A 43,275-nucleotide genomic window follows, 5' to 3' on the forward strand; every position below is an offset into this window, starting at 1 on the left:
CTGACCCGGGTCCGTGCTGACGGACGGTGCCGGGTCGGCGGGCTCCGAGCCCCGTTCCCCGCCGCTTACGACGGATCCCACGGTCGTTCCGTGACCACCGCTCAGATCGCCACCGGAGACGAGCTCGTACGTGGTGATCCCGGCCATCGACACGGCGAAGACCGCAGCGGCCCCGACGGCCGACCGCTTCCAGCCGCGGAGGCGGGTGCCGTGGGTGGTCGACGCGGAGAACTCCTCGTCCGGGACCGGGCCGCGCACCGGCCGCCGGGCGCCGTTCCCGGAACGTGGTTCGAACAGCCGGGTCCCGTCCGTGCCGGGAGACGTGAGCAGCTGGGTCCTGTCCGTGCCGAGGGGCCTCAGCGGCCGGGTCTCGTGATCGGCGAGCGGCTCCAGCAGCTGGGTACGGTCCGGGTCAGCCGCGACCGTACGCAGCACCGCCGTCGCGTCCGCGGACCCCTCGGGCGGCCGGCGGGCATCCCACGTCTCGCGCTCCGCCACATCGCGTGCCGCGCGTGCCTCCTGCGGATCCGCCGCTCCGTACGCGTCCCGCGCCTCACCCGTCCCGCTCGCCCTGCGGGTCTCCCGGCCTGTGAGCTTCGCGTGGACCGTGACCTCACGGATCTGCTCGCCGGTGCGACGGAAGAAGTGCTGGAAGACCGAGCCGCCGCAGGTGGCGACGATGCTCATCACTCCGGCGCCGAGAATCGTTCCGTACACACCCAGTTGCGAGGCCGCCACTGCCGCCGCGACCGCCGCCACCGCACTGCCGGCCACCTGCGGCAGGCTCAGATCGATACGCCTCTCTCTGGGTTCTGGGTCACTTTCCGGCTTTCGCACCATTTCCAGCCCTTGATTGACATCTCTCCCACCATGCAACAGGAAGGGACAATCGGGCGAAGTGAATAGTTCCACTTCAGGTGATTCTGTGAAGCAGGACACGCGTCATGGGCATTTCGCGTCCAGTTGGGTAGTTGGACTCCCGCATCCACCGAGAACTTCGGCGGCGCGCCGGTCCACCCACGTGGCCCGAATGGAGTACTGTGGCGAGCCCTGGGGCCGGACTCCCACGTGGGGTCCGGAACCTTCGGGGCGGGGCCGAAGGAGGCACTCGATCCGGCGGCGCCACGGCATCGCACGGGGGCCAGCTACGCGGTGTGACATTTGGTCACTCAGCGTTGCGCAAAGGTCACCGTGTCATACCGGCGATCCAGGGCTCGTGCCCGACACGCCGGGCAACACGGCAATGTTGTGGCAGGCTGCACCCGGGCAGGCCACACTCGACTAGCGGAAGCAGCGACGCACGTGACGTCGGCAGGCACCACCCGGGAGGTCCCCATGCCCGAACTGCGTGTCGTGGCCGTCTCCAACGACGGCACACGACTGGTGCTCAAGGCTGCGGACAGCACGGAGTACACGCTTCCGATCGACGAGCGGTTGCGCGCCGCCGTGCGCAACGACCGTGCGCGGCTCGGCCAGATCGAGATCGAGGTGGAGAGCCACCTCCGCCCCCGCGACATCCAGGCACGGATACGAGCCGGTGCCTCCGCGGAGGAGGTCGCTCAGTTCGCCGGAATTCCGGTCGACCGCGTCCGCCGCTTCGAGGGCCCTGTACTCGCGGAGCGCGCCTTCATGGCCGAGCGGGCCCGGAAGACTCCCGTGCGCCGTCCCGGCGAGAACACCGGCCCCCAGCTCGGCGAGGCGGTGCAGGAGCGCCTCCTGCTGCGCGGCGCCGACAAGGAAACCGTCCAGTGGGACTCCTGGCGTCGTGACGACGGCACCTGGGAGGTCCTGCTGGTGTACCGGGTCGCGGGCGAGCCGCACTCGGCGAGCTGGACGTACGACCCACCGCGACGGCTGGTCCAGGCCGTGGACGACGAGGCGCGTTCACTGATCGGCGAGACCGACGATGTCGCCGCGCCCGAGCCCAGCTTCCCGTTCGTGCCCCGGATCGCCCGACTGCCGCGCGACCGGCCGCTGGACCGTGCGCTCGACCGCCAGATGGAACGGCCCGCTCCGCCGCCTCCGCCCGAGCCCGAGGAGCACATCGTCGGAGTCTCCGCCGGTGAGCGTGACTCGCTGACCAGCCTGCTGGAGGCCGTGCCGAGCTTCCGTGGCGACATGGTGGTGCCGGAGCGGCCCGAGCCGCCGACGACCGAGCCCGCCGCTCAGGAGCCGGAGGCCGACGAGCCGCCGGCCCCGGCAGCCTCCGCGGGCGCCGGTTCCGCTTATGCGGATGTGCTGATGCCGCGCGCGGTGGCCGGTCACCGCGACCGGTTGACCGGGACGACCGACCGCCAGGCGGAGGCGGACGGTGTCCGTCCCGGCCGCCGGGCCGCGGTGCCGAGCTGGGACGAGATCGTCTTCGGCACCCGCCGCAAGAAGCAGGACTGACCCGGGTGACCGTGGCATGACGAGGGCCCGTACGCCGCTGCGTACGGGCCCTCGTGCCGTCTGTCTCCGGAACCGGTCACCGCAGTTCCGGATGGCGCCGTTACTGGGGGTCGGGGCCCGTGGCCACCGGCCGGGACTCGTCGGCAGACCACTCGGACCAGGAGCCCGCGTACAGCGCGGCGGGGATTCCCGCGACGGCCAGGGCCAGCACCTCGTGCGCGCCGGAGACCCCGGAGCCGCAGTAGACGCCGATCTCCGGCGCCCCGTCCGTGCCGAGCTCCTTGAAGCGGGCGGCCAACTCCTCTGCGGGCAGGAACCGCCCGTCACCACCTGTGTTCTCGGACGTCGGGGCCGAGACCGCACCGGGAATGTGGCCGCCGACCCGGTCGATCGGCTCGACGTCGCCGCGGTAGCGCTCCGCGGCCCGCGCGTCGAGCAGCAGTCCGGAGCGGGCCAGCGCCGCCGCGCCTTCCGCGTCCAGCAGGGGCAGCGCACCCGGTTCGGGCCTGAAGTCGCCCTCGGCCGGGGTGGGCGACTCGGTGGAGAGCTCGCCGCTCCAGGCGGCGAGACCGCCGTCCAGCACACGGACGTCCGGGTGACCCGTCCAGCGCAGCAGCCACCAGGCGCGTGCCGCGGCCCAGCCCTGACCGCCGTCGTACACCACGACCGGAGTGTCGCGGGAGACCCCGGCGCGGCGCATCACGGCGCCGAATTCCTCGGGGTCGGGCAGTGGATGACGGCCGCCGTTGCCTGCCGGACCGGCGAGTTCCGCGTCCAGATCGACAAAGACCGCACCGGGGATGTGTCCGGCCTCGTAGTCGGGACGGCCGTGCGGTCCACCGAGCTGCCAACGTACGTCCAGGAGCACCGGCGGACGTGGCCCCGCCGACTCGCTCGCACATTCGAATGCGGAGATGATGGGCTTCATGGGTGCCATCCTCGCGCAGAAGCATGCTCACCTGTAACAACACTGTGTACCGCATCAAACCGGACTTCCTCTGTCGAGATCCGGGAACATGCGGCGCGGCCGAGGCGCATCGCGCGCCGGGTGGTGCAAGCATCTGCACGGGGCGTACACATCCCGCAGCGCCGGTCGGCGCGTCGGCCCCGTTCCCCCGTACGGCCACCACGATGGTCCGAGGAGAGAGTGACGATGACCGAGGCTGCCGTTCGGCGAACACCCGGAACACCGTGCTGGGTGAGTCTGATCGTGCACGGCCTGTCCGCAACCCAGAAGTTCTACGCGGAGCTGTTCGGCTGGGAGTTCGGGCCCGGCCCGCAGCAACTGGGACCGTACGTGCGAGCGCTGATCGACGGGCAGGAGGTCGCGGGCATCGGGCAGCTGCCGCCGGAACGGCACCTGCCGGTCGCCTGGACGACCTATCTGGCCACCGACGACGCCGACGTCACGGCGGAGACCATCCGCTCCTGCGGCGGCACCGTCGCCGTGGGGCCGCTGGACGCCGGTGACGCCGGCCGGCTCGCCATCGCCTCCGACCCGAGCGGTGCGGTCTTCGGGATCTGGCAGGCCGCCGCGCATCTCGGTACGACGCTGACGCGGGTCCCCGGCACCCCGGTCTGGAACGAGCTGGTGACCCGCGAGACCTCGACGGTCGCCAAGTTCTACCAGGCGGTCTTCGGCTACGACGCAGAGGCGGTGGTCTCGGCCGACTTCGACTACCAGACCCTGCACCTGAACGGCCGCCCGGTGGCCTCGCTGCACGGCGTCGGCCGCGCCCTGCCGCACGACCGCGGCCCGCACTGGATGACGTACTTCGAGGTCGCCGACACCGACGAGGCGACCGCACGGGTGGTGGATCTCGGCGGGCATGTGCTGCAGCCCCCGCGGGACGGGGCGAGCGGGCGCGTGGCGACCGTCGCGGACCCGGAGGGCGCCGCCTTCACGATCGTACGGTCCGAGGACCGGTGATCCCTCACGCCTCGGGCGGCCGCGTCCGCCGCGCCGCCTGAGCCCCTTGCGTTCGCACGGGCCCGCTACCGGTCCTCACCGGCGAGCGCCGGTTCGTTCAGCGCTCCCGTCATCACGCGTCGGAAAATTCCGGCACGTCAAGCGCGCGGAGACGAGACGTGGAAGGCGGGTTCAGCGGGGCCGGCGGCTCAGCCGGACGTCACCGGAAGGACATCCGGCGACAGCACACCCGCGCGGGCCGTCGCGCTGGTCATTCTGCGCTGGTGGTGGCGCCTGCACAGCACCTCGTAACCGACCTCGTCCGTCTGCTGGTTGACGTCCCCCACCACGACCTGGGCCCCTTCGACGACCATCTCGCCGCCCACCGTGCGGGCGTTGTGCGTCGCCCGTGCACCGCACCAGCAGAGCGCTTCGACCTGGAGGGTCTCGACCCGGTCGGCCAGTTCCATCAGGCGCTGGGAACCGGGGAACAGCTTCGTCCGGAAATCGGTGGTGATACCGAACGCGAAGACGTCCAGGCCGAGGTCGTCGACGATCCGGGCGAGCTGGTCGATCTGTACAGGCGCGAGGAACTGTGCCTCGTCCACGATCACGTAGTCCGCCCGGCCGCCACGGGTGATGTGGTCGACGAGATGGGCGTACACATCCATGCCCTCGTCGGCCTCGACGGCCTCCGTGACGAGCCCCAGCCGCGAGGAGAGCTTGCCCTCGCCCGCGCGGTCGTCCCGAGTGAAGATCACGCCTTGCAGGCCCCTGGCCGACCGGTTGTGGCCGATCTGCAGCGCCAGCGTGCTCTTTCCGCAGTCCATCGTTCCGGAGAAGAACACAAGCTCGGGCATGAGGGGGTGAACACCTTTCGGTTCAGCAAGGGCAGAGAAGGGAGAAAACGGGTTACGAGCGTACTTCGAGGAGCGGGACGAGCTGCTCGGCGGGAGTCATCGAGCCGTGCATGCCCACCATCGCCGACTCGTGCGGCTCCTGGACGGACGCGGTGACCACCACGTCGTCGCGGGCGGCCGCCACCACGTCGCCGACCCTGCCGTACACCCGCTCGTCGACCTTCGGACCGAACCAGCCCGCCGCGATCGCCTCGTCCCGGCTCGCCACCCAGAACTGCTCGCCGAGCACTTCCTGCCAGACGGTCAGCACATCGGCCTCGGCGCCGGGGACGGCGTACACATGGCGGGCCCGGCCCTCGCCGCCGAGCAGGGCGACGCCCGCGCGCAGCTCCCAGTCCTCGTCGAAATCGATCCGGGACTGTTCGTCGAAGGGGATGTCGATCATGCCGTGGTCGGCGGTGATGTACAGCGCCGAGCGGGGCGGGAGCTGTTCGGCGAGGCGCTGCACGAGACCGTCCACGTACATCAGCTGGCCGCGCCAGGCGTCGGAGTCGACGCCGAAGCGGTGCCCCTTGCCGTCGATCTCGCTGTAGTACGTGTAGACGAGCGACCGGTCACCGGCGGCGAGCCGGTCCGCGGCCAGGTCCATCCGGTCCTCGCCGGAGAGCCTGCCGTGGAACGTGCCGCCGCTCAGCGCGACCTCGGTGAGCGGGGTGTGCTGGAAAGTCGGGGCGGAGACCTGCGCGGTCGCCACACCGGCCTCGTCGGCGAGCCGGAAGACGGTGGGATACGGCTGCCAGACTGCCGGCGAGGTCCAGGGCTTCCAGCGGAGCTGGTTCATCAGCTCGCCGGTCTCCGGATTGCGGACGGTGTAGCCGGGAAGGCCGTGTGCGCCGGGCGGCAGCCCCGTACCGACCGAGGCGAGCGAGGTCGCGGTGGTGGCCGGGAAGCCCGCCGTGATGGGACGGCCCGTGCCCCCGCGAGAGGTGGGGAGCAACGAGTGCAGATACGGCGCCTCGTCCGGGTGGGCCTTGATCTGCTCCCAGCCGAGTCCGTCGATCAGGAAGACGCAGTTCCGGTCGGCGGGGGTGAGCTCAGGTATCGCCGCCGTGAAGCCTGGCACGCCCTGTCCGGCGACGAGCGTCGGCAGCAGATCGGCAAGCGAGCCGCTGCCGTACGCGGGGACGGGAGCGGTGTCGAGAGGGAGCAGAACGGGGTCCTGCCAGGCCGGCTGGGCCATCAGCGGCCGGTAGCCGCGATCGCGGCCGTCGCCTCGGAGAGGGACTGGGCGAAGGCAAGGGTCTGCCGCACCGTATCCGGGCCGTCACCGGCCTCGCTGACGCGCAGGCTCAGGTCGTCGGCGGTGGAGCTGCCGGTGTAGCCGTGGTCCGCCTCGCAGTTGGGGTCGCCACAGGCGGCGGGCTCCAGGTCGATGCGGGAGACCGCGCCCCAGCCGATGGTCAGGACGACCTCGCGGGGCAGTGTGCCCGGGACGTACTTCTCCGGGTCGGCGACGACTCGGCTGACCACCACCGAGGAGATCCGGTCCAGCTTGACGGACTCGGTGGAGGTGGTGGCGTACGGCGACGGGGAACTGGTGTCCGCGTTCTGCTCGTCGGTGTGGCTGACGATGAAACGGTTGTCCGTCAGGACCAGGACCGTGACGTGCCTGCGCACCTCATTGGAGTCGAAGGTCGTCTCCTGGTGCACCAGGTACGAAGCGACCGGCTCACCCCCGACGGCGGCCTCCACCGCCTCGGCCACAAGGGCCGGGTAGTAGCCGCTGCGCTCGATCGCCGCGCGCAGCCCCTGGGTCGTCGTACCGGTCTTCGCCATACGGACCATCCTACGGGGGGTGGATGACTGCCGGGGACGCTGTGGACGGGCCTGCGGCGGATCGCCCGTGGATTCAGTAGTTGGGCAGACGACGGGGGCCGAGATCGGTACGGGCCGGTGGCGGCGACAGCCGGACGGTCGCGCCGAGGACGGTCAGCCCCTGCGTGGCGACCACGACCGGTTCCAGTGCGACGGAGACCACCTCGGGGTGATCGTCGACGAGCCGGGACACCCTCAGCAGCAGTTCCTCGAGCGCCGCGGTGTCGACGGGCGCCGAGCCCCGCCAGCCGAAGAGGACCGGGGCCGCCCGGATGGACCGGATCAGTTCGGCAGCGTCGCGGTCGGTGGCCGGCACGAGGCGGTGGGCGGTGTCCCCGAGGAGTTCGGAGGGCGCGCCCGCGAGACCGAAGGAGAGGACGGCGCCCGCCGCCGGGTCGATCGTGGCCCGCACGACGGTGTCCACGCCGCGCGGTGCCATGGACTGGACGACCGGCTGCAGCTCGGTGGGCTTGCCGAGCAGGTCGGTCAGCTCGCCGTACGCCCGGCGCAGCGCGGTCTCGTTGGCGAGGTCGAGCCGTACGCCGCCGAGGTCGGCACGGTGGCGCAGATGAGGCGCGGTGGTCTTGAGCGCCACCGGAAAGCCGAGCCGGGCAGCCGCGGCGACGGCGGCGTCCGGGTCGGGGGCGGGGAGCGTCGGCCGTACGGTGATGCCGTAGCGGCCAAGGAGTTCGCGCGCCTCGTCGTGGCTGAGCTGACGGCCCCGGGGATCGGGGTCGGGCCCGAGGAGTGCGTCGATACGTTCGGCGGCGCCCGCCTCGTCGATGGTGTCCTCGAGGAACTCGGGCACCTTGCCGGGCACCGCGGCCTGCCGTCGCCACTGCGCGTACTTCACCGCCTCGGCGAGGGCACGGACGGCACGCTCGGCGGCGGGGTAGGCGGGGATCCGGCCGGTGGGGGGAGCAGACGGCGTGGGGGCACCGGAGCCGGGGGCGTTCGGCTGGGCCGGGAGATCCGGCGTGACTGAGCCGGCGGGGGTGCCGGTGACGCCCGGCGTGGCTGAAGCGCCTGTGGGGCTCGTGACGCGCGGGATGCCCCTGCCGTCCGCCGCGGCCGGAGCACCCGGGGAAGCCGTCGCGGCCACCCGCGGCGCCGCGACCGTGCTGCTGGCGGCCGCGAGCGCCTCCGCCAGACCGCCGATCTCCACGTGGACCACGGCCACCGGCTTGGCCGGTCCCGTGGCCGCCGCTGCGCGCAGCGCGGCAGCCAGGACCTCGCCGTCACCCGTTTCCGCCTGGCCGTTCTCGCCGACCCACGGGATCGCCGTCACCACCACCGCATCGCAGCTCCGGTCGGCGAGTGCCTCCGCCAGCGCATCCCGGAAGTCCTGAGGGGTGGCCGCGGTGGTGAGGTCGCGGGGCGGGCGCGGGCGCAGCCCCTCGGCCAGGCAGGCGTCGTACGTGAGCAGGCCCAGGGACTCGGAGTTGCCGAGGATCGCGACCCGGGGACCCGCCGGGAGGGGCTGGTCGGCGAGGAGCAGGCCCGCGTCGACCATCTCCGTCACCGTGTCGACGCGGATCACGCCCGCCTGCCGCATGAGCGCGGAGACCGTCGCGTCCGGGATCCGGCTGACCGGCACCGCATGACCGGGCGGGGTGCTGCCGCTGTGCCGGGCCCCCTTCACCACGACGACCGGCTTCACCGCTGCGGTGCGCCGCGCGAGGCGGGTGAACTTCCGCGGATTGCCGAGGGATTCGAGGTAGAGCAGGGCGACGTCGGTGTCCGGGTCCTCGTACCAGTACTGGAGGAAGTCGTTGCCCGAGATGTCGGCGCGGTTGCCCGCGGAGATGAACGTCGACAGACCCGCGCCGCGCCGGTAGAGCCCGGAGAGCAGGGCGATGCCGATCGCCCCCGACTGCGTGAACAGTCCGATGCGCCCCTGGGCGGGCGGCTCGGGGGCGAGGGAGGCGTTCAGCCGTACGGCGTCCGCATTGTTGATGATCCCGAAGGCGTTCGGGCCGATGATGCGCATGCCGTACGAGCGGGCCTGGCGGACCAGTTCGCGCTGCCTTTCCCTGCCTTCGGCGCCCCATTCGGCATATCCGGCGGAGAGGACCACGAGGCCCTGAACGCCGTGTTCGCCGCAGTCGGCGACGGCCTCCGGGACCCGGTCCGCGGGCACGGCGACGACCGCGAGGTCCACTGGTTCACCGATCTCGCCGATGGAGCGGTGCGCGGGGACGCCGTCGATCGTTCCCTGGTCTGCGGCGAACGAACTGTTCACGGCATACGCACGGCCGGTGAAGCCCGCGCCGAGGAGGTTGCGCAGAACCGTCCGGCCGACCCCGCCGGGGTTACGCCCGGTGCCGATGACGGCGACGGACCCCGGTGCGAGCAGCCGCTGCACCGACCGCGCCTCCGCCCGCTGCTCACGGGCGCGCTGGACGGCGAGGGACTCGGCGGTCGGTTCGAGGTCGAGGGTGAGATGGACGGCGCCGTCCTCGAAGCTGCGCTGCTGGGTGTACCCGGCATCACGGAACACCTTGATCATCTTGGTGTTGGCGGGCAGCACCTCGGCGGCAAAGCGGCGGATGCCGCGCTCACGCGCCACTGCGGCGATGTGTTCGAGGAGCGCCGATGCCACGCCGCGGCCCTGGTGCGCGTCCTGGACGAGAAAGGCGACCTCGGCCTCGTCGGCGGGGGCGGAGGCCGGCCGGCCGTTCGCGTCGATCCGGTCGTAGCGGACAGTGGCGATGAAATCACCGCCGACCGTGGCGGCGAGCCCCACCCGGTCGACGTAGTCGTGATGGGTGAAGCGGTGGACGTCCTTGGCGGACAGACGGGGGTAAGGAGCGAAGAACCGGTAGTACTTCGACTCCTCGGAGACCTGCTCGTAGAAGCTGACCAGGCGCTCGGCATCGTCCGTGGTGATGGGCCTGATGCGGGCCGTACCGCCGTCGCGGAGCACCACATCCGCTTCCCAGTGGTCGGGGTACACGTGGTGCGGACTCTGCTCCGGCGTGGGCTGCATGGGCAAAGCCTACGGCGCGGTCAGCAGTCGCCCAGGGCACGGGGCCAGGGCAGTCCGAGAGCTCCGATCAGCCGTGCAGCACGGGCCGGGTCGCGGGTCGGCGGGCAACAGGGCACTGCGTGAGAGGCTGGTCTGGACAATCATTGATCCGTGAAGGGCAGAACCATGGCTGAGCGTCGCGTCAATGTCGGTTGGACCGAGGGCCTGCACGCCCGCCCCGCTTCCATCTTCGTTCGTGCGGCCACGGCGTCCGGCATCCCCGTCACGATCGCCAAGCCCGACGGCCCCCCGGTGAACGCCGCCTCCATCCTCGCGGTGCTCGGTCTCGGCGCGCACGGCGGCGAGGAGATCGTGCTCGCCTCCGAGGCGGACGACGCCGAGGCCGCGCTCGACCGGCTGGCGAAGCTGGTCACCGAGGGGCTCGAGGAGCTCCCGGAGACCGTCTGATTCCAGGATTCCGATCAGGGGGAAGCCTTTCCGGCCGGTTCCTGTCGGGTCCATTTCCGTGACGGAGCCGCGATACCCCCAACCGGGATCGCGGCTCCTTCGTTTTCTGATACCGACAATGCCTCCGGGGCGAATTTCGGGCAGCCAAAAGAAAGCCCCGCACACTTACTTCACCTTGTATACGGCGCAGGTGTTAATACCGGCCGCTCGCGGTGTTTACGGCATGTTGCGAAGTCCTCACCCGGCCGCCGGAACGGGGGGCGCCGGCATCGCGGCCCGGAGCACCGCCCGCGCGGCGCAGCCGGTGCGCGGCGGCGGCCCGCGCGGCGTGCTGGGCGGCCAGCGCCCTGGCCCGATCCGCGTCGCCGCGCGCCACGGCGTCCACGATGGCTCCGTGCTCACCCCAGTGGTCGACCGGGCGGGCCGGCTGCTCGACCGCGTACATCCAGGCGATCTTGTGGCGTAGCTGGGTGAGCAGCGCGATGAGCCCGGGGCTGCCGGACGCCTGGGCGAGCGTCTCGTGGAACCAGCTGCCCAGGGAGTGCAGATCCTCCCCCGCACCTCGCCGCGCTCTGTCCTGACCCAGCCTGACCAGGCCGCGCAGCACCTTGAGGTGTGCCTCGGTGCGGCGTTGCGCGGCACGGGCCGCACCCAGCGGCTCCAGCAGCATCCGTACCTCCAGAAGGTCGGCGGCCTCCTGTTCGGTGGGCTCGGCGACACAGGCACCGGCATGCCGGCGGGTGACCACGAAGCCCTCGGACTCCAGGGTGCGCAGCGCTTCCCGCACGGGGACACGGGAGACCCCGTAACGACGCGCGAGCAGCTCCTCGGTGAGTCTGCCACCGCGTTCGAAGACACCGGAGACGATCTCGTCACGGATTGCCGTGCATACCGATTGCGCCGGAATGCGCATGTCCGAACCTCCGCCTTAATCCCCCGCGAAACGCGGCCGATCGACGCATGTTCTGCGACTCTATTGCAAGGCGACCGCATTTCCGAAGCCGGTCCGAAAACCATGAATACCTTCTGGCCCGGGGACGGTTCCGCCGGGCGGTTCGGCAGGGGCGGACACCCCGAAGGCCCCGGCGGAAGCCGGGGCCTTCGGGGTGTGGGGACGGGACGTCGGTCAGACGTTCACGCCATGGGCGCGCAGGTACGCCACGGGGTCCATGTCGGAGCCGTACGAAGGCGTGGTGCGGGCCTCGAAGTGGAGGTGCGGTCCGGTGGAATTGCCGGTCGAGCCGGAGAGGCCGATCTGCTGGCCCGCGCCGACGGTCTGGCCGACGGAGACGCCGATCGAGGAGAGGTGGCCGTACTGGGTGTACGTGCCGTCCGTCATCCGCAGCACGATGTTGTTGCCGTATGCGCCGCCCCAGCCCGCCTCGACGACCGTGCCGGCGCCGACGGCGACGACGGAGCTGCCGGAAGCGGCGTGGAAGTCGATGCCCGAGTGGCGACCGGAGGACCAGAGGGATCCGCTCGACTTGTAGCCGGTGGTGACGTACGAACCGGCGACCGGGAGCTGATAGGAGCCCAGGCGGGTGCGCTCGGCGGAACGGGCGGCGCGGGCCTTCGCGTCACGGGCCGCCTTGGCGCGGGCCTCGGCCTCGGCCTTGGCCTTCGCCGCCGCCTCGGCCTTGGCAGCCTCGGCAGCCTTCGTGGCGACGTCGGCCTGGCGCTTCTGCACCTCGGCCTGGGTGGCCACCTGGTCGGCGAGGGCGTCCTCGATGGCGACGATCTGGGTCAGACCGGTTTCATTGCCGGAGGGGGCCTCGGCATCCGCGGCGAGGGCCGGAGAGGCCAGTCCGCCGATGACGCCGGTGGTCGCCAGCGTCGCGACTCCGGCGACGCGTGCGCTCCTGCGCTTCAGGCGGCTCGGGGCACGGTGCTTCCCGGTGGGGCGGGTGAACGCCATGGAGTAGCTGGTCCTTTCCTTCCTTCTCGCCTACCGGGTTAGCTGACGGGTTCGGAGCAGGAAGGTCTCCTACGGATCCCCGGCCTCACAGGAGGTCACGGCATCCGATTCACCCCAAGGACTGCATGGGTCCCCGGCTCCCCGGGCTCGCGCCTGACGGGGACTCGGCGATCACTGCCCGGCGCCACGGATGCGGCATACGAGTGACGGACAGCGGAGCCGACGCTAGGCGGGGGCACTTTCATTCACCAAACGGACAGGGCGCTTTGTAGCGCATCCCACAGGGCAAGCAAGAAGCTTTCGCCTCAAATCGGGCAAAAAGGAAGACCCTGGCAGGAAGTGACTCGCCAGGGTCTCTCTTCGCCCCTCTTTGTGGGGCTTTGGTGCATCAGCCGGTGACGACGGAAACCTCTCCGATGCCCAGCGCCCTGACCGGCTCCTCGATCTGCGCAGCGTCGCCGACGAGAATCGTGACCAGCCGGTCCACGGGGAAGGCGTTGACCACGGCCGCGGTCGCCTCGACCGTGCCGGTCTCGGCCAGGCGGGCGTACAACTGCGCCTGGTAGTCGTCCGGGAGGTGCTGCTCGACCTGGTCGGCGAGCGTGCCGGCGACGGAGGCAGCCGTCTCGAACTTCAGCGGGGCGACACCCACGAGGTTCTGCACAGCAGTCTCGCGCTCGGCGTCGGTCAGTCCCTCGGCCACCAGGGTCCGCAGGACCTTCCACAGGTCGTCGAGCGCCGGTCCGGTGGACTCCGTGTCCACCGAGCCGCTGATCGCCAGCATCGCCGCGCCGGTCGCCCCGGAGGCGGAGTCCGGGGCCGTCGAGCGCAGGACCTGACCGAAGGCCCGCACGCCGTAGGTGTAGCCCTTCTCCTCGCGCAGCACCCGGTCCAGCCGGGAGGTGAGTGTGCCGCCCAGGCAGTAGGTGCCGAGGACCTGGGCCGGCCACACGCTGTCGTGCCGGTCGGCGCCGATCCGGCCGATCAGCAGCTGCGTCTGCACGGCGCCCGGACGGTCGACGATCACCACGCGGCCGGTGTCGTCGGCGGTGATCGGCGGGACCGGACGGGGCTCCACAGTGTTCCCGGTCCAGTCGCCGATGGTGTCGGCGAGCAGGGCGTCCAGGTCGATACCGGTGAGGTCGCCGACGACGACGACGGTCGCGGTGGACGGCCTGACATGGGCCTCGTAGAAGGCGCGCACGGCCGCGGAGTCGATCCGCTCCACCGTTTCCTCGGTGCCCTGGCGCGGGCGTGACATCCGCGACGTGGCCGGGAAGAGCTCCTTGGAGAGCTGCTTGGCGGCACGACGGGCCGGATTGGCCTGCTCGTGCGGAATCTCGTCGAGCCGGTTGTTCACCAGTCGCTCGATCTCGCTGTCGGCGAACGCCGGCGCCCGCAGCGCCTCGGCGACCAGCCCGAGCGCCTTGGCCAGCCGGGATGCCGGAACCTCCAGGGAGACCCGCATGCCGGGATGGTCGGCGTGTGCGTCGAGGGTGGCGCCGCAACGCTCCAGCTCAGCGGCGAACTCCTCGGCGGAGTGCTTGTCGGTGCCCTCGGAAAGGGCCCGCGCCATGATCGTGGCCACGCCGTCGAGCCCCTCGGGCTCGGCTTCCAGCGGGGCGTCGAGGAAGATCTCGACCGCGACGACCTGCTGGCCGGGACGGTGGCAGCGCAGCACCGTCAGCCCATTGGGCAAGGCGCCGCGCTCGGGTGCGGGAAAGGCCCAGGGCCTGGCCGTGCCGGGGGTCGGCTGCGGGTGGTACTCCATCGATACTCCAGTCGCGGCAGCGTCGGTCACTTGTCCGCCCCTTCGTGCGCGTCGGTGTCGGTGTCCGTCTCGTCGGCTTCCGCGTCGGCGGATTCGGCCGGCTCGACCGGCTCGTAGACGAGCACCGCCCGGTTGTCGGGGCGCAGCTGGGCCCTGGCCGCCGCCTGGACCTCGTCCGCAGTGACGTCGAGGACCCGCTGGACGGCGGTGAGGGCGAGCTGCGGGTCGCCGAACAGCACGGCGAACCGGCAGAGTTCATCGGCGCGGCCCGCGACCGTACCGAGCCGGTCCAGCCACTCGCGCTCCAACTGTGCCTGAGCGCGCTCCATTTCCTCGGGCGTGGGGCCCTCGGCGGCGAATCGGGCCAGCTCCTCGTCGACCGCGGCCTCGATCTGCGCCACCTCGACACCGCCGGAGGTCTTCACGTCCAGCCAGCCGAGCGAGGGCGCGCCGGCCAGCCGCAGCAGCCCGAAGCCTGCCGCAACGGCCGTGCGGTCGCGGCGGACCAGGCGGTTGTGCAGCCGGGAGGACTCGCCTCCGCCGAGCACGGTCAGCGCGAGATCCGCGGCGTCGCACTCCCTGGTGCCGTCGTGCGGCAGCCGGTAGGCGGCCATCAGCGCCCGCGCCGGGACCTCCTCGTGGACCTCTTCACGCAGCTGCTCGCCGATGATCTCGGGGAGCGTGCCGTCGCGCGGCGGCTGCTTGCCGTCGTGGGACGGGATGGAGCCGAAGTACTTCTCGATCCAGGCGAGCGTCTGCTCGGGGTCAATGTCGCCGACGACCGACAGCACCGCGTTGTTGGGCGCGTAGTACGTACGGAAGAAGGTCCGCGCGTCTTCGAGCGTCGCCGCGTCCAGGTCGGCCATCGAGCCGATCGGGGTGTGGTGGTACGGGTGGCCCTCGGGGTAGGCGAGGGCGGTCAGCCTCTCGAACGCCGTGCCGTACGGAACATTGTCGTACCGCTGGCGGCGCTCGTTCTTGACGACGTCCCGCTGGTTCTCCATGGACTCGTCGTCGAGCGCGGCGAGCAGCGAGCCCATCCGGTCGGCTTCGAGCCACAGGGCCAGTTCCAGCTGATGCGTGGGCATCGTCTCGAAGTAGTTGGTGCGTTCGAAGCTGGTCGTCCCGTTGAGGGAGCCCCCGGCGCCCTGCACCAGCTCGAAGTGTCCGTTCCCCTTGACCTGCCCGGAGCCCTGGAACATCAGGTGCTCGAAGAGGTGAGCCAGACCTGTGCGCCCCTTGACCTCGTGGCGCGACCCGACGTCGTACCAGAGGCACACCGCGGCGACCGGGGTCAGATGGTCCTCGGAGAGCACCACGCGCAGGCCGTTGGCCAGACGGTGCTCGGTCGCTGTCAAGCCGCCGGAGCCGGCCTGGGCTGTGGCCGTGTGACCCATGGGCATGTACGTCCCTTCGATCGCGATACTGGATTTCCTGCGAGACCTGCCACTGTAAGCAAGCGCACCGGCACCTGGCGAAGTTCCCGTGCCGGGGAAGTTCGTGTGAAAGTGCGCTTGGGACGGGTCGAGGTCGGCGTTGTCAGTGCGGCGGTCCACAATGGTCCGCGTCAGAACCAGAGGTTGCCCGAACAGATCTGTGAAGGAGTCGCAGCAGCGATGGCCCGCCGCAGTACGAAGACCCCGCCGCCGGACGACTTCGAGGAGAAGATCCTCGACATCGACGTCGTCGACGAAATGCAGGGCTCCTTCCTCGAGTACGCGTACTCGGTGATCTACTCACGGGCCCTGCCGGACGCCCGCGACGGCATGAAGCCGGTGCACCGCCGCATCGTGTACCAGATGAACGAGATGGGGCTGCGCCCCGACCGCGGCTATGTGAAGTGTGCCCGCGTCGTCGGCGAGGTCATGGGCAAGCTGCATCCGCACGGCGACGCGTCGATCTACGACGCGCTGGTCCGGATGGCGCAGCCGTTCTCGATGCGGCTCCCCCTCGTCGACGGGCACGGCAACTTCGGCTCGCTCGGCAACGACGACCCGCCGGCCGCCATGCGGTACACCGAGTGCCGGATGGCCGACGCCACGTCGCTGATGACGGAGTCGATCGACGAGGACACCGTCGATTTCCAGTCGAATTACGACGGACAGGAACAGGAACCGGTCGCCCTCCCCGCCGCCTATCCGAACCTCCTGGTCAACGGATCATCCGGGATCGCGGTCGGCATGGCGACCAACATGCCGCCCCACAACCTGGGCGAGGTCATCGCCGCCGCCCGCCACCTGATCAGGCATCCGGGCGCGGACCTGGAAACCCTGATGCGGTTCGTCCCCGGACCCGACCTGCCGACCGGTGGCCGGATCGTAGGCCTCGGCGGGATCAAGGACGCGTACGCAGCCGGGCGCGGCACGTTCAAGATCCGTGCGACGGTCACCGTGGAGAATGTGACGGCCCGCCGCAAGGGCCTGGTCGTCACCGAACTGCCCTTCTCCGTCGGCCCGGAGAAGGTGATCGCCAAGATCAAGGACCTGGTCTCGGTGAAGAAGCTCCAGGGCATCGCCGATGTCAAGGACCTCACCGACCGCGAGCACGGCCTGCGCCTGGTCATCGAGGTCAAGAACGGCTTCGTGCCCGAGGCCGTGCTGGAACAGCTCTACAAGCTGACGCCGATGGAGGAGTCCTTCGGCATCAACAATGTGGCGCTGGTCGACGGACAGCCGCTCACGCTGGGTCTCAAGGAGCTCCTCGAGGTCTACCTCGACCACCGCTTCGACGTGGTGCGCCGCCGCAGCGAGTTCCGCCGGACCAAGCGCCGGGACCGGCTGCACCTGGTCGAGGGCCTGCTCGTCGCGCTGATCGACATCGACGAGGTCATCCGGCTCATCCGGTCCAGCGACAATTCCGCGCAGGCGAAGGAGCGGCTCATCGAGCACTTCTCGCTGAGCGAGATCCAGACGCAGTACATCCTGGACACCCCGCTGCGCCGGCTGACCCGGTTCGACCGGATCGAGCTGGAGAGCGAGCGGGACCGGCTCAGCACCGAGATCGACGAGCTGACGACGATCCTCGAATCGGACGCCGCGCTGCGCAAACTGGTCTCCACCGAACTGGCCGCGGTCGCGAAGAAGTTCGGCACCGACCGGCGTACGGTGCTGCTGGAGTCGGCCGGTTCGCAGGTCGCCTCGGTGCCGCTGGAGGTCGCGGACGACCCCTGCCGGGTGCTGCTGTCCTCGACCGGTCTGCTGGCCCGTACGGCCACCGGCGACCCGATCGTCGTCACCGAGGACGCCAAGCGCGCCAAGCACGACGTGATCGTGTCGGCCGTGCCGGCGACGGCACGTGGCGATGTCGGCGTGGTGACGTCGACAGGGCGGCTGCTGCGGCTCTCGGTGATCGACCTGCCCCAGCTGCCCGACACCCATGCCGCCCCCAATCTTTCGGGCGGGGCACAGGTCTCGGAGTTCCTCACGCTGGAGACCGGTGAGGAGGTCATCTGCCTCACCACGCTCGACGAGTCCTCCCCGGGCCTGGCGATCGGCACCCTGCAGGGCGTCGTCAAGCGGGTGGTGCCGGACTATCCGGCCAACAAGGACGAGCTGGAGGTCATCACCCTCAAGGATGGTGACCGGATCGTCGGCGCCGCCGAACTGCGCACGGGCGAGGAGGACCTCGTCTTCATCACGTCCGACGCACAGCTGCTGCGCTACCAGGCGGCCCAGGTACGGCCGCAGGGCCGCCCGGCGGGCGGCATGGCGGGCGTGAAGCTGGCGGAGGGCGCCGAGGTGCTCTCGTTCGGCGCGGTGGACCCTGCGGCGGACGCGATGGTGTTCACGGTGGCGGGCTCGCACGGCACGCTGGACGACTCGGTGCTGACGGCGAAGCTCACGCCGTTCGACCAGTACCCGCGCAAGGGCAGGGCCACCGGCGGGGTGCGCTGTCAGCGCTTCCTCAAGGGCGAGGACGTCCTGGTGTTCGCTTGGGCGGGTGCGGTCCCGGCGCGGGCGGCACAGAAGAACGGCACCCCGTCCGAACTGCCGGAGCCGGATCCGCGGCGCGACGGTTCGGGGACGCCGCTGGCCAAGCCGGTCGCTGTGGTCGCCGGACCGGTGTAACCGGCGGGATACCGTCGGCCGGATGCGTCAGTCGGTTTCGGCCGGCCGTTGTACGTAACGCAGGACGCCCCACATGCTCTGCTCATGTGCGGCGTCCTGCGTCATGTCCGGCGCCGGCCCTGCTTCCACCGGTGGTTCGGTGCTCTCGCGGCAGTCGGCCAGTTCCTTGTGCAGGGCTTCCGGGTCGATGCCGGAGCCGATCAGCACCAACTGGGTGAGGCGCGGTTCGTCGCGCTTCCAGGGCCGCGGGGCGAACCGCAGGAACCGGCCGACCGCATGCACCTCGTACTTGTTTCCGTGGTCTCCCGAGCCGAAGTCGACGTACCCCTTGATCCGGTAGAGGCCCTCCGGCCGGGAGTCGAGGAACTCCATCGTTCGGCGGGGGTTCATGGGTACATCGGCGCTGAACGAGACACTCTCGTACGTGGTGTGCAGATGCCCGGTGTGCGTCTCGCCGCCCGCCTCGTCCAGCAGGAGGTCCTCGAAGGAGAGCTGACGCATCCGCTCCTCGCCGTCCGGCCGCAGCGCCGGGTCGAAGAGCAGCTCCGGGTCGATGCGTCCGTACTCGGCGGAGACAACGGCCGCCCTGCTGCCGGTCGCCGCGACGACGTCCCGGATACGGTCCTGCTCCTCGTCCGTGACCCGGTCCGTCTTGTTCAGCACGACAAGATCGGCGACGCCGAGGTGCCGGTCGATCTCCGGATGGCGCTCCCGGACGGCGTCGAACTCGGCGGCGTCGACGAGCTCGACCAGTCCCCCGTACACGATGTGCGGGTTGTCGCTGGCCAGCAGCATGCGCACGAGCTCCTGGGGTTCCGCGAGTCCGCTGGCCTCGATGACGATCACGTCGAGGCCGACGGCGGGGCGGGTCAGCGTCTCCAGGAAGGTGTCGAGTTCGCTCGCGTCGACGGCGCAGCACAGACATCCGTTGCCCAGTGAGACAGTCGAGCCGACCTGCCCCGAGACGGTCATGGCATCGATCTCGATCGAACCGAAATCGTTGACGATCACGCCGATCCGGTTCCCCGCGCGGTGGCGGAGCAGGTGGTTGAGCAGGGTCGTCTTGCCGGAACCCAGGAACCCTGCCAGGACGATGACCGGGATCTGCTGCCTGCGGGGCGGGGATGACGGGCTCAACGGTGGCCTTTCTCGGAGGGACCTCAGCGCCGGTACCGGCTGCGGCGGGGGTGGACCGATGGAGCGGGCCGCCGGGCGGATGATCTTCGAGTCCTCCGCCTGCTCCAGGATATTGGCGTTCCAGCCGGGCACACGCGCCGCGCAGCCGGGTCGGACGCTCGTAGCTGAGGACGCCGAGCGCGGAGAGGACGACCTTCCGGGTGGCGTCACAGACTCCGGGCTTGCCGTTGAGCCCCCGGCTGACCGCGGCCTCGCTGACTCCCGCCTCCTGTGCCACCTGAGCAAAGGGCTGTCCGTCATGCACGCAGGATCCGCGAAGAAGCGCAGGCGGCTTGCGTGGAGTGGGAATGAAGAGAAATTTCAGGAAGTGCAGGACTGCGTCTTACCTTCATGCGATGAGCGCACCATCGCCCACCCCCCGGAGACCGCGACGGCTCGGCTGGCCGCAGCGGGTCTTCTCCCAGGTGCTGCTGATGCAGCTCGCCATCGCCACCGGCGTCACCGCACTCGCCACCGGCCTCTTCCTGGCACCCCTCAGCACGCAGCTCGACGACGAGGCGATGCGCCGTGCGCTCGCCATCGCGCAGAGCACGGCGGCGCAGCCGCAGATCGCCGAGTCCCTGCTCACCACGGCCCCCGAGCCCGGGGGGCCCGTGCAATCTGCCGCGGAGCGGATCAGGTGGTCCACCGGCGCCGAGTACGTCGTCGTCATGGACCGGCACGGGGTGCGCTGGTCGCACACCGACACCCGCCGGATCGGCAAGGTCGTCTCGACCGACCCCAGTGAGGCGCTCGCGGGCGGAGAGATCATGGAGATCGACAGCGGTACGCTCGGCCGCTCGGCACGCGGCAAGGTGCCGCTCCGCGACAACGCGGACCACATCGTCGGAGCGGTCTCGGTCGGCATCGCGTACGACAGTGTCCACGCCCGGCTCCTGGCGGCGATCCCGGGGCTGCTCGCCTACGCGGGCGGGGCACTCGCCGTCGGGGCGCTGGCCGCCTACCTGATCTCCCGCCGCATCCAGCGACAGACCCACGACCTGGCCTTCTCCGACATCTCCGCGCTGCTGACCGAGCGCGAGGCGATGCTGCACAGCATCCGCGAAGGGGTCGTCGCGCTGGACCGTACGGGACGCATCCGGCTGCTGAACGACGAGGCGCAGAGGCTGCTGGGGCTCGGCCCCGACGCCGCGGGCCGCCCGCTCGACGACGTGCTCGGCCGGGGGCGGACCGCGGACGTGCTGGCCGGCCGGGTGGTGGGCGACGATCTGCTGACCGTGCGCGGCAACCGGGTGCTGCTCGCCAACCGGATGCCGACCGCCGACGGAGGCGCCGTCTCCACCCTTCGCGACCGCACCGAACTCGAACGTCTCGGCCGCGAGCTCGACTCCACCCGCGGTCTGATCGATGCCTTGCGCGCGCAGGACCACGAGCACGCCAACCGGCTGCACACCCTCCTGGGGCTGCTGGAGCTGGAGAAGCACGAAGACGCGATGGAGTTCGTCACCGAGGTCGTCGGCGTCCACCGGGCCACCGCCGAGCAGGTCACCGAGAAGGTCCATGATCCGCTGCTGGCCTCCCTGCTGGTCGGCAAGGCGACGGTCGCCGCGGAGCGCGGCGTCTCGCTGCGCATGGCGCCCGGCACGCTGCTCCCCGACCGGCTGGTGGACCCGCGCGGGCTGGTCACCGTCGTCGGCAACCTCGTCGACAATGCCCTGGACGCGGCCGCCGGATCGGACGACGCCCTGATCGAGGTGGGACTACGGGCGGACGGCCGTACGGTGGTGCTGCGGGTCCGTGACAGCGGCACCGGCGTCCCTCCCGAGAGTCGCGAATCGGTCTTCACGGAGGGCTGGTCGACCAAGGAACTCCCGGCACACGGCAAGCGCGGTCTGGGCCTCGCGATGGTACGGCGGCTGGCCGAACGACAGGGCGGCAGCGCCACCGTCGCCGGGGCGCCGGAAAGCGGCGCCGAGTTCACTGTCGTGCTGCCCGAGGCGCTCACCGAGCCGGGGCTCGCGGAAACACAGCATCCGGAGCCGGACCTCACGGGAGGAGTTCAGTGATCCAGGTCCTGATCGTGGACGACGACATCCGGGACCGGCTACACCGCCCCCGCCCCGGTCAGCGCGCGGACCTCGGTCTCCGCATGCTTGGCGTCGTCGGGTGGCTCGGGTGATGTGACTGTGCCGATCCAGCCGGCCAGGAAGCCGAGCGGGACGGAGACCAGTCCGGGGTTCTCCAGCGGGAAGAACTGGAAGTCGACGCCGGGGAAGAGCGAGGTGGCGCTGCCGGAGACGACCGGTGAAAGCAGGACGAGCAGCACCGCGGGGATCAGCCCGCCGTAGACCGACCAGACCGCTCCCCGCGTGGTGAAGTTCCGCCAGAACAGCGAGTAGAGCAGCACCGGCAGATTGGCCGAGGCGGCTACGGCGAAGGCGAGCCCGACCAGGAACGCCACATTCAGATCCTGGGCGACCAGGCCCAGCCCGATGGCGGCCACCCCGATCCCGGCCGCGGCAACCCTGGCCACGGTGACTTCGCTGTGCTGCTTGGAGCCCGGGCGCCTGAGCGAGGCGTAGAGGTCATGAGCCACGGAGGCGGAGGAGGCAAGCGTGATCCCGGCGACGACGGCGAGAATGGTCGCGAAGGCCACGGCCGCGACCACGGCGAACAGGATCGCTCCCCCGGTGGAACCTTCGCCGCCGCCGAGCACCAGGGCCAGCAGCGGGACAGCCGTGTTCCCGGCGGGACTCGACGCCCGTACGTCCGCCGAACCGACCAGCGCTGCCGCACCGAACCCGAGCACGATCGTCATCAGGTAGAAACTGCCGATGAGGCCGATCGACCAGACGACCGAGCGGCGCGCGGCGCGGGCGGTGGGCACGGTGTAGAAGCGCGACAGGATGTGGGGCAGTCCGGCCGTGCCGAGCACCAGGGCCAGCCCGAGGCTGATGAAGTCGAATCGGGCGGTCCAGCTGCCGCCGTACTTGAGTCCGGGCGAGAGGAACTTCAGTCCGTGGCCGCTCCGCTCGGCGGCGGAGGTGAGCAGCGCGTTGACGTTGCCGTGGAAATGGACCAGAACGAGCACGGTGAGCACAGTCGCGCCCACGATCAGCAGGACGGCCTTGACGATCTGGATCCAGGTCGTGGCGCGCATCCCTCCGAGGGACACATAGATCACCATGAGCGCCCCGACCCCGATGACGGTCCAGGAGCGGGCGGCATTGCTCGTACCGCCGAGCAGCAGGGCGACCAGACTGCCCGCACCCACCATCTGCGCCACCAGGTACAGCACGGAGACGGTGACGGAGGAGGTGCCCGCCGCGATCCGTACCGGGCGTTCCGACATCCGCGCGGCCACCACGTCGGCGAGGGTGAATCGGCCGCAGTTACGGACGAGTTCGGCCACCAGCAGCAGGACGACGAGCCAGGCGACGAGGAAGCCGACCGAGTACAGCATGCCGTCGTATCCGAACAGCGCGATCAGGCCGGAGATACCGAGAAAGGATGCGGCCGACATGTAGTCACCGGCGATCGCGAAACCATTCTCCATGGGGGAGAACAACCGACCGCCGGCATAGAACTCCTCCGCCGAGCCGTGCCGGTTGCGGCTCACCCAGGTGGTGATGGCGAGCGTCACGGCGATGAATGCGCTGAACAGGAGCAATGTCAGGGTCTGGTGATTCCCCATCAACGCCCGATCCCCCGCGTCATCTCCTGAGTCTCCCACCGCAGATCGAGCGCGGTCTGGTCCCTGCACAGCCGCGCATGACGTGTGTACGCCCCGGTGAGCAGGAACGTGGTGAGGAACTGCCCGAGTCCCGCGACCATCGCCACGTTCACGGCCCCGGCAACCGGACGGGCCATCAGCCCGGGAGCGGTGACTGCCGTGACAACGTAGGCGAGGTACCAGATGACAAAGGCCAGGGTGGCGGGGCCGACGAACCGCCGGTACCGACGACGTACTTCCTGGAAGGCCGCGCTGCGCTGCACCTCCAGATAGATGTCGGCCGCACTGTGGCCGCGCTGCGGGGTCACGGGCCCGGGCGGCCCGACGGATACGAAACCCCCCGCACCGTCCAGCTCGCCCCATCCGGAGGCCAGAGCGTCGTACCACGGGTCGTCGACTCGCATCGCTGCAGCATCGCACCCTGCTTCCTTCTCCACCGAACAACTCCCCTTTTCCACGGACCACTTCGGCCGCGCACCCAAGAATGGGCAGATCAGGAAGCTCCCGGGCACTTCATTCGCCGCTCTTCACCTCTTCAGGTGAAGGCTGTCCCGGGCGGGTGTGCGAGACCCCGAACGTACGCATAGCGCACGGCCTGCGCTCTGTCGCGCACGCCGGCCTTGGCGAAGAGATTGTTGATGTGGCTCTTCACCGTGGCCTGCGAGATGTGCAGCTTGCGGGCGATCTCCCGGTTGGACAGGCCCTCGGCGATGAGAACGAGTACTTCCGCCTCGCGGGGCGTGAGACCGTCGGGCAGTCGCGACTCGTCAGGCACCGGCCCGGCGGGGGCCGGTGCTGTGGTGACCCGCTCCAGCAGCCGGCGCTGCACCATGGGCGAGAGCCCGGCCTCGCCCGACAGCACTGCCTGGATGGCCCGCACGATCTCGTCGCCCCCTGCGTCCTTGGTGAGGTAGCCGCGGGCCCCCGCCTGCAGCGCGGGGAAGAGCGAGTCGTCGTCCGCGAACGTCGTCAGGACCACTACCTGTGTGCCCGGATACTCCGTGCGGATGCGCCGTGTTGCCTCCACCCCGTCGCAGCGCGGCATCCGAAGATCCATCAGAACCACATCGGGTGCCCGCTCGGCGACGAGCGCCACGGCCTCGTCCCCGTCCCTCGCCGATCCCACCACCTCGATTCCGGGCAACAGCCCCAGCAGCATCACGATTCCCTCGCGCACCACCGACTGATCGTCGGCGACCACGACCCGCGCGTTCACGCGGGCACCCGCAGACTCACCACGAACCCCTCCTCGCCCGGGCCTGCCTCCAACGTCCCGCCGAGCAGCTCGGCGCGCTCCTTCATTCCCAGCAGACCGTATCCGGAGCCGCTGACAGCGAGCTCGTCCACGGGTCGTCGGCCACCCCGGTCCCTGACCTCCAGGGCGACTTCGCCCGGCAGATACTCCAGCCGTACGAGAACGGTGGCCCCCGGCGCATGCTTGCGCACATTGGTCAGCGCCTCCTGCGCCACCCGCCGGACCGCCTGCGAGGCGTCCGCCGTCAGCGGCCGCTGCTCCCCGGCCACGGTCACCGCGCCCGGCTCCGCAGTCACCAGCTGCCTCAGGAAGTCCTCCACCGGCGCGACCTCACCCCGGAGCGCGGAGAGCGCCTGCCGGGTCTCGGCCAGCCCCTCGCACGCCATCGAACGGGCCGCCACCACTCGCTCCAGGACCTGATCCCGGAACTCCCCGGAAGGCTCTCGTGCGATGAGCAGCCGCGCCGCCTCCAGGTGCACCAGCTGCGCGGAGAGACTGTGCGCGAGCACATCGTGTATCTCCCGAACGATCCTGGAGCGCTCGTTCAGCGCAGCCGATTCCGCTTCCGCCGCCCTCGCCGCCCGCTCCTGCGCCAGAAGCCGCAGGGCGCTGCCACGTGCCTCGGCATCCAGCCGGAGCACATATCCCGCAAGGCAGAGGCCCCCCGTGGTCAGCGCCGTCGTCATCCACCCCTCGGTGTTGACAGCGGCGTACGCGGCGAGCGCGACGGCCGTGGCAGGAACGGCCGCCGAGAGCGGCAACCGCTCCAGTGCGGTCACCGCGCAGCCGCACCACAGGACCAGGGCCGGCACACCGGCACCGGCCTGCTGTGCCCCGAAGGCGGCCGCCATCAGCAACGCCATGAGCCCGAGGGAGGGCCACAGCCGGTGTTCCAGACTGGTCCGGTAGAACGCCCATGCGGTCCAGGCGCAGCCCAGTACGCCCAGCAGTCCGACCGCGACTTCCCAGGGGCCGAAGTTCCCGGCGGTGACGCTGCCCCAGAGCACGAGGGCCAGCAGGAGCGCGCGAACAGACCAGGCAATGACCGCCCGTGGGCGCTTGCGCCCCTGCCGGGAGAGTGCCTCCCGGGACGGCCAGCTCGTCCAGGTAGCGCGTGTCACACCCGGTCCTTCCACACCGGCTGCGACGACAGGCCACCGACAGCATCACCGTATGCCGGGCTTATCCCCACGGACCGCCTGGTCAGCGCACCGCTGCGCGCGAGCAGCGTCAGCCGTGCCGAGCACTGGCGGACCACGACGAGCGCGATGACGGCAATGATCACCAGGACGTTGATGAGCCCTGACATGGCGGCCTCCGAGGTGCGGAAAGGTTCAACACCTTCGACGCTACGGACTATGTCAGGTCAGAGGATCGGCTCAGGGATTGATCGTAGGTGGAGACGCCGTCTCCACCCGTGGGTGGAGACGGCGTCCGCTGGTCACGCGTCGATGCGCGAGCGGTCCAGTGTGGCCGCCGAGCTGGTGATGAATTCCTTGCGGGGCGCGACCTCGTTGCCCATCAGCAGATCGAAGACCTGCTCGGAGGATTCGAGGTCGCCGATGTTGATCCGCCGCAGTGTGCGGTGGCGCGGATCCATCGTGGTCTCGGCCAGCTGGTCGGCGTCCATCTCGCCCAGCCCCTTGTACCGCTGGATCGAGTCCTTGTACCGGACGTTCTTGCGCCGCAGCTCCAGCAGCGTCTGGCGCAGCTCACCGTCGGAGTACGTGTAGATGTACTTGTCCTGGCCCTTCTTCGGCTGGACCAGCTCGATCCGGTGGAGCGGGGGCACGGCAGCGAAGACGCGTCCCGCTTCGACCATGGGCCGCATGTACCGCTGGAAGAGCGTGAGCAGCAGGATGCGGATGTGCGCGCCGTCGACATCGGCGTCCACCAGGAGGACGATCTTGCCGTAGCGGGCGGCGTCGATGTCGAAGGTCCGCCCGGACCCGGCCCCTATGACCTGGATGATCGCGCCGCACTCGGCGTTCTTCAGCATGTCCGAGACGGATGCCTTCTGGACGTTGAGGATCTTGCCCCGGATCGGCAGCAGTGCTTGGAACTCACTGTTCCGGGCGAGCTTGGCCGTGCCGAGCGCGGAGTCCCCCTCCACGATGAAGAGCTCGCTGCGGTCCACGTCGTCGCTGCGGCAGTCCGCGAGCTTGGCGGGCAGCGAGGAGGACTCCAGCGCCGTCTTGCGACGCTGCGCGTCCTTGTGCTGCCGGGCCGCGATGCGGGTGCGCGCGGCGGCGACCGCCTTGTCCAGGACCGCCCTGGCCTGCGCCTTGGCATCACGCTTGGTGGAGGTGAGGAATGCCTTGAGCTCCTTGGCGACGACATTGGCGACGATCCGGTTGGCCGCCGAGGTGCCGAGGACCTCCTTGGTCTGGCCCTCGAACTGCGGCTCCGCCAGCCGTACGGTGACGACTGCGGTGAGGCCCTCCAGGGCGTCGTCCTTGACGATGTCGTCCTCGGCGACCCGCAGGAGCTTCGCGGAGCGGAGCACCTCGTTGACCGTCTTGGTCACGGAGCGTTCGAACCCGGTCACGTGGGTGCCGCCCTTGGGGGTGGCAATGATGTTGACGAAGGACTTGAGGTTGGTGTCGTATCCCGTGCCCCAGCGCATGGCGATATCGACAGCCAGCTCACGCGTGACCTCGGTCGCCGTCATGTGCCCGCGCTCGTCCAGGACCGGCACGGTCTCCTTGAAGGTGCCCTGCCCGGTCAGCCGCAGCACGTCACAGACGGCCTTGTCCTGGGCGAGGTAGTCGCAGAATTCACTGATTCCGCCGTCGAAGCGGAACGTCTCCTCGGTCTCGCCCGCACCGTCGAGACCACGTTCGTCGCGTACGACGATCGTGAGTCCGGGGACGAGGAATGCCGTCTGCCGGGCCCGCTGGTACAGCGTCTCCAGGCTGAGCTTGGCGTCCTTGAGGAAGATCTGCCGGTCGGCCCAGTAGCGCACCCTGGTGCCGGTGCGCGTCTTCGGGACTCGCTTCCCCTTGCGGAGGCCGTTGGCCGGGTCGAACGGGCTGTCCGGCCCCTGCTCGGTGAAGATGCCCGGCACTCCGCGCCGGAAGCTGATCGAGTGGGTCGCGCTGTTGCGGTCGACCTCGACGTCGAGGCGGGCCGAGAGCGCGTTGACCACGGAGGCGCCCACACCGTGCAGACCACCGGACGCGGCGTACGAGCCGCCGCCGAACTTGCCGCCGGCATGCAGCTTGGTCATGACGACCTCGACCCCGGACAGTCCGGTCTTGGGCTCCACGTCGACGGGGATGCCCCGGCCGTTGTCCCGGACCTCGACGGAGTTGTCCTCGTGGAGGACGACCTCGATGTGGTCGCAGTAACCGCCGAGGGCCTCGTCGACGGAGTTGTCGATGATCTCCCAGAGGCAGTGCATGAGGCCACGGCTGTCGGTCGACCCGATGTACATCCCGGGGCGCTTGCGAACCGCCTCAAGCCCCTCAAGTACGAGAAGGTGCCGCGCGGTGTAGTTGGAGCCGTCTCGGTCTGCTCCGGTCAGCAGCGCAGTGGACGGCACGGACGTATCGGCGGTCACGCGGTTCGCTCCTCGCTGAATTTCATTTGGGGTCCAGGTGGGTAACGGGCTCGGCTTCGGTTGCCGCTGAGAGCGTACCGAGGCCTGGTAGAGCGGTTGTACCGCCGCCCTCGGGGAATGCTCACACTAGACCAGCCTCGCATACGCGTTCGATCCCTCGTGGGAGTGACGCGCACATCACGTTCCCTTCGAGGCATGAACCATTTAGGCTCCGGGCACGTCCTCATGAACAAACCGGCAAGCCGGCCGGACGGACCGACCCACCCATACAAGCAACGCGAAACCGTAGCGCTACGCAATACGGCACATTCGCCGCCAACCGGCAACAGACAGCCATCTTGAGAAGAAGTTTCGAAGAAAAGCCACGAGCGGGAACGTTTTCGGCCTGGTTGGATGTTGACCCTGGTACGACAGCTCGTCGAGCTAGAGAAGAGGCGACGTGACTACTGTTCTGACCCCCGCGAGCCCGCTGACCGCAGCAGACCGCTGTGACCGTTGCGGCGCCCAGGCATATCTGCGCGTCGTCCTGATCAGCGGCGGTGAACTGCTCTTCTGCGCCCACCACGGTCGCAAGTTCGAGCCGGAACTCAAGAAGATCGCCGCGGAGATACAGGATGAGACGGACCGACTGACGGCCGTGCAGGCCAATGCCGTCGAAGAGGAACAACACTGACACCTCGCATCCACGACGAGCCAGGGTCCGGCTCCGTACCGGCCGACGGGCGGCTCCCCCACCGAGGGGGGAACCGCCCGTTCTCGTACCTTCGGAGCGACGCCGGTCAGCTACTGGCTGCCATCCAGCCCGCCGCCGCGGAGATCCTCGTGTAGACGCCGGGGCGCCCCGCGACCCCACAGCCATTCCCCCAGGACACCAGGCCGATGAGCCGCCCACCGGCCACCAGTGGCCCTCCGCTGTCCCCCTGGCATGCATCGCGCCCGCCCTGCTGTTCGCCCGCGCAGAGCATCGTCGAGGCCTCGTACGCGGCGCCTCTGTCGCCGGGGTAGGCCCGTCGGCACGTGCTGTCCGGCAGAACCTTCACCTGGGCGGAGCGGAGCGACGTCACGTAGTCACCGTTCCCGGAGACGTCTCCCCAGCCGTAGACGAGGGCTGCGCTACCCGGCTCATCAGCCCGGTCACCGGCTGTGGCCATCGGGATCACGCTCTCCCCGGGGAGCGCATCGGCCAGCGTGAGCACCGCCAGATCGCCGGAGTTGGTGGTGGGGTCGTACCCCGGGTTGATCCACGTCTCCTTGACCGCGACCTCCCGGCCGCCGGAGCCGGTCAGCTCATCCCGCCCGGCAATGATCCGCAGGTCGCGCACCTGGCCCACATCGGCGCCGAGCGCCTCCCGGCTCAGACAGTGGGCGGCGGTCAGCACCTTCGTCGGCTCTACCTGCACGGCACCGCAGAACTGGCCCGCACGGGTACCTCCGAATCGGTTACGGCTGGACAGCGCCACGACCCACGGGCTGTCCTTGACATGCGCCGGCTGCCCACCGATGACAATGCTGTCGGCAGCCGCCGGAACCGGGGACCCGAGCGGTATCACAGCTGCCGCGGCAACCAGGGCGAGTGGCCCGGTCATGGCGCGGACGACGGTACGGGACATGCGTACTCCTGACTCTGCGGTGGATCATGCCCACTCAGAGTCATCCACCATGTCGGCAACCGCACCCGCACATGCGCCGAGGGCCCGGTTCCTCGGAACCGGGCCCTCGGTCGTCCTACTGCCTCGACTCAGTCGAGGTAGTCGCGCAGCACCTGCGAACGCGACGGGTGACGCAGCTTCGACATGGTCTTCGACTCGATCTGACGGATGCGCTCACGCGTCACGCCGTAGACCTTGCCGATCTCGTCGAGGGTCTTCGGCTGACCGTCGGTGAGGCCGAAGCGCATCGAGACCACGCCGGCCTCACGCTCGGAGAGGGTGTCGAGCACCGAGTGCAGCTGCTCCTGAAGGAGCGTGAAGCTGACCGCGTCGGCCGGGACGACCGCCTCGGAGTCCTCGATCAGGTCACCGAACTCACTGTCCCCGTCCTCACCCAGCGGCGTATGGAGGGAGATCGGCTCACGACCGTACTTCTGGACCTCGATGACCTTCTCGGGGGTCATGTCGAGCTCCTTGGCCAGCTCCTCCGGGGTGGGCTCACGGCCCAGGTCCTGGAGCATCTGACGCTGCACACGCGCAAGCTTGTTGATGACCTCGACCATGTGCACCGGGATACGGATGGTGCGGGCCTGGTCGGCCATGGCGCGGGTGATCGCCTGACGGATCCACCAGGTGGCGTACGTGGAGAACTTGTAGCCCTTGGTGTAGTCGAACTTTTCGACCGCGCGGATCAGACCGAGGTTGCCCTCCTGGATCAGGTCCAGGAAGAGCATGCCGCGGCCGGTGTAACGCTTGGCCAGCGAGACCACGAGGCGGAGGTTGGCCTCCAGCAGGTGGTTCTTGGCGCGGCGCCCGTCCTCGGCGATGATCTCCAGCTCGCGCTTGAGCTTCGGCGCGAGCTTGTCGGAGTTCGCCAGCTTGTCCTCGGCGAAGAGGCCCGCTTCGATGCGCTTGGCGAGCTCGACCTCCTGCTCGGCGTTGAGGAGCGGGACCTTGCCGATCTGCTTCAGGTAGTCCTTGACCGGGTCGGCCGTGGCACCCGCGACGGCGACCTGCTGCGCGGGCGCGTCGTCCTCGTCGTCGTCGGAGAGGACGAATCCCTTGTTCTCGCCCTCGCCCTCCTCCTCGTCGCCCTTGCCGACCTGTACTTCCTCGACAGCCTCGTCGCCGTCGAGAAGCTCGTCGGCGTCCTTCTTACCGGCCTTCTTCGTTGCAGTCTTCTTGGCCACCGTCTTCTTCACGGCGGTCTTCTTGGCAGCTGCCTTCTTGGCTGCCACCTTCTTCGCAGGGCTGGCCGCGGCAGCGTCGTCGGCCACCACGTCCACGGTCTCGGCCGACGTGGCGGCGGTGGCCGCGACGGTCCTCGTCACGGTCGTCTTGGCCGCGACAGTCTTGGTGGCGGTGCGCTTGACCGGGCTCTTCGCTGCGACGCTCTTGCGGGCGCGCTTCGGCGACTCCGCGGCACTGACCATCAGCGTCACACCCTCTTCCTCGAGGATCTGATTGAGGCTGCGCAGAACATTCTTCCACTGGGTTGGCGGAATCTGGTCAGCCTCGAAGGCCCGACGCACGTCATCGCCGGCGATCTGCCCATCAGCCTTTCCCCGCTCGATGAGCGCCATCACAGACTCGGACTCGGCGATCTCCGGCGGGAGCGTACGGGATGTGCTGGCCGACACGAACAACCTCTCGGAACGATGGAAAACGGCTTCCGGTCCGGCCCGGGAGAGGGCTGGAACCGACGACCGCCGGGCTGGGAATGTACCGACGGCGCGGGTTTGGCCTCAGAACTGCACAGCGCCGTCATTGGCTGCTGTATTCCTTCCGCGGCGGTCACCTCTTAAGTCATCGCACCGCCTCAAGGAGTGTTACGCCCAATCCGCGTGGCCCGAGTCACACCCCATTTACGGCGAACGCGACCAAGAGCGACATCTTTCAACAATTGAGCCGCCGGACCGCGACGGTCCGGCGACACATGGTTCGTACACCCTGGCCGTATCGCGGTCAGTGCTCGCGCGGCGCCGGCACCACCCGCTCCACCTCGGGGTGAACGACGAGCAATTGACGCATGGCCGCCTCGGCACCCGCCGCGTCGCCGGTCGCGAGGGCGTCGACGATCCGGACGTGGTGGCCGAGGGACGCCTCGCCGGGGCGGTCACAGCCGGTGACCGGACCACCCGAGACCTGGAGGGCGGCGGAGACGATGCCGGAGAGATGTTCGAGCATGCGGTTGCCGGCAGCCTGGATCAGCAGGGAATGAAATTCGGCGTCGGCCCGCGAGTAAGTGATCACGTCGCCCTGCGCGAGCGCATGCCCCATGATCTCGATCATGTCACCGAGCCGCTGCTGAAGATCCTCCCGGCCGTGACCGGCGGCGAGGCGAGCGGCGAGCGGCTCGATCGTCCAGCGGAGCTCACCCAGCTCACGCCGCTGATCGTCGCGCTGCGGACCGAAGGCTCGCCATTCGATGATGTCGGGATCCAGCAGATTCCAGTCGCTGACCGGACGGACCCGGGTACCCACATTGGGCCGGGCACTGACCAGGCCCTTGGCCTCAAGAACGCGCAGAGACTCACGTACGACGGTGCGGGAGACCTCGAAGCGCTGGCCGATCTCCTCCGGCACGAGCGGGCGATCGGCACCCAGATCACCGGAGACGATCATCTGACCGAGCTGCTGAACGAGCTGTCCGTGGAGGCCACGGCCGCGGCTGGCCGAACCCCGCCGGCCCGCTCGCCCCAGCTCTGCATCGGTGCCGTCCCACGAACGGACGGCGGCGCGCTCGCCGGCCGGCGCCTCCGTGTAGGGGTAGCGATCGAGTTCACCCGAGCCGGCGAGGCCGGAATCGACGGAGCGGGCGGCGGTCATCATGGTGTGCGCAAGGGTACTCACGCATCCTTTGTCGGCGCGGCTCGCCCGCCCCTTGAGGTCTTTGGTGAAAAGCACACGAAAGGGTGATCGGCGCCCACCCCCCAATTGACGCCTTATCTGTATAAAACGGGCACCTTCAAGGGAGTTGCAGGCCTCGTGACCGGGTGGCCGCGCTCCGTGATCACCAACGGACCCTGCCGCGAAGGCTGGTGAATCCATACGCGCAGATGAGGACCGAGAGCAACAACGCCAGCGCCGCCCCCACGGGGTGCACGACCACGCGCACCCCCGTCACCACCCAGGAGTCCATCCCGTCCGGCCACTGTACCCAAGCCAGTTCGCGGAGCCTGCTGGGAAGCTCGAGTACCGAGTGACCGGCCGGCCCCGACAGCACTCTTCGGACAAGCGGAACGACAAACGCGGGCACAGCGAGCACTGCGGTGACTCCGGCGGCGGTCACTCGGAAGATTCCGGCGGCCAGCAGACCCGCCCAGGCGCAGCCCACGTTCAGGCCCACCCAACTCATCGCGAGAAAAGCCGTATTCGGCGGAACGCTGACCAAGTCGCCTCCGTACACGAGACGGAGTGCCTCGGCGGAGGCCGCCACCACGATCAGAGCGAGGAGCAGCGCGACACCCGCGGAGACCGCCAGCTTGGCCAGGAGCAGACCGAGGCGGCGGGGGACGGTGCCGCGGCCCGCCGCAAGCGCGGGGTAGCGGAACTCGTCACCGAAGGAGAGCGCGCCGAGCAGTCCGGCGCCGGCAGCAGCAGGCGGCAGGGGCAGCGCCGTGGGCCAAGCTGCGAGCAGGTTCGGCAGCGGGGCGTGGCCGGTGCGGGCGAGAAAAAGGGAGAGTCCGACCGAGACGACCAGAACGGCCGCCATGATCAACGTCGTTGTCCTGACGCCGAAGAGACGGCGCAGTTCGTAGCGGAGCGGCCGGTGTGGAGCACGAGCCGGCCGCCGGCGGATCGACGGTGCGCGCTCCTGACCCGGGACGAGCGATGCCGTTTGCGGCACAGCTTCCGGCTCGGGGGCAGTCGGCTCTGGTTGCGCCGGTGCCGCCTCCGGGCCCGACGCGAGTGACGCCCGCCCGGGCGATGAGGCCTCCGCTTCGGACGCGCTGGCCGTCGCGGGGCCGGTGTCGGCGATCTCGTCGGCGAGTTGGTGAACGGGAACACCGTGACGGAATGCCGTGTCGCCGATCTCCGCACACGTGCTGCCGTACACCGAGAGGCGGCTGCCCGCTTCGATGACCACCTCGACGGAACGCCGGGCCGCGCGCGCCTCACGGTTCACGACTGCGGCGAGCCGTGCGGCGTGCGGAGTCCGTACTGCGACGCGGGGGCGCAGACGGGTACGCGAGAAGTCGATGACGGTCTGGTCGGAGACCAGCCGGCCGGCGTCGACGGTGACCACATGGTCGGCCGCCCGCGCCGCCTCCTTGGGGTCACTGGTGGTGTAGAGGACCGTTCCTCCCTGCGCGGCATGGGCACGCAGGAACCCGTGCAACCAAGCTTTCTCCCGTGGCGAGAGGCCCTCTCCGGGATCGTCGAGGATCAGCGCATGGGGGTCTCCGAGCAGCGCCGACGCGAGGCCCAGCCTGCGGTCCATGCCGAGCGAGAGCGCTCCGATGCGCTGGTCGCCGAGCCCGGCGAGGCCGACGGTGTCGAGCAGTTCGTCAGCCCGGGAGGCGGGCACCCCTGCTGCGGCGCTGAGCATGCGGAGCTGGCCACGGACGGTGCGGACGGGATGGCCGGGCACGTCCCCGAGGAGCACTCCTACTTCACGGGCGGGATGCGGGATACGGTGCAGCGGCCTGCCACGGAAGTAGGTGACACCGCGACCCGTCTCGATTTCGAGCATCAGGCGGAGGGCTGTGGTCTTGCCGGAACCGGGGGCGCCAAGGAGTGCCGTGACGCGGCCGGGTCCGGCTTCGAAGGTGAGGTCGTCCACGGCGGGCGGACGGCAGCGGTGGGGGGCGCTGGTGAGTCCGATGGCCTGAAGCATCGCTTCTCTCGCGGGAGGTGAGACCGCTCGGCGGCAGGGCGGATACCGCAGCACGATAACTCGGCATATCGGACTTTTAGCGCATCATCAATCCTGCGGGCGTTCCGCGAGGTCAGACCTCAGGCCTCAGCATCGGCGGGTTGAGCACGGTGGCCGCGCCGGCCCGGAAGAGCTGGGCGGGGCGACCACCCTGGCGGGTGGTCGTTCCGCCGGCAGGCACCAGGAAGCCGGGGGTGCCCGTCACCTTGCGATGGAAGTTCCGCGGGTCCAGAACCACCCCCCAGACCGCTTCGTACACCCGACGCAGCTCTCCGACCGTGAACGCAGGAGGACAGAAAGCGGTGGCCAGCGAGGAATACTCGATCTTGGAACGTGCCCGCTCGACGCCGTCGGCGAGGATCTGCGCATGATCGAAGGCGAGCGGGGCGGGCTGATCACCCTCGCGGCCGAAACCGCCCTCCGGCCCGAGCAGGTCCTCGACGGGTGCCCATCGTGCGCTGTTCGCGTCGCCGCCCGCGCGGGGAGCAGGCAGGTCGGGGGCGAGTGCGAGGTGAGCCACGCTGACGACCCGCATCCGGGGGTCTCGCCTGGGGTCGCCGTAGGTGGCGAGCTGTTCGAGATGGGCACCGTTGCCGACTGCCGGGGCCACCGGGTCCTGCGCGCACAGTCCGGTCTCCTCGACGAGCTCACGCGCCGCAGCGGCTCCGAGGTCCTCATCGGCTCTGACGAAGCCACCGGGAAGTGCCCACCTGCCCTGGAACGGGGACTCGCCGCGGCGAACCACCAGCGCACAGAGCGCATGACGGCGCACGGTGAGCACAACCAGGTCGACGGTGACAGCGAACGGCGGAAAGGTCGACGGGTCGTAGGGCGGCATGCCGTGATCATAGTCGTCTGCCTGACGATAAACACTCCCTTCGTCATGATCTTCATCCAGCCCGGCCCCGGAAACTGGTCGGCTCACCGCCCGCGCGATGCGAGTCGTTCTCCGGGGCACGCCACGGCAGCACCCCGGAGGCCGTTGCGTTCCGGTGCACAGACACTGCGCACCTGCGGCTCCCCTCGTCGCTCTTCTCGGTCTGTGCCCGCTCAACTCGATGCCCTGCGCCGCACCCCCGCTCCCCTGCCCGACACCGGGCGATCGGGATCCATGATCATCGGCCGCCCCGTGCCCGGCCGTGACCGTGGGCCCGCGGCTCACGGTCACGGTCACGGCGTCGCGCGACCGCCCTTGGCCGGGCCTGGCCGGGCTGTGTCTTGTTCCGCCTCACCGCCGACGGGCGTACCGTGCGAGGCCGGACGACTCGCTCGGCACGATGATGACCGCGCTCCTTCTGCTCGCTGCTCTCCCCGCGCAGGCAGCGGCGCAGAGCCTCCGGATCGAGTCCTTGGTTGCACGCCTGATGGAGCAGTTGAGCGAAGGTGTAGTCGGGGTCCACCCGGAGGGCCAGCCCCAATGCGACCCGGGCGCCCGGCTCGTCGCCTGTCGACCAGGAGACCCAGCCTGCCAGGGTGAGCGGCGCAGCAGCGTGCTCCTCGTACGGTCCGACGCAACGGCGTGAAAGCGCCTGCCACAGGCGCAGAGCGGATTGGGCGTCGGGCCCTTCCATCCATTCTGCGGCCTTGTCCCGGGTCTCCCGGTCCTGGAGACCGAGGATCACCGCGGCGGCCTCGTCATTGCTGATCAACGAGTCGTCCTGGCCGTCGGCCGCGGAGGGCGCGGTCGCCGGCGCCTCCCGGAGCCGTTTCATCAGGACGCGCGCGAGCCCGAGGGTCTCGCGCGCCACTTCCTTGCGCCCCTCCTCGTCGAGGATCCTCGGCACCAGTGCAGCGCCGGCCGAGTCGAGGGCCTGCGGTTGCTCTGCCACGATCGGGGTCCTCAGAGGCGCCAGTCTGGCTTCCATCTCCCTCAGAGACCCCCGGACCTGAATGCCCGCGTAAGCGGCGGCGGCCGCCATCACCGAAGTGCCCGGCAGGGACAAGCCGTTGCCCTCGCTCGGGCAACAGCGCGCGTCCGGACAGCAGTAGGACCAGTAGCGTCCGCCGGAGATGCAGAGCGCTTCGAGGACGGGTACATCGAGAGCCCCGCAGGCCGTGCGCAGACGCTGGGCCAGCGGCCGCAGCCGCTCCATCGTCTGGCCCGGGGTCTCCCCGTCGGCAGGATCCTGGCAGAGGAATACGACGATCGCATCAGGGTGCTCACCGCGTCGCTCGCTCCCCTTGACCAGGCACTCGGCAAGCTGCTCGGCGACGTGCGGCCATTCCTGCGGCGACTGCGGAATTCCGAGCCTGAGCCGCCCGCCGAAGCGGCCCCGGCCGCCGTGCAGAGCGACCATGACCACGCTGTCGTTCGGATAGAAGCCCATGAGATACGGCAGGGCATCGGCGAGTTCGGCGGGCCCGCGCAGAGTGATCCGCTGCTCTTCGGCCGGTCCGGTGGATTCGTTGCGCTTGTTCATTGCATGACCGTCCCGCAGGCAGCAGAAGTCCGCGACCCCCTGTGGATAAGTTGTCCACAGGGACGCGGGGTCGTTCGGTTGTCCCGGCCGGTCGTCCGGTGCGCCGCCAACAGTGCGGCCCGCGGGCGCGCCTGGTACGAGGCACGGACACGGACACGGACCCAGCCCGCACAGGTCGGTACGCCACCTGCCGGTGGGCTTGCAGCCGAGTCGGGCACGACCGATGAACTCGTCGGCGACCGCCAGCAGCAGGTCGCAGGTGTCGCGGCGGTAGCGGTAGAGCGCACTGAGATCGGCGCCCAGTGCGGCTTCCAGCCGCCGGACCGTCAACAGCCGACCAGGCGCAGGACCGTATCCACAATGACCTGTTCGGACAGCACTGCGCCCTGCTTCGTCGGCCTTCTGCGCATCGATGCGGCTCCGGAACCACACGTTCAGTCATGACCCGAGGCTTATGACAACACGATTGACGTGTGAAGGGGGCAGGGGTTTCATGGCCTGCCATCCGAGCTCTCCGGCCACCCTCCCCCGACAAGGCGGCGATCGTTGGTGATACCAGTGAAGAATGCAAGCGCCACGCCGAGCAGAAGCGCCCAGGCCCCCCAGGCCGCGATGCGGAAGTCCATAGGCGTCGTCGACAGCATCGTTCTCGCCGCGTCGAGCACCGCGGCCACCAGCAGTATCGGCATCGGACTCGGTCTGATGGCGAGCATCGTCGGCCTGCACCTACCAGCGATCATGCTGTTGGCCTTCCTGCCCGTGCTCGGCATAGCCGGCGGATACGGGCGGCTCAACCGTGTCGAACCCAACGCCGGCAGCAGCTACAAGTGGGTCGGCACCATCTTCAGCCCCTGGCTGGGCTTCCTGACCGGATGGGTCAACGTCGTCGGCACCATCGTGTTCATGGCCTACACCACCACGGTGACCGGCTCGGCGATCATCCAGCTCCTCGGACAGGCCACCGTCCACAGCGTCGCCGGCCTCTCCCTCGATCCGGACTCCACCCTCCAGTCCACTCTCCTCGGCATGGCCGTCCTGGTCGCCGCCGCACTGGTCGCCGTCCGCGGGCTCGACCTCGCGGCGCGTCTCCAGAAGTACCTGCTGATCTTCGAGTACGGCGTGCTGCTCGCCTTCTGCGTCTACGGCCTGTTCGCCGGGGACCAGCCGTTCTCTCTCCAGTGGTACAACCCCTTCGACATCCCCTCAGCCGAAGCCCTCGCCCAGGGCATGGTGCTCGCGGTCTTCTGCTACTGGGGCTTCGAGTCGGTCTTCAGCGTCGGCGAAGAGGTCAGTGACCCGCGGGACGCCTCTCGCGGCGGGTTCATCGCCCTGACCGTCATGCTGCTCCTCTTCCTGCTGGCCGGCACCGCCTTCCAGCGGGTCCTGCCGCTGGACGAACTGGCCGACAACGGCGCGCAAGGGCTCGCCTACTTCGGCATGAAGCTCGCCGAGCAGCCGCTGGCCGCACTGCCGCTCATCGCCCTCATGTTCTCCGCGGTAGCGTCGCTGCAGGCCGCAGTCATCCCCACCGCCCGCGGGATGTACGCGATGGGCCGCGACGGCGTCCTCGGCTCCGTCTGGACGCGCCTCCACCCCAAGCACGGGACGCCCGCCGTCGGCACCCTGCTGATCACCGGCATCGCCCTGGTCCTCGCCGCGATGGCGCTGGTCATCCCCACCGTCAATGACTTGATCTTCGCCGCCGTCAACGCGATCGGCATCGTCGTCGCCCTCTACTACGCCCTCACCGCCCTGGCCGCCGCGGTGCGCTTCCGCCACCTGCTGCGCACCTCACCACTGGAGGCCCAGCGCGCGGTCGTCGCACCGGTGCTGGGCGCGCTCGCGCTGCTCGCCACCGGCGGCTACCTCGCCTGGACCTTCTATCGCTCCACCGATCACTTCGAAGTCTCCGCCGACAACGGCTGGTTCGCACTGCTCGTCCCGGTGCTGATGATCGGCTCCGGCCTGCTGGCCGCCGCGTGGGCCCGCTGGCATCGCCGGTCGCCCTATTTCATCCGTACCCGCGACGCCGCCGCTGACAGCGAACCGATCAGCGCCCTGCCGGCGCGCGGCACGGACCGCTGACCCAACAGGCCGCCGGCACCCGGCGCGACGAGGGCATCGGCTTCCTCCTTGACAGCGGCAAGCTCGCGGTCGTCCGGCACGTCACCGACGCGGTGGTCGTGCTCAAGGGCGGAAGGACCGCCGAATCCGGTCCCGCAATACCCGTCCTGACCAACCTCAGCATCCCTGCACCCGCCTCCTGCTCGACTCCGTGCCCCGCGGCCCGGACGAGATCCGACCCGCATGTCCGAAGGCCACCGCGCGCCTACCCGACTCGTCTGATTCATCGCAAAGGACCGTCACATGACTGACCTCACCGACATCGCCTATCTGCCGGCCACCGAGGCTCTGCGCCGTTTCCGTGACCGCTCCCTGTCACCGGTCGAGCTGATGACCGCGGTCATCGCGCGCGCCGAAGCCGTCGAGCCGAAGGTCAACGCCCTTGCCGAGCGGACCTTCGAGGAGGCGCTCGCCGCCGCCCGCGAGGCCGAAGCCCGGTACGGGGGCAAGGGCGAGGCACCCCGCGCGCTGGAGGGTCTCGCCGTCGCGACGAAGGAGGAGCAGCCCATCGCGGGCCGCCGCATCACGGACGGCTCCCTGGCGTACCAGGACGAGATGGCCGAGCAGACGCACCCGGTGATCGAGCGGGTCCAGGCTGCCGGCGGCATCGTGCACGCCCGGACCACGACCCCGGAGTTCAGTTGCGCGGGGTACACGCAGTCACGGCTGTGGGGCGTCACCCGCAACCCATGGAACCTGGAGTTCACCCCGGGCGGCTCCTCGGGCGGCGCAGGCGCCGCGCTCGCGGCGGGTGAGGCAACGCTCGCGACCGGTTCCGACATCGGCGGCTCGATCCGCATCCCCGCTTCGTACACGGGCACGGTCGGCTTCAAGCCGCCGTACGGGCGCGTGCCGGCGATGACGCCGTTCAACCTCGACACGTACTGCCACGACGGCCCGATGGCGCGCACCGTCGGAGACTGCGCCCTGCTGGAGAACGTCATCGCGGGGCCCCACCCGTTGGACGCGGTCTCGCTGCGGCCGAAGCTCGTCCTCCCCGAGCGGTTCGAGGGCGCCGAAGGCCTGCGGGTGGCGCTTTCGGTCACCCTCGGGGATTGGCCGGTCGAACCCGAGGTCGAGGCCAACACCCGCGCGGTCGCGGAGGCGCTGCGTGCGGCCGGAGCCATTGTCGAGGAGGTGGAGGTCCCCATCATGCGGGCGGACGTGATGCGGGCAGCGATGATCCACTTCGGCTCCATCTTCGGCCCCTACATCGCGTCGGTCGCCGCCGAGCACGGCGACCAGCTCACCACGTACGCGCTCGACTTCGCCCGGCGGGCCTCCGAGGCCGTCCGCGAGCCCGGCAGCTTTCTCCAGGGCCTTGAGACCGAGGCTGCGGTGCAGACAACGCTCGGCGCCCTGCTCGACCGCTACGACGTCCTGCTGTGCCCGACGAGCGCCGTCCCAGCGCTCAAGGCGGACGACGACTACCTCTCGACCAAGGTTGTGATCAACGGCGTCGAGCTGGACTTCTACCTGGAATCCGCAATGACCACGGTGTTCAACATCGCCAGCCGCTGCCCGGTGCTGAGCGTGCCGTCCGGTTTCGCCTCGACCGGAGTACCGACGGGGGTGCAGGTCGTCGGACGCACCTACGACGACGCCACGGTGTTCCGCGCCGCAGCAGCGATCGAGGCCGTCCGCCCCTGGAACAGCGTCCCGGTCCTCTGACGTGACGTCTGCCACCGGTACAGGAAGCCGGCCTGTTGGGGCCACGGGCTCGACCAGGGCCGGAGCATCGCCTGAGGCAACAAGCTGATGAAAGACCAGAAAGGGCCTCCGGCGCAGATCGGAGGCCCTTCCGGAGGCACAGCCGGTAGCGGCGGACGAGCCGGACAGTACGCCGGGTACAGGACCGACCCGGGCGTGGCCCACCGCCGTTCATGGCAACGAGTTGGTGGCATGAACGGAACAGGCGACGTCAGCCCGCTGCGGCAAGGACCAGCGGCAGGATCTGTTCGCTGCCTGCCTGGCGGAGCAGGCGGGCAGCGACTGCGAGGGTCCAGCCGGAGTCGGTGTAGTCGTCCACGAGCAGGAGGGGACCGGGAGAGCCGGCCAGGGCATCGGCCAGGTCCGCAGGCACGGTGAAGGCGCCGGACAGCGTTCTGAGGCGTTGGGCGGAGTTGCTGCGGCGTGCCGCGTGCGCGCCGCTCGGCCCGGTGTGCGTCAACGTCCCCAGGAAGGGGAGGCGGCCGATGGACGCGATGCCTTCAGCGAGGGAGCCGACCAGTTGAGGCCGGGCCAAGGACGGTACAGCGACCACTCCTACCGGCCGGGCAGAGGCGTCCGGGACGTTCGGCGCCCAGCCCCCCGGGGAGCGCGCCCAGTCGGCGAGGACCGCCACCGCGGCCCGCAGGACATCGTCGGGGACCTGTCCATCGGGCGCGCTCTCCGCCAGCAGCGGGCGCAGTCGGTTGCCCCAGCCGATGTCCGAGAGCCGGCCCAGGGCACGCCCGGTGGAACACTGTTCCTTGGCCGGGATGCGCCCCTTGAGGTCGATGCCCAGTGCGGGCATCCCGGTCGGCCACATCCGGCGCGGCTCAACCTCCACCCCGGGGCGGTCCAGTTCCTTCGTCGCCCCCGTCAGCGTCTCCATCGAGACAGAGGGATCGGCCCAGGCGCCCGCGCAGTTGTCGCAGCGGCCACAGGTGGCGGCCCCTTCGTCGTCCAACTGCCGGCGCAGAAACTCCATCCGGCACTGGGATGTGCTCGCATAGTCGCGCATGGCCTGCTGCTCGGCCGCCCGCTGCTTGGCGACCCACGCGTAGCGTTCAGCCTCGTACACCCACTCGGCTCCCGTTGCCGTCCAGCCGCCCTTCACCCGCTTGACCGCGCCGTCGACATCCAGCACCTTCAGCATCGACTCCAGCCGGCTGCGCCGAAGGTCCACCGCCGCCTCCAGGGCCGGCACGGACAGCGGCCGCCCCGCACCGGCGAGGGCCGAGAGTGTCTGACGAACCTGCGCCTCAGGAGGGAAGGCGGTATCGGCGAAGTAGCGCCAGATGGCCTCGTCCTCCTTGCCCGGCAGCAGCAGCACATCGGCGTGGGCCACGCCGCGGCCTGCACGCCCCACCTGCTGGTAGTAGGCGATCGGCGAGGAGGGCGAACCCATGTGCACCACGAACCCCAGGTCCGGCTTGTCGTAGCCCATGCCCAGCGCCGAGGTCGCAACCAGTGCCTTCACTCGGTTCTCCTGCAGGTCGACCTCGGCCTGCAGCCGGTCGGCGTTCTCCGTCTTCCCCGTGTATGAGGCCACGCGGAAGCCGCGCTGCCGCAGAAAGGCGGTGGCCTCCTCGGCCGCGGCGACGGTGAGGGTGTAGATGATCCCCGAGCCCTGCAGGTCGTCCAGATGCTCAGCAAGCCAGGCCAGGCGGTGCGCGGCATCCGGCAGCTGCACCACACCCAGCCGAAGGCTTTCCCTCTCCAGCGGGCCGCGGAGCACCAGGGCCTCGCCGGCACCGGTGCCCAGCTGTTCGGCCACGTCCGCGGTCACGCGCGCGTTGGCGGTCGCCGTCGTGGCGAGTACCGGCACGCCTGCGGGCAGCTCGGCCAGCATCGCCCGCAGCCGCCGGTAGTCGGGCCGGAAGTCGTGGCCCCAGTCGGAAATACAGTGCGCCTCGTCGACCACCAGCAGACCGGTCGTGGCCGCAAGCTTCGGCAGCACCTGATCGCGAAAATCCACAGAATTCAGACGTTCCGGGCTTACAAGGAGAACGTCGGTCTCGCCGCGCTCCACCTCCCCGTAGATCGTCTCCCACTCTTCCGGATTGGCCGAGTTGATGGTGCGCGCGTGGATACCGGCCCGCGCCGCCGACTCGACCTGGTTGCGCATCAGCGCCAGCAGCGGCGAGATGATCACCGTGGGACCCGAGCCACGACGCCGCAGCAGAGCGGTGGCCACGAAATACACCGCCGACTTGCCCCAGCCGGTGCGCTGCACCACCAGCGCCCGCCGGCGCTCCTCCACAAGAGCCGCCACCGCCTGCCACTGGTCCTCCCGCAGCTGCGCCGAACCCCCCGGGGCACCGACCAGCTCGGCGAGGATTGCATCCGCTTCAGTACGCAGCTCCAGGTTGTCCATGCCCCCCATGCAACCCGATAGCACTGACAATCAGCGAATCCACCCGACGTGGCAAAAGGCTCACCAAGGGTGCTCCTGCCACGCACGGATGGGGGTGTTGGGGGGGGGGGGGGGGGGGCCCGCCCCCCCCCCCCCCCGGGGGGGTATAAAAAAAAGGGCCCCCCCCACCGGGTGTGAAGGGGGGATGGGGGGGAGGGGGGGGTAGGTGTGG

32 protein-coding genes, 1 pseudogene and 1 riboswitch (1 of these 34 only partly in view) are annotated in these 43,275 nt (G+C 69.9%); of the genes and pseudogenes, 8 read left to right on the forward strand and 25 right to left on the reverse strand.

Features of this window, described 5'->3' with window-relative positions:
* Nucleotides 1-840, reverse strand: the 5' portion of a protein-coding gene (locus ACNPQM_RS05970; RefSeq protein WP_418083155.1) for a hypothetical protein. 276 nt of this gene lie to the left of the window's left edge; 840 of the gene's 1,116 nt are visible here — the first part of the coding sequence; it begins with the start codon at nucleotides 838-840; its stop codon lies beyond the left edge, outside the window.
* A 495-nt stretch (nucleotides 841-1,335) separates the two neighbouring features.
* Here ACNPQM_RS05970 and sepH point away from each other — a divergent pair, with 495 nt between their 5' ends.
* Complete coding sequence (sepH, locus tag ACNPQM_RS05975; protein ID WP_358860397.1) at nucleotides 1,336-2,391, forward strand: septation protein SepH; 1,056 nt, start codon at nucleotides 1,336-1,338, stop codon at nucleotides 2,389-2,391.
* A 100-nt stretch (nucleotides 2,392-2,491) separates the two neighbouring features.
* On the opposite strand, the gene ACNPQM_RS05980 is transcribed toward sepH, so the two are convergent.
* Nucleotides 2,492-3,319 carry a sulfurtransferase gene (locus ACNPQM_RS05980; protein ID WP_358860398.1) on the reverse strand — a complete coding sequence of 276 codons (828 nt, stop codon included), beginning with the start codon at nucleotides 3,317-3,319 and terminating at the stop codon, nucleotides 2,492-2,494.
* Nucleotides 3,320-3,544: 225 nt separating this feature from the next.
* Here ACNPQM_RS05980 and ACNPQM_RS05985 point away from each other — a divergent pair, with 225 nt between their 5' ends.
* Nucleotides 3,545-4,321, forward strand: coding sequence for a VOC family protein (locus tag ACNPQM_RS05985; RefSeq protein ID WP_358860399.1), 777 nt, complete (start codon nucleotides 3,545-3,547; stop codon nucleotides 4,319-4,321).
* A 188-nt stretch (nucleotides 4,322-4,509) separates the two neighbouring features.
* Here the strand turns inward: ACNPQM_RS05985 and ACNPQM_RS05990 are convergent, their stop codons facing one another.
* The 4 genes from ACNPQM_RS05990 to ACNPQM_RS06005 form a co-directional block, all read right to left on the reverse strand.
* Nucleotides 4,510-5,160 (reverse strand): thymidine kinase, encoded by a 651-nt coding sequence (locus tag ACNPQM_RS05990; RefSeq protein ID WP_418083156.1) that lies wholly within the window; start codon nucleotides 5,158-5,160, stop codon nucleotides 4,510-4,512.
* Nucleotides 5,161-5,212: 52 nt separating this feature from the next.
* Nucleotides 5,213-6,400 carry an alkaline phosphatase family protein gene (locus ACNPQM_RS05995; RefSeq protein WP_418083157.1) on the reverse strand — a complete coding sequence of 396 codons (1,188 nt, stop codon included), beginning with the start codon at nucleotides 6,398-6,400 and terminating at the stop codon, nucleotides 5,213-5,215.
* Entirely contained in the window at nucleotides 6,400-6,996 is a 597-nt protein-coding gene (locus ACNPQM_RS06000) for a DUF5998 family protein (RefSeq protein ID WP_358860402.1), read from the reverse strand. The genes ACNPQM_RS05995 and ACNPQM_RS06000 overlap by 1 nt, the downstream gene beginning before the upstream one ends.
* Before the next feature lie 73 nt (nucleotides 6,997-7,069).
* Entirely contained in the window at nucleotides 7,070-10,024 is a 2,955-nt protein-coding gene (locus ACNPQM_RS06005; RefSeq protein WP_418083158.1) for a GNAT family N-acetyltransferase, read from the reverse strand.
* Between the two features lie 165 nt (nucleotides 10,025-10,189).
* Here ACNPQM_RS06005 and ACNPQM_RS06010 point away from each other — a divergent pair, with 165 nt between their 5' ends.
* Nucleotides 10,190-10,471, forward strand: coding sequence for an HPr family phosphocarrier protein (locus tag ACNPQM_RS06010; protein ID WP_358860404.1), 282 nt, complete (start codon nucleotides 10,190-10,192; stop codon nucleotides 10,469-10,471).
* A 193-nt stretch (nucleotides 10,472-10,664) separates the two neighbouring features.
* Here the strand turns inward: ACNPQM_RS06010 and ACNPQM_RS06015 are convergent, their stop codons facing one another.
* The 4 genes from ACNPQM_RS06015 to ACNPQM_RS06030 all read right to left on the reverse strand — a co-directional run bounded on the left by ACNPQM_RS06015 (nucleotide 10,665) and on the right by ACNPQM_RS06030 (nucleotide 15,560).
* Entirely contained in the window at nucleotides 10,665-11,384 is a 720-nt protein-coding gene (locus ACNPQM_RS06015; RefSeq protein ID WP_418083159.1) for a GntR family transcriptional regulator, read from the reverse strand.
* Nucleotides 11,385-11,597: 213 nt separating this feature from the next.
* Entirely contained in the window at nucleotides 11,598-12,386 is a 789-nt protein-coding gene (locus tag ACNPQM_RS06020; protein WP_418083160.1) for a M23 family metallopeptidase, read from the reverse strand.
* A gap of 12 nt (nucleotides 12,387-12,398) precedes the next feature.
* A riboswitch (cyclic di-AMP (ydaO/yuaA leader) is annotated at nucleotides 12,399-12,566 on the reverse strand.
* Nucleotides 12,567-12,774: 208 nt separating this feature from the next.
* Entirely contained in the window at nucleotides 12,775-14,157 is a 1,383-nt protein-coding gene (locus ACNPQM_RS06025; protein ID WP_358858912.1) for a M16 family metallopeptidase, read from the reverse strand.
* A gap of 26 nt (nucleotides 14,158-14,183) precedes the next feature.
* Complete coding sequence (locus tag ACNPQM_RS06030) at nucleotides 14,184-15,560, reverse strand: M16 family metallopeptidase (protein ID WP_366133723.1); 1,377 nt, start codon at nucleotides 15,558-15,560, stop codon at nucleotides 14,184-14,186.
* A 213-nt stretch (nucleotides 15,561-15,773) separates the two neighbouring features.
* On the opposite strand from ACNPQM_RS06030, the gene ACNPQM_RS06035 reads away from it, so the two are divergent.
* Nucleotides 15,774-18,224, forward strand: coding sequence for a DNA gyrase/topoisomerase IV subunit A (locus ACNPQM_RS06035; RefSeq protein ID WP_358858835.1), 2,451 nt, complete (start codon nucleotides 15,774-15,776; stop codon nucleotides 18,222-18,224).
* Nucleotides 18,225-18,251: 27 nt separating this feature from the next.
* Here the strand turns inward: ACNPQM_RS06035 and ACNPQM_RS06040 are convergent, their stop codons facing one another.
* Both ACNPQM_RS06040 and ACNPQM_RS06045 read right to left on the reverse strand, forming a co-directional pair.
* On the reverse strand, nucleotides 18,252-19,361 hold the full coding sequence (locus ACNPQM_RS06040) for a CobW family GTP-binding protein (protein WP_418083161.1): 1,110 nt from the start codon (nucleotides 19,359-19,361) through the stop codon (nucleotides 18,252-18,254).
* A 121-nt stretch (nucleotides 19,362-19,482) separates the two neighbouring features.
* Nucleotides 19,483-19,638 (reverse strand): annotated as a pseudogene (locus tag ACNPQM_RS06045) (LacI family DNA-binding transcriptional regulator); the annotation flags it as partial.
* 118 nt (nucleotides 19,639-19,756) lie between these two features.
* Here ACNPQM_RS06045 and ACNPQM_RS06050 point away from each other — a divergent pair.
* The gene (locus ACNPQM_RS06050; protein ID WP_418083162.1) at nucleotides 19,757-21,427 is read left to right on the forward strand and encodes an ATP-binding protein; all 1,671 of its coding nucleotides are present in this window, start codon (nucleotides 19,757-19,759) and stop codon (nucleotides 21,425-21,427) included.
* 38 nt (nucleotides 21,428-21,465) lie between these two features.
* Here ACNPQM_RS06050 and ACNPQM_RS06055 read toward each other — a convergent pair whose 3' ends face one another.
* The 6 genes from ACNPQM_RS06055 to ACNPQM_RS06080 form a co-directional block, all read right to left on the reverse strand.
* Nucleotides 21,466-23,058, reverse strand: coding sequence for a cation acetate symporter (locus ACNPQM_RS06055; protein ID WP_358858838.1), 1,593 nt, complete (start codon nucleotides 23,056-23,058; stop codon nucleotides 21,466-21,468).
* A complete protein-coding gene (locus tag ACNPQM_RS06060) occupies nucleotides 23,055-23,498 on the reverse strand; it encodes a DUF485 domain-containing protein (protein WP_418083163.1) in 444 nt (147 codons plus the stop codon). The genes ACNPQM_RS06055 and ACNPQM_RS06060 overlap by 4 nt, the downstream gene beginning before the upstream one ends.
* Nucleotides 23,499-23,629: 131 nt before the next feature.
* On the reverse strand, nucleotides 23,630-24,310 hold the full coding sequence (locus ACNPQM_RS06065) for a response regulator transcription factor (protein ID WP_418083164.1): 681 nt from the start codon (nucleotides 24,308-24,310) through the stop codon (nucleotides 23,630-23,632).
* Nucleotides 24,307-25,470 carry a sensor histidine kinase gene (locus tag ACNPQM_RS06070; protein ID WP_418083165.1) on the reverse strand — a complete coding sequence of 388 codons (1,164 nt, stop codon included), beginning with the start codon at nucleotides 25,468-25,470 and terminating at the stop codon, nucleotides 24,307-24,309. The genes ACNPQM_RS06065 and ACNPQM_RS06070 overlap by 4 nt, the downstream gene beginning before the upstream one ends.
* Nucleotides 25,467-25,658 carry a hypothetical protein gene (locus ACNPQM_RS06075; protein WP_418083166.1) on the reverse strand — a complete coding sequence of 64 codons (192 nt, stop codon included), beginning with the start codon at nucleotides 25,656-25,658 and terminating at the stop codon, nucleotides 25,467-25,469. The genes ACNPQM_RS06070 and ACNPQM_RS06075 overlap by 4 nt, the downstream gene beginning before the upstream one ends.
* Nucleotides 25,659-25,790: 132 nt before the next feature.
* Nucleotides 25,791-27,911: a DNA gyrase/topoisomerase IV subunit B gene (locus ACNPQM_RS06080; RefSeq protein ID WP_358858843.1), complete on the reverse strand. Its 2,121-nt coding sequence runs from the start codon at nucleotides 27,909-27,911 to the stop codon at nucleotides 25,791-25,793.
* Between the two features lie 439 nt (nucleotides 27,912-28,350).
* Between ACNPQM_RS06080 and ACNPQM_RS06085 the strand changes: the two genes are divergently transcribed.
* The gene (locus tag ACNPQM_RS06085) at nucleotides 28,351-28,584 is read left to right on the forward strand and encodes a DUF7455 domain-containing protein (protein ID WP_037701300.1); all 234 of its coding nucleotides are present in this window, start codon (nucleotides 28,351-28,353) and stop codon (nucleotides 28,582-28,584) included.
* A gap of 106 nt (nucleotides 28,585-28,690) precedes the next feature.
* Here ACNPQM_RS06085 and ACNPQM_RS06090 read toward each other — a convergent pair whose 3' ends face one another.
* From ACNPQM_RS06090 to ACNPQM_RS06115, 6 genes are all read right to left on the reverse strand, one after another.
* On the reverse strand, nucleotides 28,691-29,521 hold the full coding sequence (locus ACNPQM_RS06090) for a S1 family peptidase (RefSeq protein ID WP_418083167.1): 831 nt from the start codon (nucleotides 29,519-29,521) through the stop codon (nucleotides 28,691-28,693).
* 128 nt (nucleotides 29,522-29,649) lie between these two features.
* Nucleotides 29,650-31,200, reverse strand: a complete 1,551-nt coding sequence (locus ACNPQM_RS06095) for an RNA polymerase sigma factor (RefSeq protein WP_358858845.1) — start codon at nucleotides 31,198-31,200, stop codon at nucleotides 29,650-29,652.
* A gap of 325 nt (nucleotides 31,201-31,525) precedes the next feature.
* Nucleotides 31,526-32,413, reverse strand: coding sequence for a FadR/GntR family transcriptional regulator (locus ACNPQM_RS06100; RefSeq protein ID WP_418083168.1), 888 nt, complete (start codon nucleotides 32,411-32,413; stop codon nucleotides 31,526-31,528).
* A 160-nt stretch (nucleotides 32,414-32,573) separates the two neighbouring features.
* Nucleotides 32,574-34,400, reverse strand: a complete 1,827-nt coding sequence (locus ACNPQM_RS06105; protein WP_418083169.1) for an ATP-binding cassette domain-containing protein — start codon at nucleotides 34,398-34,400, stop codon at nucleotides 32,574-32,576.
* A gap of 112 nt (nucleotides 34,401-34,512) precedes the next feature.
* Nucleotides 34,513-35,277, reverse strand: a complete 765-nt coding sequence (locus tag ACNPQM_RS06110; RefSeq protein ID WP_418083170.1) for an NUDIX hydrolase — start codon at nucleotides 35,275-35,277, stop codon at nucleotides 34,513-34,515.
* 277 nt (nucleotides 35,278-35,554) lie between these two features.
* A complete protein-coding gene (locus ACNPQM_RS06115) occupies nucleotides 35,555-36,859 on the reverse strand; it encodes a DUF4192 domain-containing protein (RefSeq protein ID WP_358858913.1) in 1,305 nt (434 codons plus the stop codon).
* Between the two features lie 612 nt (nucleotides 36,860-37,471).
* On the opposite strand from ACNPQM_RS06115, the gene ACNPQM_RS06120 reads away from it, so the two are divergent.
* Both ACNPQM_RS06120 and ACNPQM_RS06125 read left to right on the forward strand, forming a co-directional pair.
* Entirely contained in the window at nucleotides 37,472-38,944 is a 1,473-nt protein-coding gene (locus ACNPQM_RS06120) for an APC family permease (protein ID WP_418083224.1), read from the forward strand.
* Nucleotides 38,945-39,226: 282 nt separating this feature from the next.
* Nucleotides 39,227-40,654, forward strand: coding sequence for an amidase (locus ACNPQM_RS06125; protein WP_418083171.1), 1,428 nt, complete (start codon nucleotides 39,227-39,229; stop codon nucleotides 40,652-40,654).
* Nucleotides 40,655-40,904: 250 nt separating this feature from the next.
* Here ACNPQM_RS06125 and ACNPQM_RS06130 read toward each other — a convergent pair whose 3' ends face one another.
* The gene (locus tag ACNPQM_RS06130) at nucleotides 40,905-43,064 is read right to left on the reverse strand and encodes a RecQ family ATP-dependent DNA helicase (protein ID WP_418083172.1); all 2,160 of its coding nucleotides are present in this window, start codon (nucleotides 43,062-43,064) and stop codon (nucleotides 40,905-40,907) included.
* Nucleotides 43,065-43,275 lie beyond the last annotated feature (211 nt).

It is taken from the genome of Streptomyces sp. NPDC056231 (assembly GCF_048270745.1).
GTDB lineage: Bacteria > Actinomycetota > Actinomycetes > Streptomycetales > Streptomycetaceae > Streptomyces.

Bases quoted from the DNA above. Each gene is read 5' to 3' on its own strand.
- sepH (WP_358860397.1), top strand. From the start codon at position 1,336: ATGCCCGAACTGCGTGTCGTGGCCGTCTCCAACGACGGCACACGACTG.
- ACNPQM_RS05980 (WP_358860398.1), bottom strand. From the start codon at position 3,319: ATGAAGCCCATCATCTCCGCATTCGAATGTGCGAGCGAGTCGGCGGGG.
- ACNPQM_RS05985 (WP_358860399.1), top strand. From the start codon at position 3,545: ATGACCGAGGCTGCCGTTCGGCGAACACCCGGAACACCGTGCTGGGTG.
- ACNPQM_RS05990 (WP_418083156.1), bottom strand. From the start codon at position 5,160: ATGCCCGAGCTTGTGTTCTTCTCCGGAACGATGGACTGCGGAAAGAGC.
- ACNPQM_RS05995 (WP_418083157.1), bottom strand. From the start codon at position 6,400: ATGGCCCAGCCGGCCTGGCAGGACCCCGTTCTGCTCCCTCTCGACACC.
- ACNPQM_RS06000 (WP_358860402.1), bottom strand. From the start codon at position 6,996: ATGGCGAAGACCGGTACGACGACCCAGGGGCTGCGCGCGGCGATCGAG.
- ACNPQM_RS06005 (WP_418083158.1), bottom strand. From the start codon at position 10,024: ATGCAGCCCACGCCGGAGCAGAGTCCGCACCACGTGTACCCCGACCAC.
- ACNPQM_RS06010 (WP_358860404.1), top strand. From the start codon at position 10,190: ATGGCTGAGCGTCGCGTCAATGTCGGTTGGACCGAGGGCCTGCACGCC.
- ACNPQM_RS06015 (WP_418083159.1), bottom strand. From the start codon at position 11,384: ATGCGCATTCCGGCGCAATCGGTATGCACGGCAATCCGTGACGAGATC.
- ACNPQM_RS06020 (WP_418083160.1), bottom strand. From the start codon at position 12,386: ATGGCGTTCACCCGCCCCACCGGGAAGCACCGTGCCCCGAGCCGCCTG.
- ACNPQM_RS06025 (WP_358858912.1), bottom strand. From the start codon at position 14,157: ATGGAGTACCACCCGCAGCCGACCCCCGGCACGGCCAGGCCCTGGGCC.
- ACNPQM_RS06030 (WP_366133723.1), bottom strand. From the start codon at position 15,560: ATGCCCATGGGTCACACGGCCACAGCCCAGGCCGGCTCCGGCGGCTTG.
- ACNPQM_RS06035 (WP_358858835.1), top strand. From the start codon at position 15,774: ATGGCCCGCCGCAGTACGAAGACCCCGCCGCCGGACGACTTCGAGGAG.
- ACNPQM_RS06050 (WP_418083162.1), top strand. From the start codon at position 19,757: ATGAGCGCACCATCGCCCACCCCCCGGAGACCGCGACGGCTCGGCTGG.
- ACNPQM_RS06060 (WP_418083163.1), bottom strand. From the start codon at position 23,498: ATGCGAGTCGACGACCCGTGGTACGACGCTCTGGCCTCCGGATGGGGC.
- ACNPQM_RS06075 (WP_418083166.1), bottom strand. From the start codon at position 25,658: ATGTCAGGGCTCATCAACGTCCTGGTGATCATTGCCGTCATCGCGCTC.
- ACNPQM_RS06090 (WP_418083167.1), bottom strand. From the start codon at position 29,521: ATGTCCCGTACCGTCGTCCGCGCCATGACCGGGCCACTCGCCCTGGTT.
- ACNPQM_RS06105 (WP_418083169.1), bottom strand. From the start codon at position 34,400: ATGCTTCAGGCCATCGGACTCACCAGCGCCCCCCACCGCTGCCGTCCG.
- ACNPQM_RS06110 (WP_418083170.1), bottom strand. From the start codon at position 35,277: ATGCCGCCCTACGACCCGTCGACCTTTCCGCCGTTCGCTGTCACCGTC.
- ACNPQM_RS06115 (WP_358858913.1), bottom strand. From the start codon at position 36,859: ATGAACAAGCGCAACGAATCCACCGGACCGGCCGAAGAGCAGCGGATC.
- ACNPQM_RS06120 (WP_418083224.1), top strand. From the start codon at position 37,472: ATGCGGAAGTCCATAGGCGTCGTCGACAGCATCGTTCTCGCCGCGTCG.
- ACNPQM_RS06125 (WP_418083171.1), top strand. From the start codon at position 39,227: ATGACTGACCTCACCGACATCGCCTATCTGCCGGCCACCGAGGCTCTG.
- ACNPQM_RS06130 (WP_418083172.1), bottom strand. From the start codon at position 43,064: ATGGACAACCTGGAGCTGCGTACTGAAGCGGATGCAATCCTCGCCGAG.